This window comes from Ectopseudomonas composti (assembly GCF_900115475.1).
Lineage (GTDB): Bacteria > Pseudomonadota > Gammaproteobacteria > Pseudomonadales > Pseudomonadaceae > Aquipseudomonas > Aquipseudomonas composti.
Genome location: NZ_FOWP01000002.1, coordinates 54,371 through 112,041 on the forward strand (window position 1 = coordinate 54,371; position 57,671 = coordinate 112,041).

General features: G+C 59.7%; 43 protein-coding genes and 1 pseudogene (2 of these 44 running past the window's edge). 20 read left to right on the forward strand and 24 right to left on the reverse strand.

Annotated elements, in window-relative coordinates:
* Nucleotides 1–349: the 3' portion of a helix-turn-helix transcriptional regulator gene (locus BM059_RS03975; RefSeq protein WP_074936887.1), read on the forward strand. 32 nt of this gene lie to the left of the window's left edge; only the last 349 of its 381 coding nucleotides appear in the window; the start codon falls outside the window, past its left edge; its stop codon occupies nucleotides 347–349.
* Between the two features lie 75 nt (nucleotides 350–424).
* On the opposite strand, the gene BM059_RS03980 is transcribed toward BM059_RS03975, so the two are convergent.
* Together BM059_RS03980 and BM059_RS03985 are read right to left on the reverse strand one after the other, a co-directional pair.
* Nucleotides 425–1,627 carry an ankyrin repeat domain-containing protein gene (locus BM059_RS03980; protein ID WP_139220700.1) on the reverse strand — a complete coding sequence of 401 codons (1,203 nt, stop codon included), beginning with the start codon at nucleotides 1,625–1,627 and terminating at the stop codon, nucleotides 425–427.
* Nucleotides 1,628–1,729: 102 nt separating this feature from the next.
* Nucleotides 1,730–2,611, reverse strand: coding sequence for a hypothetical protein (locus BM059_RS03985; protein WP_139220701.1), 882 nt, complete (start codon nucleotides 2,609–2,611; stop codon nucleotides 1,730–1,732).
* 478 nt (nucleotides 2,612–3,089) lie between these two features.
* Between BM059_RS03985 and BM059_RS03990 the strand changes: the two genes are divergently transcribed.
* From BM059_RS03990 to BM059_RS25150, 4 genes are all read left to right on the forward strand, one after another.
* On the forward strand, nucleotides 3,090–4,115 hold the full coding sequence (locus BM059_RS03990) for a PDDEXK family nuclease (protein ID WP_083413225.1): 1,026 nt from the start codon (nucleotides 3,090–3,092) through the stop codon (nucleotides 4,113–4,115).
* Nucleotides 4,116–4,237: 122 nt separating this feature from the next.
* A complete protein-coding gene (locus tag BM059_RS03995) occupies nucleotides 4,238–5,443 on the forward strand; it encodes an MBL fold metallo-hydrolase (RefSeq protein ID WP_074936893.1) in 1,206 nt (401 codons plus the stop codon).
* A 206-nt stretch (nucleotides 5,444–5,649) separates the two neighbouring features.
* Nucleotides 5,650–6,402: a hypothetical protein gene (locus tag BM059_RS04000; protein ID WP_139220703.1), complete on the forward strand. Its 753-nt coding sequence runs from the start codon at nucleotides 5,650–5,652 to the stop codon at nucleotides 6,400–6,402.
* A complete protein-coding gene (locus tag BM059_RS25150; RefSeq protein ID WP_139220704.1) occupies nucleotides 6,399–6,929 on the forward strand; it encodes a hypothetical protein in 531 nt (176 codons plus the stop codon). Before BM059_RS04000 ends, BM059_RS25150 begins: the two co-directional genes overlap by 4 nt.
* 594 nt (nucleotides 6,930–7,523) lie before the next feature.
* Here the strand turns inward: BM059_RS25150 and BM059_RS04005 are convergent.
* Entirely contained in the window at nucleotides 7,524–9,467 is a 1,944-nt protein-coding gene (locus BM059_RS04005) for an ATP-binding protein (protein ID WP_074936897.1), read from the reverse strand.
* A gap of 333 nt (nucleotides 9,468–9,800) precedes the next feature.
* On the opposite strand from BM059_RS04005, the gene BM059_RS04015 reads away from it, so the two are divergent.
* Nucleotides 9,801–13,742 (forward strand): reverse transcriptase domain-containing protein, encoded by a 3,942-nt coding sequence (locus BM059_RS04015; protein ID WP_074936900.1) that lies wholly within the window; start codon nucleotides 9,801–9,803, stop codon nucleotides 13,740–13,742.
* A gap of 86 nt (nucleotides 13,743–13,828) precedes the next feature.
* Here the strand turns inward: BM059_RS04015 and BM059_RS04020 are convergent, their stop codons facing one another.
* The 7 genes from BM059_RS04020 to BM059_RS04050 all read right to left on the reverse strand — a co-directional run bounded on the left by BM059_RS04020 (nucleotide 13,829) and on the right by BM059_RS04050 (nucleotide 26,512).
* Complete coding sequence (locus BM059_RS04020) at nucleotides 13,829–14,539, reverse strand: YgjP family zinc-dependent metalloprotease (RefSeq protein ID WP_074936902.1); 711 nt, start codon at nucleotides 14,537–14,539, stop codon at nucleotides 13,829–13,831.
* 13 nt (nucleotides 14,540–14,552) lie between these two features.
* Nucleotides 14,553–17,837, reverse strand: coding sequence for a type I restriction endonuclease subunit R (locus tag BM059_RS04025; protein ID WP_074936904.1), 3,285 nt, complete (start codon nucleotides 17,835–17,837; stop codon nucleotides 14,553–14,555).
* Between the two features lie 3 nt (nucleotides 17,838–17,840).
* Complete coding sequence (locus BM059_RS04030; RefSeq protein WP_074936906.1) at nucleotides 17,841–18,725, reverse strand: OST-HTH/LOTUS domain-containing protein; 885 nt, start codon at nucleotides 18,723–18,725, stop codon at nucleotides 17,841–17,843.
* Between the two features lie 10 nt (nucleotides 18,726–18,735).
* Nucleotides 18,736–19,848, reverse strand: coding sequence for a restriction endonuclease subunit S (locus BM059_RS04035; protein ID WP_244154376.1), 1,113 nt, complete (start codon nucleotides 19,846–19,848; stop codon nucleotides 18,736–18,738).
* Nucleotides 19,849–20,033: 185 nt separating this feature from the next.
* Complete coding sequence (locus BM059_RS04040) at nucleotides 20,034–21,644, reverse strand: type I restriction-modification system subunit M (RefSeq protein WP_074936910.1); 1,611 nt, start codon at nucleotides 21,642–21,644, stop codon at nucleotides 20,034–20,036.
* 257 nt (nucleotides 21,645–21,901) lie between these two features.
* Nucleotides 21,902–23,152, reverse strand: a complete 1,251-nt coding sequence (locus BM059_RS04045) for a ribonucleotide-diphosphate reductase subunit beta (protein WP_037000242.1) — start codon at nucleotides 23,150–23,152, stop codon at nucleotides 21,902–21,904.
* Nucleotides 23,153–23,602: 450 nt separating this feature from the next.
* Nucleotides 23,603–26,512, reverse strand: a complete 2,910-nt coding sequence (locus BM059_RS04050; RefSeq protein ID WP_074936912.1) for a ribonucleoside-diphosphate reductase subunit alpha — start codon at nucleotides 26,510–26,512, stop codon at nucleotides 23,603–23,605.
* 762 nt (nucleotides 26,513–27,274) lie between these two features.
* Here BM059_RS04050 and BM059_RS04055 point away from each other — a divergent pair.
* Together BM059_RS04055 and BM059_RS04060 are read left to right on the forward strand one after the other, a co-directional pair.
* The gene (locus BM059_RS04055) at nucleotides 27,275–28,030 is read left to right on the forward strand and encodes a response regulator (protein ID WP_037000240.1); all 756 of its coding nucleotides are present in this window, start codon (nucleotides 27,275–27,277) and stop codon (nucleotides 28,028–28,030) included.
* Between the two features lie 10 nt (nucleotides 28,031–28,040).
* Complete coding sequence (locus BM059_RS04060) at nucleotides 28,041–29,648, forward strand: ATP-binding protein (protein WP_074936914.1); 1,608 nt, start codon at nucleotides 28,041–28,043, stop codon at nucleotides 29,646–29,648.
* Nucleotides 29,649–29,917: 269 nt separating this feature from the next.
* On the opposite strand, the gene BM059_RS04065 is transcribed toward BM059_RS04060, so the two are convergent.
* Nucleotides 29,918–30,622 carry a 4'-phosphopantetheinyl transferase family protein gene (locus BM059_RS04065; protein ID WP_074936916.1) on the reverse strand — a complete coding sequence of 235 codons (705 nt, stop codon included), beginning with the start codon at nucleotides 30,620–30,622 and terminating at the stop codon, nucleotides 29,918–29,920.
* Nucleotides 30,623–31,093: 471 nt separating this feature from the next.
* Here BM059_RS04065 and BM059_RS04070 point away from each other — a divergent pair, with 471 nt between their 5' ends.
* Entirely contained in the window at nucleotides 31,094–32,968 is a 1,875-nt protein-coding gene (locus tag BM059_RS04070) for an MFS transporter (protein ID WP_074936918.1), read from the forward strand.
* Nucleotides 32,969–33,051: 83 nt separating this feature from the next.
* Here BM059_RS04070 and sugE read toward each other — a convergent pair whose 3' ends face one another.
* The 3 genes from sugE to BM059_RS04085 form a co-directional block, all read right to left on the reverse strand.
* On the reverse strand, nucleotides 33,052–33,366 hold the full coding sequence (sugE, locus tag BM059_RS04075; RefSeq protein ID WP_017674886.1) for a quaternary ammonium compound efflux SMR transporter SugE: 315 nt from the start codon (nucleotides 33,364–33,366) through the stop codon (nucleotides 33,052–33,054).
* A 140-nt stretch (nucleotides 33,367–33,506) separates the two neighbouring features.
* Entirely contained in the window at nucleotides 33,507–34,454 is a 948-nt protein-coding gene (locus tag BM059_RS04080; RefSeq protein WP_037000234.1) for a bile acid:sodium symporter family protein, read from the reverse strand.
* A 184-nt stretch (nucleotides 34,455–34,638) separates the two neighbouring features.
* Entirely contained in the window at nucleotides 34,639–35,508 is an 870-nt protein-coding gene (locus BM059_RS04085) for a MurR/RpiR family transcriptional regulator (RefSeq protein WP_037000233.1), read from the reverse strand.
* Nucleotides 35,509–35,711: 203 nt separating this feature from the next.
* On the opposite strand from BM059_RS04085, the gene zwf reads away from it, so the two are divergent.
* The 7 genes and pseudogenes from zwf (at nucleotide 35,712) to BM059_RS04120 (ending at nucleotide 42,362) form a co-directional block, all read left to right on the forward strand.
* Nucleotides 35,712–37,181 (forward strand): glucose-6-phosphate dehydrogenase, encoded by a 1,470-nt coding sequence (gene zwf, locus BM059_RS04090; RefSeq protein WP_074936920.1) that lies wholly within the window; start codon nucleotides 35,712–35,714, stop codon nucleotides 37,179–37,181.
* The gene (gene pgl, locus BM059_RS04095) at nucleotides 37,168–37,881 is read left to right on the forward strand and encodes a 6-phosphogluconolactonase (RefSeq protein ID WP_074936921.1); all 714 of its coding nucleotides are present in this window, start codon (nucleotides 37,168–37,170) and stop codon (nucleotides 37,879–37,881) included. The genes zwf and pgl overlap by 14 nt, the downstream gene beginning before the upstream one ends.
* A gap of 1 nt (nucleotide 37,882) precedes the next feature.
* A complete protein-coding gene (locus BM059_RS04100) occupies nucleotides 37,883–38,554 on the forward strand; it encodes a bifunctional 4-hydroxy-2-oxoglutarate aldolase/2-dehydro-3-deoxy-phosphogluconate aldolase (protein ID WP_037000229.1) in 672 nt (223 codons plus the stop codon).
* Nucleotides 38,555–38,721: 167 nt separating this feature from the next.
* The gene (locus BM059_RS04105; RefSeq protein ID WP_074936923.1) at nucleotides 38,722–40,644 is read left to right on the forward strand and encodes a HAMP domain-containing methyl-accepting chemotaxis protein; all 1,923 of its coding nucleotides are present in this window, start codon (nucleotides 38,722–38,724) and stop codon (nucleotides 40,642–40,644) included.
* Nucleotides 40,645–40,765: 121 nt separating this feature from the next.
* Nucleotides 40,766–41,299 (forward strand): annotated as a pseudogene (locus tag BM059_RS04110) (REP-associated tyrosine transposase).
* 206 nt (nucleotides 41,300–41,505) lie between these two features.
* On the forward strand, nucleotides 41,506–41,940 hold the full coding sequence (locus BM059_RS04115) for a YciI family protein (RefSeq protein ID WP_074936925.1): 435 nt from the start codon (nucleotides 41,506–41,508) through the stop codon (nucleotides 41,938–41,940).
* A 2-nt stretch (nucleotides 41,941–41,942) separates the two neighbouring features.
* The gene (locus BM059_RS04120; RefSeq protein WP_074936926.1) at nucleotides 41,943–42,362 is read left to right on the forward strand and encodes a VOC family protein; all 420 of its coding nucleotides are present in this window, start codon (nucleotides 41,943–41,945) and stop codon (nucleotides 42,360–42,362) included.
* A gap of 171 nt (nucleotides 42,363–42,533) precedes the next feature.
* Here the strand turns inward: BM059_RS04120 and ggpS are convergent, their stop codons facing one another.
* From ggpS to phhA, 6 genes are all read right to left on the reverse strand, one after another.
* On the reverse strand, nucleotides 42,534–44,792 hold the full coding sequence (gene ggpS, locus BM059_RS04125) for a glucosylglycerol-phosphate synthase (RefSeq protein ID WP_074936929.1): 2,259 nt from the start codon (nucleotides 44,790–44,792) through the stop codon (nucleotides 42,534–42,536).
* A gap of 167 nt (nucleotides 44,793–44,959) precedes the next feature.
* Entirely contained in the window at nucleotides 44,960–46,222 is a 1,263-nt protein-coding gene (locus BM059_RS04130) for an MFS transporter (protein ID WP_074936930.1), read from the reverse strand.
* A 145-nt stretch (nucleotides 46,223–46,367) separates the two neighbouring features.
* Nucleotides 46,368–47,711: a DUF2254 domain-containing protein gene (locus tag BM059_RS04135; protein WP_074936932.1), complete on the reverse strand. Its 1,344-nt coding sequence runs from the start codon at nucleotides 47,709–47,711 to the stop codon at nucleotides 46,368–46,370.
* A gap of 85 nt (nucleotides 47,712–47,796) precedes the next feature.
* Nucleotides 47,797–48,996 carry an amino acid aminotransferase gene (locus tag BM059_RS04140; RefSeq protein WP_074936934.1) on the reverse strand — a complete coding sequence of 400 codons (1,200 nt, stop codon included), beginning with the start codon at nucleotides 48,994–48,996 and terminating at the stop codon, nucleotides 47,797–47,799.
* Nucleotides 48,993–49,346: a 4a-hydroxytetrahydrobiopterin dehydratase gene (locus tag BM059_RS04145; protein ID WP_037000215.1), complete on the reverse strand. Its 354-nt coding sequence runs from the start codon at nucleotides 49,344–49,346 to the stop codon at nucleotides 48,993–48,995. The genes BM059_RS04140 and BM059_RS04145 overlap by 4 nt, the downstream gene beginning before the upstream one ends.
* A 155-nt stretch (nucleotides 49,347–49,501) precedes the next feature.
* The gene (phhA, locus tag BM059_RS04150) at nucleotides 49,502–50,287 is read right to left on the reverse strand and encodes a phenylalanine 4-monooxygenase (protein ID WP_074936936.1); all 786 of its coding nucleotides are present in this window, start codon (nucleotides 50,285–50,287) and stop codon (nucleotides 49,502–49,504) included.
* Between the two features lie 253 nt (nucleotides 50,288–50,540).
* On the opposite strand from phhA, the gene BM059_RS04155 reads away from it, so the two are divergent.
* A complete protein-coding gene (locus BM059_RS04155; protein WP_074936938.1) occupies nucleotides 50,541–52,094 on the forward strand; it encodes a sigma-54-dependent transcriptional regulator in 1,554 nt (517 codons plus the stop codon).
* Nucleotide 52,095: 1 nt separating this feature from the next.
* Here the strand turns inward: BM059_RS04155 and ykgO are convergent, their stop codons facing one another.
* The 4 genes from ykgO to BM059_RS04175 all read right to left on the reverse strand — a co-directional run bounded on the left by ykgO (nucleotide 52,096) and on the right by BM059_RS04175 (nucleotide 54,505).
* Complete coding sequence (gene ykgO / locus BM059_RS04160; RefSeq protein WP_074681137.1) at nucleotides 52,096–52,251, reverse strand: type B 50S ribosomal protein L36; 156 nt, start codon at nucleotides 52,249–52,251, stop codon at nucleotides 52,096–52,098.
* On the reverse strand, nucleotides 52,248–52,505 hold the full coding sequence (locus tag BM059_RS04165) for a type B 50S ribosomal protein L31 (protein WP_074936939.1): 258 nt from the start codon (nucleotides 52,503–52,505) through the stop codon (nucleotides 52,248–52,250). Before BM059_RS04165 ends, ykgO begins: the two co-directional genes overlap by 4 nt.
* Nucleotides 52,506–52,637: 132 nt before the next feature.
* Nucleotides 52,638–53,198, reverse strand: coding sequence for a nucleoside deaminase (locus BM059_RS04170; protein WP_074936941.1), 561 nt, complete (start codon nucleotides 53,196–53,198; stop codon nucleotides 52,638–52,640).
* Between the two features lie 419 nt (nucleotides 53,199–53,617).
* Nucleotides 53,618–54,505: a LysR family transcriptional regulator gene (locus BM059_RS04175; RefSeq protein ID WP_074937415.1), complete on the reverse strand. Its 888-nt coding sequence runs from the start codon at nucleotides 54,503–54,505 to the stop codon at nucleotides 53,618–53,620.
* A 189-nt stretch (nucleotides 54,506–54,694) separates the two neighbouring features.
* On the opposite strand from BM059_RS04175, the gene BM059_RS04180 reads away from it, so the two are divergent.
* From BM059_RS04180 to BM059_RS04190, 3 genes are all read left to right on the forward strand, one after another.
* On the forward strand, nucleotides 54,695–55,522 hold the full coding sequence (locus BM059_RS04180; protein ID WP_074936943.1) for an HTD2 family dehydratase: 828 nt from the start codon (nucleotides 54,695–54,697) through the stop codon (nucleotides 55,520–55,522).
* Between the two features lie 73 nt (nucleotides 55,523–55,595).
* Nucleotides 55,596–56,759: an acyl-CoA dehydrogenase family protein gene (locus tag BM059_RS04185; RefSeq protein WP_037000208.1), complete on the forward strand. Its 1,164-nt coding sequence runs from the start codon at nucleotides 55,596–55,598 to the stop codon at nucleotides 56,757–56,759.
* A gap of 59 nt (nucleotides 56,760–56,818) precedes the next feature.
* Nucleotides 56,819–57,671 carry the 5' portion of an MmgE/PrpD family protein gene (locus BM059_RS04190; RefSeq protein ID WP_074937417.1) on the forward strand. 503 nt of this gene lie beyond the right edge of the window, so 853 of the gene's 1,356 nt are visible here — the first part of the coding sequence; the start codon lies at nucleotides 56,819–56,821; the stop codon falls past the right edge of the window.

Consider the following 57,671-nt stretch of genomic DNA (forward strand, 5'->3'; position numbering starts at 1 on the left):
GCGCAGAAAAGCCTTGAAGATTCGATCTTCTGACATGACTCTGCTAGCAGGTATCAATCGTCAGCAATATGAAAAAATTGAAAAAAGCGGGAATCCAAGCCTGATTACGTTGGATAAGATTGCTGAGGCGCTGGACGCCGAACTGATGCTTATTCCTAAAGAGACGTTAGGTGCGGTCAGAAAAGTTTTAGCTATTTCCACCGATCCATCACGGGCTTTGTTGGCCAGCAAATCTACAGTTGGAGAAAGTCTCTCCCGGGCTGTGGATTCATCAGATATCGAGGGGCTGGGTACCAGCCATGATGACCTGATCGCAGATCCATGGGCCCTGATTGAGGGGAAGAGGTAGCTCAATCTTGAATCAGTATCCACTCAGTTCGGGAAAGACCACTGTGCACATGATTTTCTAGCGATAGATATCCAATCAAACCCTTTGCGTTAGATATTGCACAATCTCTCTGCGGTCATGGTCTACGGCTACCCATAGCGCATCATAGGTCTGCAATGGACTATCGCTGGGTATGAGGGGTAGTGCAGCGTCGCCGCCATAGCTTAGCAGGAGTTTAAACAGAGCTAGATCTCCAATTTCTGCGGCGAATAGTGTTGGGGTCCACTCGGCTAGATGCTCCGGTTGAACTCGGTAGCGACGATTTGGGTTGGCACCGTGCTTGAGTAGGACTTCGATGACTTGACGTCTGTCTTCCAGAGGGCGGGAATAGTATTCCCTAGTGGCTTGGAATAGATCTCGGTAATGGGGGATTTGCATCATTTTGAGCATGGAACGACGGCGGCTCGGTAGGTCAACGTCCACTGCGACACCTTCTTTTGCATCATACGCATCACCGCGAGTCTTGCCGTTCAAATAAAGTTCTTGCTCGATAGCGAATGCGGTTTCTGGACGTTTGCTGTGGTGGAATAGTGCCATTGCATAGCACAGCGCCGAAGCCTGATATCCGCAGGATATTTCAGTCTGGGCACCCAGTTGTAGTAGTTGTTCGACAGCAGTAGCGTCAGCCATTTCTATGGCCCATTTCATCGGAGTCTCTTTTTTTGTGGAGGCGTGGCGGTTTACCGTTTCGACGGACAGTCCCGCGCTTAGTAAGTGATTCATGATGGCGGGATCTTTCTGGTCGCAAGCTCGGCGCATGGCATAACTGATCGGTCCTTCACCTGACTCGGGGATATAGTCGTTCGGGTCTCCGCCACGTTCCAAGAGAGCCTTTACGTCATCCAGTGTGCCCATCATGACCGCCTGCATAAGCGGTGTTCGTCGTGTGCGCCCATCGGCGTATTTAACTTTTCGGTTTGGAGCCTCAAGAGCTTCGCTTGTGACGCGAAAGGGGCTTTCCAGAACCGCCATTTCCAGGGCCGGCGGTACGCGATCATGTGCTTTTAATGGTTGGAAGCGATGCTCAAAGGCCAAGGCGAGGCTTCGGCGTTGTTGCTCATCAAATGGGCGTTTTGGCCAGTGGTTGATGCCTAGTAAAAAGGTCTTGTCCCAGAAGTGTTTTGCGACACGCTGCTCGCCAGCACCAACAGCGAAAAGCAGTGCCTCTGTGAGCAGTGCCTTCTGATTAGCGCCTTTTCGCCACCAAGCCTGCTCGACTGCTCGCAGGTATAGCGTCACGGCTTCACTGTGAGGACGAGTGAAAGCAGCTAGTCGCGCACTCAGCCAGTCGTGCTGGTATTGGAGCTGCGCTTGCTCTTGTTCTGTGCCTTGTCGGATCAGCTATTGCAGCTGTTGAAGGTTCAGTTGAATGGTGTCCGCATGCGCTGCCGTCGACGCAAATAACTCTTCGATTTCAATGATGAGCGGTATGGCCTTTTTACGAATACCGTGAAAAGCCCACTGCGCTTCGCGTTGAGCAAAGGAGTTGATGACATCATCAAGCGATGGGGGGGAATATTGGAGCGATTGGCTTATGGCTACTCGCAGAACGGTAGGGATGTTTTGCAGGGTAATCGCCACGATCAGCCAGCCTGTACTTAGCTCGACTTGCCGTTCGGACAGAGCACGATCTACACACGCTTCTACTTTCTTTCGGAGCGGCCAGAAGCTTTTTTTGATTGGCTTGCCTTGTAGCCAGCGTTGCAAGCTACGTATGTCAACGCCGAGGCAGGATTCTAGACGCTCTAGCAGGGTTGCCTGCTCAATCGCCAACTGCGCAGAAAGCCATTCAACCCAAGTATGGAAGGGGGACGCGCACAGGTTATTTAGGGGCGGCCCTGACATCTGACGTTGAGCCGACTGGAGAAGGCCCCTGCACAACGGCAGTTGAATCGTCTCCCGGTACAGCTCTTGGCCGTCCTCATCAGCCCAAGACATTTCATCAATGTTCTGCACAAGGGTTTGTATCGTTGTGCGGGTGTGACGCCAAGCGGCGTCCAACCACTGATGCCAAGAGGGGCCACACTCTGCGTGCACGGCTTTGAGTAGCTGCTGTTCAATCTCGGCGATCAGTTCTGCGGTGGATTCAGGGCGGGCCTCGACAGCCGCGTCGTCTAGGCCTTTATCCATGCCTCGCTCGTTCAAGAGCGGACGCAGGCCGGCATCGGTAATGACGTGGCGAAGCACTTCTCCGAGTTTGGGCAAAGGACTTCTGGAGAACATTGGGTGTCCCTAGTGAAGATGCGGGGCATAAGCCCCGCGTTTTCCTTAATCAGCGTTTGTTCTTTTCAGCCGCACGAGTCGCCCTTGCTGTAAAACTGTCTTTGGATACCTGGCCGCCATTACCCTTTGCCTCACTGGAATGGATTCGGGCCGCTGCCTCGCTAGTCATTGGGGTGGGCGAGGTTGTCTTAGGTTGCTGGGTCATGATTGCTCTCCTGATGATGTGCCATGAGCGGCACCGAAGAGATCATCCCGTCCAGCTCGACGTAGCGCACGACAGACTACCGAGAACATTTACGAGTTTTCGGGATGATAGGTTTTAGGCGACTGGCGGTTCGAGCTTGCTTGCTAAAGCAAGTCAGTATGATGGCATTATAGTAGCATTCGTTCCGCCCGAGATGCTGACCAAGTGGGCGGCTTTACTTGCATATCCCTTTATCATTGTCGCCGGAGATCGCGGCGTTAAGGATTAGCCCCAATGCTTTATGAGCTGACTGTGCAGGCCCTAGTCGACAGTCGTCGAGTCCCTATCGAACGCCCGGATGCCCTAGGGATTAGCGAAAAGCATATTGAGGAGTTCTTGGCTTCTCACCTTGTTGAGTTGATTCCCGAAGAACAGCTCATGCTGCTGGCTCAAGAGCGGCAGTTCCAAGAAGAGGCCGATATTCTGGCACTGGACCGTAAAGGTACTCTTTTCATCTTCGAGCTGAAACGGTGGCAATCGAGTGCGGAGAACCTGCTCCAGGTCATGCGCTATGGCCAGAAATTTGGCCGTTACACCTACGCTCAGCTGGAGACGATGGTGCAGAGGCAGCAACGCTTGCAGGGGGCCTTGAGTGCTCGGCACCAAGAGTACTTTGGGCTTGAAGCGCCGCTGAAAGAGCAGGAGTTCAATCAAGACCAACGATTTGTTGTGGTAACCAATGGTGTGGATCGTGACACCTTGGAGGCCATTCAGTACTGGTCGAAAAAAGGCGTCCACATCGACAGCTTGACCTACAAGCTTTACAGGGTGGGAGGTAAGCCATTCATTCAGTTCGACACGTACAACCCCGAACTGGATCTGTTGATGGAGGCTAACCCCGGCATCTTCATCGTCAACACCAACCGTACCTACATGGACGATGCCTGGCGCGACATGCTCGGCGACGGCAAGAAAGGAAAAGCGGCGGCTTACTATGACCGTAAGAACGCGGTGCGGAAGATCGGAAAGGGATCGACTGTGTTCCTGTATCACACAGGAGTTGGGGTAATTGCCAAAGGCAAGGCAACTGGTGGTGTACAGGCCACCGACTATGAAGGAGATGTGGACGAGCAGTTCTTTGTCCCGCTCCAGTTTGAGTGGTCGTTGCTAGATCCGGAAAGCTGGTCGTCACGGGCGCCCAAGGCCTACGAAATCAATGCATTGACTGGGGCTAGCAACCGTTTTCGCCAGACAGTGTTCAACGCCTCGGAAGAAATGCGGGATGCGATTCAGGGCGTGTGGGCTGCACGCAACGCCTAATTCCAGTCTCTACATGCCCTCTCGTTCAGGTGGATCTGCTTTTGAGATGAACTGGTCGAGTGGCGCTGAATTTAGTTGGCCGCAACAGATTTAAGGCTATTCAACATAAGGAAGAACTACGCATGGACGTCACCATGATTCAGCATCCCGTCGGACAAGGCGGGCTATTCAGCGGTCAGCTTCAGGTGGGAGACTCGGTTTTGCGCTGGGTCTATGACTGTGGCTCCAACCAGCAAGATCGCCTCAACGAAGAGATTCTCGCTGTCGCAGCTCAAGGGACGATTGATCTGCTGTTTCTCTCCCACTTGGACAGTGACCATGTCAGTGGGGTTGACCGTCTGCTAGCGGCAACCACGGTGGCTGAGGTGGTTCTTCCCTATCTGAGCGCCACTGAGTTTGCACTGATTGTGGCTCAGAATGCGGCGACTGGTGCGTTGTCTGGGACCTTTCTGGAGTTTGTGACTGATCCGGCGAAATGGCTAATTGCCCGTGGCGTTAGTACTGTGAGCTTCATTCATTCAGTCGAGGAAAATCAGCAACTGGCCGAGTGGCAATTACTGGAGTCGGATGGCGAGGGCCTATCAAGGGAAGATACTTCTCGCCTCAATGTGCGGTGGACTCAACCCGTCTCTAAACAGCGGTCCGTGAAGCATGGAACTGTGCAGCATTTTCCGACAGGAGCGGCGGTGGGCGTTGCTGCAAATGGTCAGGGGCTTGACTGGTTGCTTGTGCCCTACGCACATAAGCCTTCAGAAAGGCGGATGCAGCGCTTCGTCAATGAGTTGAAGGCTGTCTTCGGTAGAGCGTTGACGCGCCAGGCTATCGCACGGCATGCACGTAATGAGCAGGGGCGTGCCGTGCTGAGAGAGTGTTATGACAGGTTGTGGCTTGATCACAATAAGGTCTCTATGTCGCTTTACGCTGGGCCGCAGGCATCGCCTAGGATCATCAGCCAGCAACAGTCGTACAGTCATTGGCGAGTTGGGGCGCCAGCCCTCTCGCGGGCAGAGGTCGGCTGGCTAATGACAGGCGACGCTCACCTTGCTGCGGGGCGAAGGCTTTTCGCGCTGCTGAATTACTACCATCACCTGCGAGATCGTGTGAGCGTTCTGGTGTTGCCGCATCACGGTTCAGAGTTGAGCTTCCACCCCGCTCTCGTACCAGGCTTCTCGAATCTGAGCACCTGTATCGTGGCGGCCGGGCGTAATCAATACGGGCATCCACATTCCCATGTCTACGAGCAGGTGCGGACTTATTTGGGTGTCCAAGGTTGGCATCATGTCAGTGAGTGTCCTTCTAGCGGTTTTGGTGTGCGCGCCGTGCTATGAACTAGCTATTGCTGAATCAGGCTGCACCGCTGCGCGTAATTTGACGTATTGGTCAACTGCTTTCCGCCTTTATGTGTCCCCCTGGTGTGAGTCTCGACAGGGACAGACCCCGGTTGGGGGCAGTAAGGGAGATGCACGACAGCGTGCTCATAGATGTAGGAATTTTGGCCGTTTCACTCTCGTGACGAAGGCTTGGAGAAAGTAAATTGGCGAAGGAAAAAGAAGGAATGATTGCCGGTATTTTTAAAGGTGTTCTTGGCGGGCTTATAAAGGATCTCCTCAAAGACGCGGCCAAGAGAACGCCGAGCTTCGTGAAGAGCCTGAAATCTTGGTGGTACGGAAAAACTATTGCGATAATAGGACCTACTGCATCTGGCAAAAACAGCATGTTTAGCCGCATCAAGAAGGAGCAGCCTCCGGCCGAGTATATTCAGACGCGGGGAGCCGACGAGGTTGGGGACTTCAAGTTCTCCTGGAGGTTGGGTGATGGAAGTCCTGTTGAGTTTAACTGCAAGAAATCCATCAATGTAGGTGGGGAGCATGATGAGCGGGACCGAGTTTGGGCTCAAGCATGTGCTGGCGCCGACGTGATTTTCTACTTGGTTGATATCAAGCAATTGAAAGAGGAGCCAAGTAGTACGCTGGATAGAATTAGGGGCGACTTTAGATGGATGGCAGAGAAATTCCGCGATTTCAAGGCGGGAGTGGTTGTGCAGATTCTCATGAACAAGGTGGACGAACTAGATTTTACTGGGAGTCTTGAGGATCAGAGGCAGCATATCCTTGACGTACTCAAGGATGAGTCAGATCGGATTCATGATATCGCCAGGAAAATTCTTGGTGCACGGTCCGCGTCGATTGTAGGTATATCACCGATTAGCATGATCGATGACTACCTTTTTGATGTTTTTTTCGTCGATGTACTGAGCACGGTTTTTAGTAAGGTTAATCAGAAATGAGAAGCTTATGGCTTTTACCGGATACCGAGCAGTCGGGGGTAATCCAAGCTTTGGAAGGGGCTGATATTGGGCCAGTTCATGAGCGAATAGATCTCAACTTGTTACCGCCGTGTTTTGTTCTCGGTATTCCAGAGTCTGTGCTGCGTGAGAATCCTAGCGATAAATTTGCATATGCACAGTATGCCAGGCTTGCTGATGGTATGAGTGTCTTCGCCTGCTCGATGCGCTCTGGGCGTGATAGGGGGGGGAGAACTGTAATGCTCACGAATCTCCAATATTTGGACGGTAGTGAAAATGCAATATTTCCTCCAGAGTTGAATTGTAATGCTGGTGCTGAAATTTTCGGCTACATGTCAAATTTTGAGTCTATGGATGATGGCTCTAAGCGAAACATTGAATTGATGCTTAAAGCTGTTCGTTTGGGGGCTCGTGCTAGTACATTTTCCAGCGAAAAATTGCTAAAGGCGGTTAACAAACCAGACTGGATGCCTTTAGGAAAAAAGTCTCAAGCAAGCTCGTGGCAATAGTTGTCGTCGGGCTTGCTGTCGTAATTGCATGTCTACTAATTTAGCCTGCAAGGTGCTATGGAGGTGCAAGCTATAAAATTTGATCGCGAAGATATTGTATGGGTGATAGGCTGAGGATGCCTTATTTTTGGAGTGTTAGGTGATGTGCTGATGCCTTAGTGGTCGGCTATATGTTAACTGCTGGGTAGCATACATCGCTCCAGATTAACGCTTGTACTATCCATCATTAGTTCGATTTTTAGCGGTTCCGGCTTGTTCAGAAAGTTCACGCAGTCGCGCAGTTGCTTGCGGTTAACGAAGCCATTCCAAGTAGCGCTATCACGAGTTAGCAGGTTACGCAGGATATAGATCTGATTGAGCTATAATCCGAGCAACACAGGAGTGGTATTCGCTTACTAGTGCCTGTTGGGCGCTTTTCTTGCCATTAGCAATGGCATTCCCTCCACTCATTCTCGCTGATTTTTTTGTTCTAGTGTTCTCGCAAGCTCTGGAAAGCACATAGGTTGTCCAAGCGGACCCCTGATGATGCCAGAGAACTCTTGTCATACGAGTCAGTCGATACTCAGTCTGGCAGTAAAAATATAAGCTTCCCAACTACTGCGGATCCGCCTCAACCATTAGATCGCCCTGGCGAACTGGCACCGGCTTTAGAAAGCTAGCGAGTTGCTCTTGCTGTTCGAGCAGGAATGGAGCGTCTTGGACTCTAGAGTAAAGGTTCAGAAGGCGCTTTTCGGCTCGGGTGAGGATGGTGTCGTAGAGCATGGGAATGATCTTGACCTCCTCGCCATGGGAGGTCGGATCATCTTCACCTTGTTCGATGATACTGCCGAGAATGAAGCCATCCACCCGTGTGTGCTGACGAATATGTCCCTTCGCTTTCAGTTCTTTCACGTACTTCCAAACCTGATCCTTTTCACGGGAGCCGAGCGGCAGTTCGGTAGTTTTGAGGTCCACGATCACGACGTGCGCCGCACCATTCTCGTTGTAGTCCTCGTCGTAGGACGATCTGGCATAGAAGCTGACGCTGCAATCTGGCAGGGCGACAAAGTCCGGGCGGTTGCGGCTGCCCTTACCCTGGCTGTCGCCGAACAGTTGGCGGATGACGGAGGTCATGCCCTTGTTGGAGGTGAATTCGATGGACTCGAACTGGGCACCGAACATCCATAAGCCGCGCTCGAACAACGGTTGCAATTCGTGCACTTCGTCGATCCCGGCGACCTGAATCTTGGTGCGAAGCTCTCCGATGAGTTTCAGGCGATTCTGGATCTCGTCGAGCACGAGCTTGGCCATGCTGACCGTCCATTCGGAGAGGATGGTGTGCAGGGTGTCGTAATCGTTGGGCTCGCATTTATGCAAGAGATCGAGCAGGCCATAGCGTGACTTCGCCTTTTCCAGCTTGGCCAGGATCGTGGAGAGCTGAACAATCTCCTGTTCGCCAAAGTTGGGGCAGGTTTCTACCACTTCGTCAATGAAGGCTTCGACGCGGTCCTTGCTGATGGGGGAGAGGGTGTTGACGGTATTGCCGACACGCTCAAAAACCGCTGCACGCTTGGCTTCGCGCTCACTTTCACCACTGCCGTGAATGATCTGCCGGATGCGGTCCTGAACAGCTTCGCGGGTGATGCGCCAGGCCTGGTTGTCGTCCTTGAATCCGCTCCAGTCAGGGGTGACTGCGTCATGCTGGTTCAGGAAGTCGGCCTGGACGATGAAGGTGAAGCGCTTGGCTTCGGACGTGCGGCCATCGAGCACGCGCTCGTAGTCGCTGCGACTCCATTTGCAGTCGCCAACGGCACGGTTCTGCACCCACCAGGCTATGCCATGCTGCTTGGTGGTTCGATCTGCCTTTTTGGTATCGATATGCAGGATGGTCACTTTCCCTAGATCAGGGATTTCAATCTCCTCGCTGGACAGCAACTCAGGGATGTCCCTGAAGGTGATTGGGCTTCCATTGATCGAAACCGTGAACGCTGGGTTCGCCAGAAAGCGACTGCCGATCAGCTCGCGGGCTTGCTCTTCGCTAAACCTCAGAGGAGGGATGCTGCCGTTACCAATGATCTCAGTGCCGTGACCTTTGACGCCCTCAGCCGTGAAGGATATTTCTTCCAGCACCAGTGGCTCGGTCAGCGTTCTATGGACACGGCAGACGAACTCCTGGCCATTCTTGCGTGAAGTGATCAGATATTCATCGGCAAAGCAGAAACTGGCGAACCGTCCCTTGCCATTCTTACCAAATACCGGACGAAGCAAGCCTTCAACACCTTGAGGAGGTGCGGCGACTGCACCTTGTACCGAGAGTCGGTTATAGGCAATGGTGCGCCATATGTGCTGGAACTCGTCACGGGTCATCCCGTGGCCGTTGTCTTTGATCCTAAATTGTCGACCTGAATCAGCTGCCGGCCAGGCAATCTCCACCTGGGTGGCGTAGGCATCCCAGCAGTTGGCGACCAGCTCGACGATTGCGGTTGCTGGGTCGGTGACGATGGCACCCGCGTAGCTTTCGAGAAAGCGGGCATCGTAGAGAAGAGATCGTTGCTCCATGCTGCTTATCGTCCTTAGGCTTATTTAACCGATTCCACGCCTTGCTTACCGGCAGATACTATGCGACTCCTCCGGAGTAGTGCAGCAAATAGTGGGAGCTGTGGCGTACGCAGGGGCAGCCGTAATACATTATTGAAGCACTTTGCCTTTACGTCCATGGTCTGCCGAACGATGATGATGGCCATCGCATTGGTGGCATGTAGCGTAACCCAGGGATGGCTTTTCCTTCGATTCTGCGAGGGATCAATGTCACCTAGTGTCTCTCTCGTTGCTACCCAAGCTTGCTTTTGATCGGCCTTGATTAGCTGTGTCCAGTTAACGAAGAGAGAGAAGATGTCCATTATCAATGTGAATTATCAAACCCTGCTCCCCCAGGGTAAGACCCTTCAGGACATTGTCGTACTGGCACAGGCTTGGAAGAAATCCCAGGGCTTCATTCGTCGGCATAACTCATATGCTGACGTTTTGGAACTCGACAGTTCCACTATCAATCTGGAGCGCCAACTCAAGGAGTGGAGTCAGGCTATAGGTGACCCCGGTTTTCTGCCGGAAGATCTCAAATTGGTACCAGCTCCTAAGAATGGAAAATGGGAGTTTCGTTCAAATCCTGGTTTGACTATCGAGGAGCTGCTAGATACTCCTTTTAACGATCTAGATTCGCTGTTTAACGAATGGAGACCCTGTGCGGATCAAGATGCTGGGGAGCCGACAGCCTCGCCAGGGCTGCAAAAACTGCGACCTTTGGCTCACATTTCTATCAGGGATCAGTCATTGGCGACAGCCGTGATGATGTGCCTTGCGGAGTCCATTGAGACAGCGCAGGGAAACCCGGATGAGATAGATGCAATGAAAGCGCGGGACTGCGGTCTGGCCAGCTATGGCAACCGTCTCCACTGTCGCTGGTCCGAGACCGGCGGTACGCAAGCCAGGGCTCATTTTTCCTGGGGCAATAGCCAAACCTACCGCAAGTATTTTCAAGACTATCGAGCATTCTTGTCTCGTCCTCGCCAGGTTTGTGCAGAGTTCTCGCCGCGCCTACCAAAAGGGCGGGAGCTATTTGTCGTCTCCCTAGATTTGAAGGCCTTTTATGATCGAGTGGATCGCCGGGCGCTGTTGGCGGAATTGCAACGCCTGGAGGCTGAGTACCGGCAAGACTTCCACCTCCAGGCTGAGAGTGGAGCTGACCAAGATTTCTGGGATAAGACTGCCAGGATCATGGATTGGCATTGGCGTGGTGGTGACATTGTCCACGCGGAGTTATTCAACGAGACAGAAAGCAAGGAACTTGAGCTTGGATTACCTCAGGGGCTGGTTGCATCGGGATTTCTGGCCAACGCATACCTGATTGGCTTCGATAGAGCTGTCGACAAGGCCTCGAAGGAAGCACATGAGGTAAGTGATGGCATCAAAGTACTCGACTATTGCCGCTATGTTGATGACATCAGAGTTGTCGTTGAGGCACCGAGCTATGCGTCCCTGCTGGAACCGATCAAGACGTTCATCTTGGAGCAACTCAAGGAGCATTGCGCACGTCTCGGTACCAGCAAGGAAATTAGCCTTTCCGAAGGTAAGTGCTCAGTCACTCCATATCGCTCCATGTCTGCGCAGAACAATGTCTCGACGCTGATGAGTGTTCTCGGAGCGGAGCTTAGTGGCACTTTCGACCTTGAGTCACTAGCGCAGGCTGCCGGTGGTCTTGAGGGGTTGCTGTGGATATCGGATCAGATTGAGGGATCGCAGGAACCGCCTAGGTCGAGGCTCCGGTTGGCAACAATTGCGGCACCGGCCACAGATGTTCGAGACGATACGGTCAAGCGATTCGTAGCAACCCGACTTGCCGAGTTAATGAGGCAGCGTCTTGCCATGACTGACGTCAGTGCGCCGGACGACACAGGGGAGTCTCTTGGCGAACGTGTAACAAATGGAATGGCGCTTGCGCATGAGTTCGAGTCGACAGCTCGCAAGCTCATAAAGTGCTGGGCTGAGAACCCTGCCTTGGTCTTGCTGCTGCGATGTGGGCTTGACTTGTTTCCTCATCCCCGACTGCTCGCACCGGTCTTGGAAGCACTGAACTCAAAGCTTTATGACGTGACGCCCAGCTGGCTCAAGCCAGAGCAGTTACGTGAGGTCCGGGCTGCTGAATATGTTGCCGCTGATCTGCTGCGTGCTGGCGTTGTCGAGACAGGCTTTCGGGATATGGAGGACTACCCGGAGGCAATCGATATTCAGGGCTATAGGGAAGAGCTAGGTGTCTTTGCCAGGAGAGTCGTCATCGAGCGAGCTGATTCGCCATGGTACTTGTTGCAGCAGGCGTTTCTTTATTTGGCTTCAATCGGGGACTGTGGCCTGGCTGTAAATGCTGTTGCAGAGCCTTCGCTAGGAGCCGCCTACAACAAGCTTCGAAGGGCAATGTTGTTCGAACCTACGGCATCCAGGGACTTGCTGGAAATACTTCCATCAGCACTCGTTACACAGCAAATGCATCCGAACTCACGTCGTTTTGGTGTCTGGTTGTCCGAGGGGCTCCGTGCCACTCAGGATGAGGTTCTGCTCCAAGAAATCGTGAACACGGTTGCTCTTGAGAGGCCTGACCTACTACTTGAAGCGATAGGCAAGCGCGGTGGCCGCCCTCCTAAGTGGAGAGAGTTTGTTCCACAATCTCTCGTGGAAATTAACCGCATAAGCTCCAGCAAGCAAAAGGATGGACGTGCTCTGCCATCTCGCCCGTTGTTGCGGGTCATGCAGGACCCATTCAATGTTTTTGGGCAGGAGAATGGACTTCTTATGCTCGCCAAGGCCTTGCTGAGCGTTCCGCGTATCGAGGAGCGCCTATCGGCCGGTCTCAGTCCAGTCGATATTGTTTTGAAATGTGCTGACTGGCCCAGTATTCATGCGCTACCTGAGGACGCTGGGTTTCTAGAGGTCAGTCTGGCTGAAGGTGAGGGGCCGGCAAATCCGCTGTATGAGCGGCCTGAGTGGGTTAGTAAGGAGGGGGCCTGGCTTTATGGGTTGGGAAGAGTCCTTCGATCTGCCCTAACTGGGGAGTTTGATTTCACAAGCCGTCGCTTTCTTGTGACCGAGGAAGTTGGACGCTATAGAGGAATTCGGAGTAGTTGGTATAAGCGACGTTTCGGGATGCTCAATTCTGTTAGCGGATTGATGGATGAGCCTGCACCGGTATCCCCTTGGCTGTCGGGTTTCCTTTCCACTTTGCTCCAGTGGCCGGGGATTGAGTTCAAGGCAAACGATGCGGCCCCTGTCTCTGCGGTGCGTACGCCGGGTGAGTTGTTGGCGCTCTTGGAGAAACGTATTGCGGTACAGCGCGCTTTGTATGGGGAAAGGAGTAAGACGCCAATCTATGTGCTTCCCACTAGTGACAATGGCCTGCTTGTTGATCGTCCCTTGCGCGTAGCGATTGTCCAAACCCTTCGCCCGAAGATGGATGACTTCGATACCAAGGATCCTACGCATTGGACTCCGGCAATGTTGTCTCAGCATCGACGCCACCTCGCTGAGGTTTGCCGTCTGGCTCACGCTAAGTTGCGTGCATGGGCCTCAGCAAGGCCGCTGCAAGAGGGAGAAAGCGAGGCTCCCACCATAGATGTAATCCTTTTCCCCGAGCTGGCAGTGCATCCCGAGCATGTGTTCTTTCTGCGACGTCTCTCTGACAAGCTCAAGGCAAATATCTTTGCGGGGTTAACCTTCATGCACTCTGATAAGTGCGGAGGTCCGATCAATCAGGGCTTGTGGTTGATACGTACGGATGCACCGGATCATGGCCGCAGTATCCAGTATGTGTGGCAAGGGAAGCTCCATCCAATGAAGCTTGAACAGCAAATGGGAATCAAGGGGTATCGACCGCACGTGACCCTAGTGGAGTTGCCGGTCGGTACGACGTCACCGACACGTCTCGCCGCGGCAATCTGCTATGACGCTACTGATCTTGATTTAGTTGCGGACCTCAGGGATCGCTCAGACGTGTTCCTGGTTGCGGCCCTGAATCAAGATGTGCAGACCTTTGACAACATGGTTGCGGCGTTGCATTTCCATATGTACCAACCTGTGGTGCTTGCCAATTCCGGAGAGTTTGGGGGCTCCACTGCTCAAGTACCACTTCCGAAACATGATCGTCTGGTTGCGCATACCCACGGTAATAATCAGGTTGCAGTGAGCGTATTCGAGCTTGATCCCGCTCCCTTCAAGTCGACTAAACCGGTGAGGTCACCAAAACAGTTAAAGACTGCGCCGGCAGGCTACAAGGGAAGGCCTTTTTGACTGGGGCATAGCCCGGGGATGTCTACCGGAGCGGGGGTAGTCCAATGCGCATGGGGCCAGTGTCTACAAAAAAACTGGGCGAATGATCAAACCGCATCCCCAAACACCGCCCGCTCCAACACCTGATGTTGCCGCTGCCAATCAGGCATATGGCCGGCCACCAGTGCCCAGAATGCTTTGGTGTGGTTCTTTTCCACCGTGTGACATAGCTCATGGACGATGACATAGTCCTGCACGCTGGTAGGTAGTTCCATAACCCGAGGATGAAATTCCAGGGTGTTGTTCGCATCGCAGCTGGCCCAGCGGCTTTGGAAGTGGCGGATTCGAGCACCATTTGCCTGAAGCCCGGTTTCTCGCTGCCAGTGACGGACTCGTACCAACAACTTCTCATGAGCACGATCCCGGTAGAACCGCTCAAGCAATGGCATCAGCACGTCGGGCAGGATGCTCGCCGCATCTGGGCTATCCACGATGAAGCGTGATGCTGTGAAGGTGAGTCGGGGTTTCAGGATGTCCGGCGTATGCCGTACCTCGGTGAAGTACGTACGCCCGGCATAGCGTAGGCGACTGCCCGTCACGATGGGTTCGCTGGCCAGGGGCTGATTCACCTGTGCCAGCTTTTCACGAATCCAGCGTGCACGGCGCAGCACCAAAGCTTCTTGCTCAGGCTCATCCACTAGCGGCCCACGCAAAAGCACGGGACGACCCCGTTCCACGGTCACGTAGTGGCGCTTGAGTTTACTATCGAGCTGGAAGTACCACTCGATAGCCGTTTGGCCGTAATTCAAGACTGGCATGGGTAACGCCGCGTTAGTTTTTCAGCAAAATATCGAAGATTCGCTTGGCGTGATCACGCGCCACTGAACGCTCCCAGCCCGCCAGAGGCATCAATACCCCGCGCAGGTGGTCTCTGAAATCAGGGTGCGTATCCGGCATTTTCTTCCAGTTTTCAGTCGCCAGCGCACGGTTCAGCATTTCATCTTCAAACAGCTTGGTCGTTGCCACTCTTGCCGTATCCTCTGCCAGTAACGCGGCAAGGTAGTGGTAAACCGCTGAGTGCGCAGGCTTATTAAAACCGGTATTGTCCTTGTTTTGAATCCGCTGGCTGAACAGCTCCAGTTGCTCCAGGAATTTGGCCTGGGTAATGCGCCCCGCCTTTTCCTCTTCCAGCAGCTTTTCCAGCTCCTCGGCGATCTTGTCGAAGAATGCTGGATCCTTGTCTTTACCGGTGACGATGGTCTGCTTCAGCTGGTTTTTCATTACCAGGGCGCGACTACCGGGGCTCGCCAGTTTCTTCAACCGCTCCATATCACTGGCATCCAGAATAGACACCTCATGACCCAGCAGGCTCTTCGCCGGGCTGGCCGCGATGTACTCATCCAGCAGCTGTTGCAGCAGCGCGGACTCCAGCTTAGTGATGCGCTCCTTGTAGGTACTGCCCGGCAGTTTGTCGCGCAACATCAGGCGAATCTCACTTAGCAGGGTGAAATAGGGCTTGAACGGTACGCCACGTACGTCCGGCAGGATGATGTCCACTGAGCGGTTGAACTGCTTCACCAAATCGAGGAACTCTTCGACCATGTCCAGCCGGGTGGCAGGATCAAGGAAGCGCTCGGCGTCGTCTTTGTAGGCCTCGCGCTGCGCCACTGGGTCATGTTTTTTTGGCAGCAACTTGAGGATGCGGTCGAGCGTGGCTTGCAGCTTGGGCAGTTCGGTTTCAACACCCTCCCAGACCTGCGAAGGCTTCACCTCGCCGCCGTAAATTTTCAGTGCGTGATCAAGGTGATCGACCACGCCGTGGTAATCCACGATGTAGCCGGCATTCTTGCCAGACAGGGTGCGGTTCACCCGTGCGATGGCCTGCAACAGGGTGTGTTCCTTGAGCGGTTTGTCGAGGTACATGGTGCCGACAATCGGGGCATCCCACCCAGTCAGCAGCATGTCAGAAACGATGATCAGCCCGACATTATTCGCCTGCGGCTTCCCATCAAGCCCTTTACTCTCTTCCCCGTAGGGCAGGGGAAACAGCTTGCTGACGAAATTGCCGATCTGCTCAGAGGGCATGGCCACCGGGGACTTTCCGGCTTTCAACTCAGCCTTGATACGCTCCTCGATACTGCGAATTTTGTCGGTCTCAATCTCGTACGCTGCCGCCTCTTCCATGGCAGAAGCGCCCGTACGGGAAGAGGTGATGCTGGCCAGGGATATCACCACCTTGCTGTCAAAAGTGGGCAGTCCTTTGTTCGCCCGTTTGACCATGATCGCATCGAGCAGATCCTTGTAGCGCACCGCCATGTCGCGGCCATCGCACACTAGCATGGCCTTCAATCCTTTGGCCTTTACGCTGCTGAGGAAATGCTCAACCAGATGCTCGGCGACCTGCTCCATGCGGTCACCGGCCTGACGCCAGCGGCGTAACAGCTCACGCTTCAACTCGTGCTGACGAACTTCGCTCTGATCGGCGAACTGCTCTTTGAACGCGGCATCCAGATCAGAGTTGGCTGACAGCGCCACCCAGGCATCCTGGTATTTGATTGGCAGGGTTGTGCCATCCGCCACCGCTTCATGCAGGCGGTATTCGTCGATGTACTCGCCACCGCCAAACTCGCTTAGCGTGTGTTTGTCCTCATGCAACAAAGGCGTACCGGTAAAGGCGATAAACTTTGCGTTGGGCAAGCTGGCACGCATAAAGGCGGCGAGGAAGTCGTACTGACTACGGTGAGCTTCATCGACCAGTACATAGAAGTTGGGCTTGGCGCTCAGTACCCGGAAGTGCACCTTCTCCCGGCTGATCTCTTCCCACTTGGCCTTTACCGAAGCACCGTTCTCATCCACCGCCAGGTGGTGGACGTTTCGCTCATGCACGATGAAGAAGTCCTTTTCTTCACGAACCCGCCGGTGACGAGTCGCTTGCAGGGCATCATCTTCTTCGTCCGGAGTCTCAGCGGCCTGCTCACTGGGCTGATCGTTCTCCTGGAACTTCTGCACCGTGCTGGTAAACACGCTGCCGTAATCGTTGGACAGCATCTTCAGCAAGCCATCAACCGACACGGCCTGGATGGCATTAATGCCCACCGCGTGGAAGGTGTCGAAGATCTGCTTATCGAGGTCTTTACGGTCGGTCAGCACCAACACGGTAGGGTTGTTCAAACCTGTGCTATCGGCCCGCAGCATGCGCGCGAGCAGCGCCATAGTCAGGGACTTGCCGCTGCCTTGAGTATGCCAAACGACGCCGCCCATAGGTTTCGGCGCACATAGGCGGTCCACAGTTTTGCGCACGGCCCGCCATTGTTGATAGCGCGGCAGCTTCTTCACCGTTTTGCCGTCGCGGGTTTCGAACAGTACAAAATGGGTGATCAGTTGCAGAAAGCGGCTCGGCTCAAACAATGCCCACAGGAGACTGTCCTGCTCACTTGGTGCTTCTCCTAACAGGGCGGCAACAGCGGCAGTCTCCAGCGCCTGCAACCGATAGCGGGCGTAATAGGCAGGCTTGGTTAGGATCGCCCCATACAGCCCTTCACGCCGATTAAGCCCAACACAGACCTGGTTGAATACAAACTGGGTAGGGAAGGTGCTTTGATAGCCATCCAACTGGCCCAAGGCTTCGTCCAAGCGGTGATAGCTGGCTTTGCATTCGATGATGGCGAGCGGCAAGCCATTCACAAACAACAGCAGGTCAGGGCGGAAAACATCCCCATCCGCATTGCGCCCCACGTACTGATCGACCACATGGAAGTCGTTATTGCTGGCATCACTGGCATCGAAGAAACGGACGCTGCGCGGCTTACCCTCCACATCCTTCACCTGGATATCCGAACGATGCACCACCTGTTCCCAGAACGCTTTGTTGGCAGGCAACAGCTCATCATTGACGCGCTTGCGTAGCTCGATCAACGCCGCGCTGATACCACCGGGGGCTCTCGCCAGCCATGGGTTGAGGCTCAGCAGCCGAGCCTGCAACACATCATCCAGTACCGGAGCCAGGTGACGATGCTCAACCTGTAACTGGCTACCAGGCAGATGGGTGTAGCCCAGCTTGATCAACCAGTTGATAGCAGGCAGTTCGACCCCGACCTTCTCCGGTGACTGGCTCATTGTTTACTCCTGTTCCTTGGAGGTTTCCCTCGGACGACTGCGATACCAAACCACCGTAGCGCCATTATCGGCTTGGCTTTGCTTACGAATTTCAAACTGCTGCGACTCATGGATGACATGACGCCAGCTTCCGCAGCCATAACGCTTGGGCGTCTGCTCGGGGTAGGTCTTGGCTATCCAGTGAATGGCTTCAAAAAGGGGTGTCCACCCTGCCTGAGCCAGCTTGGTTTCCGCTTCGCGTAAGCAGGTAGTTATTCCACTGCTGGGCCAGTGTACGGTGCCATCCCCCCAGATGCCGTTTACAACAGCATCCTCATATTCTTTGCTTTGAATGAACGAGGCCATCAGCTGGCGGGCCTTATCCATGGATTTAGCCCAATCGCGCAGCGTCAGGTAATGGCCGTCGATGGTTTCGTAGCTTTCATCGAGATAAGACTCAGCGGCGGCACAGCCATCAACGCTCCAAAGGTCGAAGCGCGGAAGAAAGTGGTGTACCAACTCATTTCGCAGGTCGACCAGCTCCTTGAGCGCAGCCTTGGTTTCGGCGTAGTGCTCCTCAGATAATTCCATCTGACAGCGGAAGCTGATCCATATCTGATCACTAGGCTCAGCCTGCTCTGGCTCATCAGCTAAATCCGGCAGTTTCAGATAGCTCTCGGTCAGCATCCCCACCAAGGTGCCCAGAGTCTTCTTATGGGCACAGGCAACCTTCTCATCACGAATCGCCTGTAGTCGTTCTGGAGGGCCACTCAACTCGCTATGAGCCACCATGGCCTTGAGCAGCCGCTCGTACTGCTGCAACTGCAACATGCAGCGCCCGAGCTTACGCTGCACGGTGCGCTGAAGGTCAGGCACAAGATCCAAGGGCAGTGGGATGATTTCGTCCATGAAGAAAGCCTCAGGCTACGCAGGTAGGGCTATCGAGCTTGACCCGCCATTCGCCGGTTAGCAGCTTTTGCATCAGGCCGCGTTTGAGGGTCTGGTAATAGGCTTTCTTTCTTTCAAGCGCGTCAAGTTTGGCAAAAATTGACTGACAAGCCGAAGTGATCTTCATCCGCTCAGCTTCCGGAGGCATCGGCACATATACCCCTCTTAGTGATTTTAAATTAATTACCTGTTGAGCAGAACCGATCATCCCACCTAACAAGCAAGCCTTACCGGCTGGTGATGAAAGATAGCAATGTATGAATTCTGATATCGCGCGACTGCCCGTCCTGATCATCCCTGCCTGACGTGCAATGTTTGCTCCAGCTAGTCCATCCGGAACCACCGCAGTCTCACCAGGATTGCCAACAAGCGATACCAGCAGTTCACCTCCACACAGAGTCGTTCTTTTGAACTGATTGGATATTTCGACAGAGACAGTACGAAGTTTACTTGAAATTTTCCCACCCTTTATATCTCCCCCCCGTATCAGAGGGACACCGACTTCAAGATTCTCGCCAGGCTGGACTACCCCATAGGTAATATTCTCAACACTTAGCTCTTCAAGTGCCTTCAAATTCCAAAGAATTGGAATTTTCCCAATAAGACTTTCCTTAAATTCAACATGTGGCACCCATCGACCTACTGCGTCTTGTATCCCCACGCCCCGGCAAAAAAGTGTTTGCATGAGACCCCGCTTAAGGCCCTGCGTGGCTTCTATCTTGCGGGCAATCACGTCCAGCTTGTCATCCACCGCGGTGAGGATGGCGGCGATTTTTTGTTGTTCAGAGAGTGGAGGTAGAGGCAGTTGATAATGCGATAACTGATCGAAATAGATTCTCACCCGAACACTACCATCACCAGTAGCGCCAACGTAGCTTTGCCACAAGCCTGAATGCCGTATATGGTCAAGGTAATTCGGTAATAAACGCTTAGGATCAGTTTGAAAAACAACATAGTCAGGACTAACCATTACACTATGGTCAGTAGTATTTCGAGCAATAGATCCGATATTCAAACGCATCGGGTTATATGCAAATGCATTTGGTGCAACCACTTTGCAGCGTTCAGTCGACTCACCTTTCACGCGCTCCCTCATCGGAACAAGACCACGAGACTTAAGTACCCCGCAAAGTAGCTTGTCATCCAGTTGACCGTTATTTCGTGACCGGCACTCCCTGGTAACTTCGGCTAGCGAAACGACCTGCCAAGAGGAATAGTTATCCTTAGAAGCGAAAGCTTGCTGCTGATGGCCAGGCCTCCCCCCCAACTTCATACCTCAACCTCCAACAGCCCCAGCTCAGCCAGATAGCCATTCAGCCGCGCATCAACCTTCACCTCCTCCTCAGAGAGTGCCGCCAGTTGCTTCAAAGTGGTGGCCACGTCCACGATCTCTTCGGTCTCGCCATTGTCGATATAGCGAGAAATATTGAGATTACTGTCGTTGCTGCGGACTTCCTCCAGCGTCACGACCCGGCAATAGTTTTCGACCTCAGCCTGCTGCTCAAACGCCGCCTTGTGGGTGCTCACAATGCGCGTGATGTCCTCAGTGCGCAGACTGTTTTGCGCCTTCCCTTCGAGGTAGTCGCGGCTACCATCGATGATGATGACTTTGCCCTTCAATCCAGCGGGTTTCTGCTTGTTCAGGATCAAAACGCAAGCCGGGATACCGGTGTTGTAGAACAGGGCAGACGGGAGACCGATGATGGCCTCAACCAGATCGCCCGGCTGATTGCCGGTGGCCGCATCTGTACCGAACAACAGCCCCTCGCGAATCTTACCTTCCTCACCGCTGCGGAATAGCACACCATGGGGCAGGATAACTCCCATGCGGCCATCAGCCTTGAGGCTGGCCAACATATGCTGAGCGAAGGCGAGGTCTGCATAGCCCCGTGGCGGAATACCATAGATTAGCCGGCCATACGGATCGCTGACCTGCTTGTAGTTGGGGGCCTTGGGCTTCTTGCCACTGTCTTGTTCGTTCTCGTTGCTTAGTTCCAGCGGAGTCCACCAGGACTTTGCTGAGAAAGGCGGATTAGCGATTACCCGGTCAAAGGTCTTGAGGTAGTCGCCTTCTAAGTGCTTGGGCTCGACCAGCGTATCGCCGCGTTCAATCTCCGCATGCATGTTGTGCAGGTACAGGTTGAGCTTGGCGATGGCCCACGTGCCCAGGTTCTTCTCCTGCCCGTAAAGCAGCACGTTGGGTTTACCCATCAACGTGCCATTGGGCAAAGCGGCTATATGATGAGCGCTCTCCACCAGCATGCCGCCGCTGCCACAGGTGGGGTCATACACGCTATGACCGGGTTGCGGATCAATCAGCTCAACTACCAATTGCACCACGGCCTTGGGCGTATAGAACTCACCGCCTTTCTTACCGGCATCATCGGCAAATTGCTTGATCAGGTACTCGTAGGCATCCCCCAGCATGTCGGCCTTGTACAGGTCGTCATTGCCCAGCTTGTACTGATTAAAGTGGCGCAGAAGACGCTGCAAGGTGGCATCCGCCAGCACCCGCTTATCGCCATACTGCGTAGCGGTCAGTACGTATTGCAGCTCAGGGTTGTTGGCCTCGATGGTTGCAAACGCCTTGTCTAGGGCCTCACCGATATTCTCGGTGCGCGAGATCAGATCGAACCAGCGGGCACTGATAGGGAACTTGCCCCATTTGTCCTCGATCTCGTCCTGAGCATCGCCAAAGCTCAGGCCTTCGTCCTTCATCAGCTTGGCAATGCGCTCTTCGAACACATCGTTGTAACGTTTGAGGAAGAGCAGGCCGAAGATGTAGTTCTTGAAGTCGGAGGAGTCGATGGAACCACGCAGAATGTTGGCGGATTCCCAGAGCCAGGACTCCAGCGTTTCGAGTGACAGCTTGTCAGCCATGGGTAAATCAATCCCTATAGAAACCACTGCGCCTGGGACCTGGTGATTGCAGCCAAGACGCCTAGGCACATCAGAAAAAGTGGGGGGATTGTACAAGTCGTCGTCATCTGTAGCCCGAGTTTTTATCTCGTTCCATCGCCTCTAAATGGTTGCCTAGATAACAAAAAAGGCTGCCCTAAGGCAGCCCTTTTTGGTGCATCCGTTTCACGCTTAGTGAGAAGGTTTCACGGATTAGCGGTTCTGAGCGGTGGCTAGGATTAATCCCAGCTCAACGCCCCACCAGTCTGATACTCGATCACGCGGGTCTCGAAGAAGTTCTTCTCCTTCTTCAGGTCCATGATCTCGCTCATCCACGGGAAGGGGTTGGTGGTGCCCGGGTACTCTTCCTTCAGGCCGATCTGGGTCAGGCGGCGGTTGGCGATGAATTTGAGGTAGTCCTCCATCATCGCCGCGTTCATGCCCAGTACGCCGCGCGGCATGGTGTCACGCGCGTATTCGATCTCCAGCTGGGTGCCCTGCAGGATCATCTGGGTCGCTTCGTCCTTCATCTGGGCGTCCCACAGGTGCGGGTTCTCGATCTTGATCTGGTTGATCACGTCGATGCCGAAGTTCAGGTGCATGGACTCGTCACGCAGGATGTACTGGAACTGCTCGGCGGTGCCGGTCATCTTGTTGCGGCGGCCCATGGAGAGGATCTGGGTGAAGCCGCAGTAGAAGAAGATGCCTTCCAGTACGCAGTAGTAGGCGATCAGGTTGCGCAGGAACTGGCGGTCGGTTTCCGGGGTGCCGGTTTCGAACTTGGGATCGGAGATCGAGCGGGTGTACTTGAGGCCCCAGGAGGCCTTCTTCGCGACGCTCGGGATCTCGTGGTACATGTTGAAGATCTCGCCTTCATCCATGCCCAGGGATTCGATGCAGTACTGGTAGGCGTGGGTGTGGATCGCTTCCTCGAAGGCCTGGCGCAGGATGTACTGGCGGCACTCGGGGTTGGTGATCAGGCGGTACACGGCCAGTACCAGGTTGTTGGCGACCAGGCTGTCGGCGGTGGAGAAGAAGCCGAGGTTGCGCATGACGATGCGGCGCTCGTCTTCGCTGAGACCGTCTGTGGATTTCCACAGCGCGATGTCGGCGTTCATGTTCACTTCCTGCGGCATCCAGTGGTTGGCGCAACCATCCAGATACTTCTGCCAGGCCCAGTCGTACTTGAAGGGTACGAGCTGGTTGAGGTCGGCGCGGGCGTTGATCATCTGCTTGTCGCCGACCTGTACGCGTGCGGAGGCGCCTTCGAGGTCGTCCAGGCCTTCCTGGATGTCGAGGTCGTTCAGGGCTTTCTTGGCGCGGGCCACGGCATCGGAGTCGTTGGCGTCGACAGCGCGGGCCTGCTCGACCGAGCCGGCAGCTTCGCTGTCGAGCTTGTCGAAGTTGGTGCCGGCGCTTTGTGCGTTGGCATTGCTTGCGGCGGCTGCTTCTGCGCCGTCTTCCTTGTCGAATTCATCCCAGCTCAGCATGGCTTGGCTCCTGCGTGAGGGCCGGCGAATAAACCGGCCTGTATGGATATACAGATAATTTGAATTATGTTCCGTTGCGTGATGCGCGCAAGGGTAAACGGGTACCGCTGGTCAGCAGGCGGTGGATTGCTGGCTGACCGTTGCCCCTGGACCCGGAGGAGGAGGGGCGGGAATTTGGTGGGGGAGGAGGGCTCTGTAGGAGCGGATTTATCCGCGAGCTTCGCGGCTGAAGCCGCTCTTACAAAAAGCCTTCCCTCTCCCTAGCCCTCTCCCGCAAGCGGGAGAGGGGATTTACCGCTGATTTGCTTTAGAGCTTCACAAACCTTCGAGCGTGTAGCTGAGCGAGTGAGCGCTAGGCGCCTGATAGGTCGGAGCCCCTGAGCGTACTTCAGTACGTGATGGGGGCCGGCCTACCGGGCAACGACGCGGGCGCCGCTCAGATGCGCGCGCTTATTGGCACGCCTCGCAGTCGGGTTCGTCGATGGCACAGGCCTTTGGTACTGGCGCCGGGGCCGGAGCTGCCTGCTGGGCAGGCGCCTGAGCCTTGGCCGAGAAGCCTTCGTCGCCACCAGCGGACACTGCGTTGAGCTTGCCGGTGTTGATGGTGGATTTCTCGGTGCTGGTGGCGGCCAGAGCACGGAGGTAGTAGGTGGTTTTCAGACCACGGAACCAGGCCATGCGGTAGGTCACGTCGAGCTTCTTGCCCGAGGCGCCGGCGATGTACAGGTTCAGCGACTGCGCCTGGTCGATCCACTTCTGGCGACGGCTGGCGGCGTCGACGATCCATTTGGTTTCTACTTCGAACGCGGTGGCGTACAGGTCTTTCAGATCCTGCGGGATGCGCTCGATCTGCTGCACGGAACCGTCGTAGTACTTCAGGTCGTTGACCATTACCGGGTCCCACAGGCCGCGGTTTTTCAGGTCGCGTACCAGGTAGGGGTTGATCACGGTGAATTCGCCGGAGAGGTTCGATTTCACATACAGGTTCTGGTAGGTCGGCTCGATGGACTGCGACACGCCAATGATGTTGGAGATGGTCGCGGTCGGCGCGATTGCCATGATGTTCGAGTTACGAATACCTTTCTTCACGCGCTCGCGGATCGGTGCCCAGTCCAGGGACTCGGACAGGTCGACGTCGATGTACTTCTGGCCACGGGACTCGATCAGGATCTGCTGCGAATCCAGCGGCAGGATGCCCTTGCTCCATAGCGAACCGTCGAAGGTGCTGTAGGCGCCGCGCTCTTCGGCCAGGTCACAGGAGGCCTGGATGGCGTAGTAGCTGATGGCTTCCATCGACTTGTCGGCGAACTCGACGGCAGCGTCGGAACCGTAGGCGATGTGCTGCAGGTACAGGGCGTCCTGGAAGCCCATCAGGCCGAGGCCGACCGGACGGTGCTTGAAGTTGGAGTTACGTGCCTGGTCGACGCTGTAGTAGTTGATGTCGATGACGTTATCGAGCATGCGCACAGCGGTCTTCACGGTGCGGCCGAGCTTCTCGATGTCCAGCTTGCCGTCGGTAATGTGGTTGACCAGGTTGACCGAACCCAGGTTGCAGACGGCGATCTCGTCCTTGTTGGTGTTCAGAGTGATCTCGGTGCACAGGTTGGAGCTGTGCACCACGCCCACGTGCTGCTGCGGGCTGCGCAGGTTGCACGGGTCCTTGAAGGTCAGCCACGGGTGGCCGGTCTCGAACAGCATCGAGAGCATCTTGCGCCACAGGTCTTTGGCCTGGATGGTCTTGTACAGCTTGATCTTGCCGTACTCGATCAGGGCTTCGTAGTACTCGTAGCGCTCTTCGAAGGCCTTGCCGGTCAGGTCGTGCAGGTCCGGCACTTCGCTCGGGCTGAACAGGGTCCACTTGCCGTCTTCGAAGACGCGCTTCATGAACAGGTCCGGGATCCAGTTGGCGGTGTTCATGTCGTGGGTACGACGACGGTCATCACCGGTGTTCTTGCGCAGCTCGAGGAATTCCTCGATGTCCATGTGCCAGGTTTCCAGGTAGGCGCAGACCGCGCCCTTGCGCTTGCCGCCCTGGTTGACCGCGACGGCGGTGTCGTTGACCACTTTCAGGAACGGCACGACGCCCTGGGATTTGCCGTTGGTGCCTTTGATGTAGGAGCCCAGTGCGCGCACCGGGGTCCAGTCGTTGCCCAGGCCGCCGGCGAATTTCGACAGCATGGCGTTGTCGTGGATGGCGCCGTAGATGCCCGACAGGTCGTCCGGCACGGTGGTCAGGTAGCACGACGACAGCTGCGGACGCAGGGTGCCGGCGTTGAACAGGGTCGGGGTGGACGCCATGTAGTCGAACGAGGACAGCAGGTTGTAGAACTCGATGGCGCGGTCTTCGCGGTTGTTCGGCTCTTCGATGGCCAGGCCCATGGCCACGCGCATGAAGAACACCTGCGGCAGTTCGAAGCGGGTGCCGTCCTTGTGGATGAAGTAGCGGTCGTACAGGGTCTGCAGGCCCAGGTAGGTGAACTGCTGGTCACGCTCGTGGTTCAGTGCGCGGCCCAGTTTCTCCAGGTCGTACTCTTTGAGTTTCGGATCGAGCAGTTCGAACTCGGCGCCCTTGTCGACGTAGGCCGGCAGGGCCTTGGCGTACAGGTCGGCCATCTCGTGGTGAGTGGCGCTGCCTGCGATGCCGAGGAAGGTCAGGGCCTCGGCGCGGATGTTGTCCATCAGCAGGCGGGCGGTGACGTAGCTGTAGTTCGGCTCACGCTCGACCAGGGTACGGGCGGTCATCACCAGGGCGGTGTTGACGTCCTTCTCGGCGACGCCGTCGTAGAGGTTCTTCAGGGTTTCGCGTTCGATCAGCGAGCCATCGACTTCGGCCAGGCCTTCGCAGGCCTCGCGGATGATGGTCTGCAGGCGGCCCATGTCCAGCGGCTGCAGTTCACCGCCAGCGGTGGTGATGCGGATGCTTGGGTGCGGCTGGGCGATGTCGCTGCTGGCATTGGCGCTCTTGCGCTTGTTGGCCTGGGCTTCGCGGTAGATCACGTAGTCGCGGGCGACTTTCTGCTCGCCGGCGCGCATCAGGGCCAGTTCGACCTGGTCCTGAATTTCTTCGATGTGGATGGTGCCGCCGGACGGCATGCGACGCTTGAAGGTGGCGGTGACCTGCTCGGTCAGGCGCGCGACGGTGTCATGGATACGCGACGAAGCGGCAGCGGTGCCACCTTCTACTGCGAGGAAGGCCTTGGTGATGGCGACGGTGATCTTGTCATCGGTGTAGGGGACGACAGTGCCGTTGCGCTTGATCACGCGCAGTTGGCCGGGCGCGGTGGCAGCCAGATCCTGAGAGGATTCAGCGGCCTGCGGCGTCACGGCCTGCGGGTTCTCGCGAGTAGTGTCGGTATGCATGGATATCTCCGTGTTCTGTAATTTTTGGTTGGACGTCACGATTAGAAACCGTGCCCTGTCCGCCGTTCATTCCATTAACAACTGAGCCGCACGCGGCAGCGGGGCCGGGTACGGGGTGTCGCAAGAGCGGGCAGGTTAGACACGACTTCAAGTGCCGTCCTGGCGCATAAGTCACAGCGGGGCATTACCACACCCCGCCTACTACATATAGTGGTCGACTGGCGGATAAGACCGCTGTCTGACCGGCTCACGCGCAGCGTCGAGCGTTGCTGCGTGGCTGTAACCCAGGCCAGGCCTGGGTTAGGGCAAAACGGTTAGCCGGAACATCTGGAAAACCCTGTGAAAAGGGCTTGCGCGATTCGTTCTTTTTGTGTCCGGTTTTTTGCGGTAACCCAATATCTGGTGGGTACTGCGCGATGGGGATACAAGATAGTGCGCTGTTTGAGGCATTGCAAGGCGCTAGAAAAAGAACTGCCTGTGGATAAGCTGTGAGTGCCTTGTGGGTGTTGGCAGCGTAGCCCGCGTGTTCTCTGGCTCTGGCTACCAATGACCGTTCGTCGCCCCTGGGAGAAGGATTTCAGCGAGTTGGTGAAGCTGTTCGGCGGCGCACAGACTACCACTATATATAGTGCTCTTGGCATGTGCTGTGCTTAACCCGGCGCCAGGTCTGGGCGCTGGTTTGCCGCTCGCGCCGAGACGCGCTCAGCCCCTAGAATGGCCGCTGTGTTGGTGGCGCTTGCCGGTATGCGAAGGGGAGAGGGTGTGGAACAAGAAGCGTGGCAGATTCTGATCGTCGAGGATGACCAGCGCCTGGCGCAGTTGACCCGCGAGTATCTGGAGGGCAACGGCTTGCGCGTAGCCATCGAGGCCGACGGCGCCCGCGCGGCGGCGCGGATTCTCACCGAGCAGCCGGACCTGGTGATTCTCGACCTGATGCTGCCGGGTGAAGACGGCCTGAGCATCTGTCGCAAGGTGCGCAGCGGTTACAAGGGGCCGATCCTGATGCTGACCGCGCGTACCGACGACATGGATCAGGTGTTGGGCCTGGAGATGGGCGCCGATGACTATGTGTGCAAGCCGGTGCGCCCGCGCGTACTGCTGGCACGTATTCGTGCGCTGCTGCGCCGTCGTGAGGGCGGCGAAAGCGAGCGTGACGAAGGTCAGCCACGGCGCCTGCAGTTCGGCGCGCTGGCCATCGACAGTGCCATGCGCGAGGCCTGGCTGGGTGAGCAGGGCATCGAGCTGACCAGCGCCGAGTTCGACTTGTTGTGGCTGTTGGCGGTCAACGCCGGGCGTATCCTGTCGCGCGAGGAAATCTTCAATTCGCTGCGTGGCATCGAATATGACGGCCAGGACCGTTCCATCGATGTGCGCATCTCGCGCATTCGTCCGAAGATCGGTGATGACCCGATGCATCCACGGATGATCAAGACGGTGCGCAGCAAGGGTTATCTGTTCGTCGCCGAGGCCGCCGAGGCGCTGCCGTTCGGTGATGCGCCACCGATCCTGCGCGAGTGATCGGGCGGCCATGAACTCGATCTTCCTGCGCATCTATGGCGGCATGCTCGCCGCATTGGTGCTGGTGGCGCTGCTGGGCGTCGGCACTCTGCACCTGGTCAACGAGGTGCGCGGCGACCAATACCGTGAAGGCCTGGCGCGCGGCACCTTTCGCCTGATGGCAGACAACCTGCTGCCGATGAGCGAGGTGGAGCGCAAACGGGCCCTGGTGGTGTGGTCGCGCCTGCTCGGTATTCCACTGGAGCTGCAGGCCCTGGGCGACGTGGCGCTGGAAAGCAGCGAGCGCAACCGGTTGCAGCGCGGCCACGTGCTGGTGCAGCAGACTGGCCCGCACTCGGCCAAGGTCTACGGCCTGCTCGACGGTACGCAGCCGCTGCTGCTGACCGGCGAGATCCAGCAGATCAGCGAGCAGTTGGCGCGGGCCACCAACTATCTGTTGATCGACGAGCTGATCCGCTACCCGGTGGCAGAGCAGCCACAGCGCCTGGCCGAGCTGAAGGCGGCCAAGCAGTTCGGCTTCAACCTGCAGCTGGTACGCCTGGAGGACACCACCCTGGACCTTGACCAGCGCCGGCGCATCGACGAGGGCGATACGGTGATGGCGCTGGGCAAGGGCGGCGACTCCATTTATGTGTTCTCCGGCATCGTCGATACGCCCTGGGTCCTGGAAATCGGCCCGCTGTACCAGATGAACCCCTATCCACCGCAATTGCTGGTGCTGATCGGCGCGCTGGGCCTGAGCCTGATCGGCCTGATCGTCTACCTGCTGGTGCGCTCGCTGGAGCAGCGCCTGCGCGTACTCGAAGGTGCTGCCACGCATATCGCCAGTGGCCGCCTGGATGCGCGGGTGCCGACGCGTGGCGCGGATTCGGTAGGGCGCCTGGCCAGCAGTTTCAACGCCATGGCCGAGCACTTGCAGACATCCCTGAGCACGCAGCGCGAGCTGGTGCGAGCGGTGTCTCACGAGCTGCGCACGCCAGTGGCGCGACTGCGTTTCGGCCTGGAGATGATCGCCGACGCGCCGAGCGAAAGTGCTCGGCGCAAATACATGGACGGCATGGACAGCGATATCCAGGACCTCGACAAACTGGTCGACGAGATGCTGACCTACGCGCGCCTGGAGCAGGGCTCGCCGGCGCTGAATTTCCAGCAGGTGGAGCTCAAGGCGCTGATCGATCAGGTGATCGACGAGCTGGCGCCGCTGAGCAACAAGGTGCGTGTGGAGTGTGGTGCGGTGCTCAGCGTGCAGGCCGACGGCGCCTGTTGGGTCGAGGCCGAGCCGCGCTACTTGCACCGGGCGCTGCAGAACCTGGTGAGCAATGCCATGCGCTACGCCGAAGGCAAGGTGCTGATCAGTTGTCAGGTTGGCTACAAGCGTTGCCGCATCGATGTCGAGGACGATGGGCCGGGCGTGCCGGAAGAAGCCTGGGAGCGCCTGTTCAGCCCCTTCCTGCGCCTCGACGACAGCCGCACGCGGGCTTCTGGCGGGCATGGCCTGGGCCTGTCCATCGTGCGCCGGATCATCTACTGGCACGGCGGCCGGGCGCAGATCAGCCGCAGCGACAGCCTTGGCGGCGCGCGTTTCAGCCTGGTGTGGCCGCGACAGCAGGGGGAGTAGGGCGCGATTGTGTGCTGGACCTGGTGCGCTGTGCGCACCGATTTTTTGCCTGCGCTGTAGCCCGGATGCAATCCGGGGCGATTGAGCGCGGCCAAAAGCATCGCGGCTGAAGCCGCTCCTACAGACGCTCACAGGTCCCGTGGGAGCGGCTTCAGCCGCGATAGCTCTATCCAGCCCGCATGAAATCCGGGCTACGCCGTGACCGCCGCCGGCTTCGTAGGGTGCGCCGCGCGCATCGGGTTATCCATCAATGCCGCTGTGGTGCATGATCACGCCGCCACGGCCACCAGACTCAGCACCTTGTTATCGAACAGCACGAACTGGCCATCCAGCTCGATGCCCGTGCGCCAGTCTGGGTGCAGGTCGATCAGCAGGCGCAGACGCGCGCTGTCGTGATCGATGCCCAGCAGCTCGGCGTCATGGAAGTAGAAGCGCGTCAGGGTCAGCGGGTAGAGCGCCTTGAACAGGCTTTCCTTCAGCGAGAAGGTCAGGCTGATGCGCGCGGCGCGGGTCTCGTCGTCCAGGCCCGATAGGCGCTGCAGTTCGGCCGCGGTGAGGATTTCGCCCTGCAGGCGTTGGGCGCGCTCGGCCGGCAGCAGGCGCTCGACGTCCAGGCCAAGGGCGCGCCATTGCTCACGTCGGGCGACCAGTGCGGCGGCCCAGTTGTCACCGTGGGTGATGGAGCCGACCACGCCAAGTGGCCATTGCGGCGCGCGGTCTTCGCCGACGGCTGGCACGCTGGCCTGACCGGTCACACGGCGCAGGGCTTCGCGCGCGCATAAGCGCCCGGCCAGGTATTCGGCCTGGCGTTTGGCCACGCCGCGCACCGGGGCGATCTCGCAGCGGGCAAAATCGTCCTCGGCGAGCAGGGTTGGGTCGAAACAGGTGCTGATCAAGTGCGCGCCGGCAAGCGCGTTTGGCAGCGGGTTGTGCGTGTCGAGCGGGCTGCAGCAGGCGGGGTGGTGAGCGTTCATGGGCGCGATTGTGCCGCGCGGCGGACCATGCAGTCATCCGCCGTTTACATTTCTTTGCACCCAGGTAACAAAGCTACACGGACGCTGACTCTGGCTTTTGTCAGACTGCGCCTGCATTCCCCAGGAAATGCAGGTGAGGTTGTAGTCAGTGCGAGGGCACTGACGTTTTCTCCGAGTTCGAGAACGGTAGCCCGATTGGGCTGCCGTTTTTTTTGCGCTGCGTTTAGGTGTGCGGCCGGGGGAGTGGCAGGCTGTGACGGCGCACCCTACGCAATGCCGAAATGCGTAGGGTGGATCACGCTTCATCGATCCACCACTTTGGTGGATGTAAAAAGCGACATCCATCCTGCACGACTCTCCCGGCCCTTCGTGTGATCGCCAAGGTGTTCGCATTTGCCCTGTGGCTTTCGTGGGGGTATTTGCAGTCAAATGCCTGTGCGGGCAAATCAACCCCCGCGAGGACCATGGACGATGACCCAACAATCGCAATTCGCCCTGCTCGGCAAGAAACGCTTCCTGCCGTTTTTCGTGACGCAATTGCTCGGCGCCTTCAATGACAACATTTTCAAGCAGTCGCTGATTCTTGCCATCCTCTTCAAGATCAACACGGGCGTCGACCGCGATCTGCTGGTCAATCTCTGCGCCTTGCTGTTCATCCTGCCGTTCTTTCTGTTCTCGGCCCTTGGCGGGCAGTTTGGCGAGAAGTTCGCCAAGGATGCGCTGATCCGCAAGATCAAGTTCGCCGAGATCGGCATCATGCTTGCCGGCGCCGCCGGGGTGATGCTGGATAACCTGCCGCTGATGCTCGCCGTGCTGTTCGCCATGGGCACGCAGTCGGCGCTGTTCGGCCCGGTGAAGTATTCGATCCTGCCGCAGCACCTCAAGGAGCAGGAGCTGGTCGGCGGTAACGCGCTGGTGGAGATGGGCACCTTCCTGGCGATTCTGGCCGGCACCATCGGCGCCGGAATCATGATGGCCAGCAGCAGTTATGCGCCCATCGTCGCCGGCTCGGTAGTGGGGGTGGCGCTGCTCGGCTACCTGGCCAGCCAAGGTATCCCGCGAGCGTCGGCGGCAATGCCGGAGCTGCCGCTGGACTGGAACATCTTTCGCCAGTCCTGGGTGATCATGAAACTCGGCCTGGGCCAGCGTCCGGCGGTGTCGCGTTCGCTGGTGGGCAACTCCTGGTTCTGGTTTCTCGGCGCGATCTACCTGACGCAGATTCCGGCTTACTCCAAGGAGTGGCTGTACGGCGACGAGAGTGTGGTGACGCTGATTCTCACCGTGTTCTCGCTCGGTATCGGCCTGGGTTCGATGCTCTGCGAGCGCATGAGCGGGCACAAGGTGGAGATCGGCCTGGTGCCATTCGGCTCCATCGGCCTGACCTTGTTCGGCATCCTGCTCTGGTGGTTCTCCGGTGGTTTCCCCGAGGGCGCCGCACCGCATGACTGGCTGGCGCTGTTGGGCTATGGCCAGGCCTGGTGGATTCTCGGCTGCATCCTCGGCATCGGCCTGTTCGGCGGCTTCTACATCGTGCCGCTGTATGCGCTGATCCAGTCGCGTACCGCCGAGCATGAGCGGGCGCGGGTGATCGCGGCCAACAACATCCTCAATGCGTTGTTCATGGTGGCGTCGGCCATCGTCGCGATCCTGTTCCTCAGCGTCGCCGGGCTGTCGATTCCGCAGCTGTTCCTGGTGGTGTCGCTGATGAACATCGCGGTCAACAGCTACATCTTCAAGATCGTCCCCGAATTCAGCATGCGCTTTCTCATCTGGCTGCTGGGGCATTCGATGTACCGGGTCGAGCACAAGGGCCTGGGCGTGATCCCGGATGAAGGCCCGGCGGTACTGGTGTGCAACCACGTGTCGTTCGTCGATGCGCTGCTGATAGGTGGCGCTATTCGCCGGCCGGTGCGCTTCGTCATGTACTACAAGATCTACGACCTGCCGGTGCTCAACTTCGTCTTCCGTACCGCCGGTACCGTGCCGATTGCCGGGCGCAATGAGGACCTGCTGATCTACGACGACGCGTTCAAGAAGATCGCCGAGTACCTGCGCAATGGCGAGTTGGTGTGCATCTTCCCCGAAGGCAAGCTGACGGCTGATGGCGAGATCGACGAGTTCAGGTCTGGGGTCGAGCGCATCCTCGAAGAGAACCCGGTGCCGGTGATCCCCATGGCGCTGCAAGGCTTGTGGGGCAGCTTCTTCAGTCGCGATCCGCACAAGGGCATCTTCAGGCGCCTGTGGTCGCGGGTGTGTCTGGTGGCGGGTGCACCGATTGCGCCGGAGCAGGCCAAGCGTGAGGCGCTGCAGGCGCAGGTGGCCGAACTGCGTGGAGATTGGCGTTGATGAAGGTGCGCACGGCCTAGGCGGCCCCGCGACACCCTACGGATCACCTGCTTTCGTAGGGTGTGCTGTGCGCACCGGGCTTTCTAGTGGCTCATCTTGAGCCCGATCAACCCGCAGACGATCAGCGCCACGCTGGCCAGGCGCAGCAGCGCCATCGATTCGCCGAACAGGATGATGCCGGCGATCACCGTGCCCACGGCGCCGACGCCGGTCCAGATGGCGTAGGCGGTGCCTAACGGCAGTTCCTTCATGGCCAGGCCGAGCAGGCCGAGGCTGACCAGCATGGCGCAGACGGTCAGCGCCGTTGGCAGGGGGCGGGTGAAGCCTTCGGTGTATTTCAGGCCGATGGCCCAGCCGACCTCGAACAGGCCGGCGAGAAACAGAATGATCCAGGACATATTCACCTCCAGAAGCTGAAGGGGCCGTCCCCGGATGAGCCACCCTGCGTCAGGGTGCGGAGGTCGTCCTCGCGTGCGCCAATATTGTGCATATTGGCATGTCCGGGGCAAGGTGCCCCGGATTGGTGCGAGGCATTGGGTCAGTCGCTACCTTTTTCCGCCCCTTGGCCCATCCGGCGATAGAAGGTTGCCAACAGCGGGCCGGAGAGGTTGTGCCAGACGCTGAACAGCGCGCTGGGCACGGCGGCCAGCGGGCTGAAATGCGCGCTCGCCAGGGCGGCGCCGAGGCCGGAGTTCTGCATGCCGACCTCGATCGACAGCGTCTTGCGCTGTGCCAGCGACATGCCGAACAGGCGTCCGGCGAGATAACCCAGGCCCAGGCCGATGCCGTTGTGCAGGATCACCACGGCCATGATCAGCAGGCCGGATTCAGCGATCTTGCCCTGGCTGGCGGCGACCACTGCCGCCACGATGGCGACGATGCTCACTACGGAAATCAGCGGCAGCACCTCGACCGCGGTCTTTACGCGCTCGCCGAGCAGGCGCTGCGCGATCAGGCCGAGGGCGATGGGCAGCAGCACCATCTTGAGGATCGAGATGAACATGGCGCTGAACGACACCGGCAACCATTCCGAAGCCAGCAGCCAGATCAGACCAGGGGTGACGAGCGGGGCGAGCAGGGTGGTGACGGCGGTGATCGACACCGACAGCGCCAGGTCGCCACGGGCGAACCAGGTGATCACGTTGGAGGCGGTGCCGCCCGGGCAGCAGCCAACCAGGATCACGCCCACGGCGATTTCCGGCGGCAGGGCGAAGGCCTGGCACAGCAGCCAGGCCGTGCAGGGCATGATGATGAACTGGGCCAGTACGCCGATCAGCACGGCAATCGGGCGCCGCGCCACTTCCTTGAAGTCTGCACCTTTGAGGGTTAGGCCCATGCCGAACATGATCAGCCCGAGCAGCGGCACGATCCACGCGGTCAGCGGCAGGAACCAGCTGGGTTGGAAGAAGGCCATGACGGCGAACAACAACACCCAGATGGCAAAGGTGTTGCCGATGAAACGGCTGAGGGCGATCAGTGCTTGCATGAAGGATGTTCCGGCAGGTTCGCAAAGCCGGCAAGCCTACCAGAAGCGTGGCAATTTGCCTGGCCGAGCCACGGCTGTATTCAGCCCGCGACACCGCAGAACTGCAGGAACCGACTTGCCGGCGATGCTTTTTCGGGGAATGCCGATACGGCGGATCGCCAGCAAGCTGGCTCCTACAAGCGCCTTACAGTGGCTCTTCATCCGCCGGGTAACGGCTGGCGCTGAGGCTTTCCTTGATCTTGCGCAGGTGTGGCTGGAAGTCGACGCCGCGGCGCAGGGTGACGCCAGTGGCGAGCACATCGAGCACGGTGAGCTGGATGATGCGCGAGGTCATTGGCATGTAGATGTCGGTGTCTTCCGGCAGCGGAATGTCCAGGCTCAGGGTGCTGGCCTTGGCCAGTGGCGAGCCGGCGGCGGTGAGGCCGAGCACCGACGCGCCGTTCTCGCGGGCCAGACGTGCCACTTCCACCAGCTCGCGGGTGCGCCCGGTGTAGGAAATGATCACGAACAGGTCACCGGTGTGCGCCACCGAAGCGATCATGCGCTGCATCAGTACATCTGAATGCGCCGAGACCGCCAGGTTGAAGCGAAAGAACTTGTGTTGCGCGTCCAGTGCCACCGATGCCGAGGCGCCGAGGCCGAAGAAGTGAATCTGCCGAGCCTGGATCAGCAGGTCGACGGCGCGGCTGACGTGCTGCGGGTCGAGGCTCTGGCAGGCACTGTCCAGCGAGGCGATGGTGCTGCCGAAGATCTTGCGCGTGTAGGCCTCGGGGCCGTCGTCGGCCGACACTGCGCGGCTGACGTAGGCGGCGCCGCTGGCCAGGCTCTGCGCCAGTTGCATCTTCAGCTCCGGGTAACCGTTGGCGCCGAACGAGCGGCAGAAGCGGTTGACCGTCGGCTCGCTGACAGCGGCCGCCTGGGCCAGCGCGGCGATGCTGAAGCGCGTGGCCTGTTGCGGATCGTGCAGGATCACTTCGGCGACCTTGCGTTCGGCCTTGTTCAGGTCGTCCAGGCGGCTCTGGATCTGTTCCAGCAGGTTGCGCACGCGGTCCATAAGAGCTCCTAACAGGCGATTGAACGGGCTTGGCGACAGGTGATGGGCGGTAAAACAACCGGCCTATCCTACTGATGCCGCCTCAAGGTCACCACTGACTTATCGGATGTAGTGAATAATGTTGTTGCTATCACAACATTTTTCCTTGATAAAAGCAGTATCACCCGGTATTTCTAGTGCATCTTGATAAAAGAACAAACTCCATGCCTGCGATGAAGCTTGAATCCTGCACCTTTGCCTTGTTCGGCGCGCTGGGCGATCTGGCCTTGCGCAAGTTGTTTCCCGCGCTTTACCAGCTTGATCGCGCTGGTTTGCTACACGATGCCACGCGCATTCTCGCCCTGGCCCGTGAAACGGGCGAGCCGAGCGACCACCTGCGTGCCATCGAGCAGGCGTTGCGCCTGCATGTGCCAGCCAAGGAGCTGACGGAAACCGACATGGCGCGGTTCCTGGCGCGTCTGAGCTACCTGACCATGGACTTTCTCAAGGCCGAGGACTACTCGGCGCTGCTCGAGCAGGTCAGCCCGCAGGATCAGTTGATCGCCTACTTCGCCACGCCAGCCTCGGTATATGGCGGCATCTGCGCCAACCTGGCTGCCGTGGGGCTGGCCAAGGGCACGCGGGTGGTGCTGGAGAAGCCGATCGGCCATGACCTGACGTCTTCGCGCGCGGTCAACGATGCCGTGGCCCAGGTGTTCCCGGAAAACCGCGTCTATCGCATCGACCATTACCTGGGCAAGGAGACGGTGCAGAACCTCATTGCCCTGCGCTTTGCCAACAGCTTGTTCGAAACCCAGTGGAACCAGAACCACATCTCTCACGTGGAAATCACCGTGGCCGAGAAGGTCGGTATCGAAGGGCGCTGGGGTTATTTCGATCAGGCCGGGCAGTTGCGCGACATGATCCAGAACCACTTGCTGCAGTTGCTCTGCCTGATCGCCATGGACCCGCCCAGCGACCTGTCCGCCGACAGCATCCGCGACGAGAAGGTCAAGGTGCTCAAGGCGCTGGAGCCGATCAGCGTCGAGCAGCTCGGCCAGCGCGTGGTGCGCGGCCAGTACGTGGCCGGTAGCAGCGATGGTCGACCAGTGCCGGGGTACCTGGAGGAAGAGAACTCCAACACCCAGAGCGATACTGAAACCTTCGTTGCCCTGCGCGCCGACATCCGCAACTGGCGCTGGGCCGGCGTGCCGTTCTACCTGCGCACCGGCAAGCGCATGCCGCAGAAGCTGTCGCAGATCGTCATTCACTTCAAGGCGCCGCCGCACTACATCTTCGCCCCGGAGCAGCGCCAGCTGATCGGCAACAAGCTGATCATCCGCCTGCAGCCGGACGAGGGCATTGCTCTGCAGGTGCTGACCAAGGATCAGGGCCTGGACAAGGGCATGCAGCTGCGCAGCGGCCCGCTGCAGCTGAGCTTCTCCGACACTTACCGCAGTGCGCGCATCCCCGATGCCTACGAGCGCCTGCTGCTGGAAGTGATGCGCGGCAATCAGAACCTGTTCGTGCGCAAGGACGAAATCGAATACGCCTGGCAGTGGTGCGATCAGTTGATCGACGGTTGGCAGCGCCTCGGCGAAGCGCCGAAACCTTATACCGCCGGCAGCTGGGGGCCCATGGCGTCGGTGGCGTTGATCACCCGAGATGGCAGGAGTTGGTATGGCGATCTCTGAACTGAAACTGCCGCAAGGCGTGCAGGCCTGCTCACACGACAACGCCGAACAGTTGGCCCAGGCGTTGGCCGTGCGCGTGGCCGATGCGCTGCGGCAGGCCATCACCAGCCGCGGCCAGGCCACGTTGGTGGTGTCCGGCGGGCGCAGCCCCGTGCCGTTCTTCGAAGCGCTGGCGCAGCAGGAGCTACCCTGGGCGCAGGTGTGTGTCAGCCTGGCCGATGAGCGTTGGGTGCCGGTCAATCATGCTGGTAGCAACGAGGCGTTGGTGCGCCGTCATCTGCTCCAGGGGCCGGCCGCCGAGGCGCGCTTCCTTAGTCTCTATCAGGTCGCTGGCAACCTCGAACAGGCCGCCGAACTGGCCGATGAAGCGGTTGCCGAGCTGGCGCCCATCGACGTGCTGGTGCTGGGCATGGGCGACGATGGCCACACCGCCTCGCTGTTCCCGCACAGCCCCAATCTGCACCAGGCGCTGCAGCCTGACTGCGCGCGCCGCGTGCTGCCGATGCTGGCCCCGAGCGAGCCGGCGCAACGCCTGACCCTGACCCTGCCGGTGCTGGCCAGCGCACGTATGCCGCTGCTGGCGATCCAGGGCCAAGCGAAACTGAACACTCTGAGTGCGGCGCTGATGCCGGGCGAAATCGCCCAACTGCCGATCCGCGCCTTCCTCAATTCTCCTCTTGAAATACATTGGTGCCCCTGACATGACCAGCCTCGACCAAGACCAGCGTGCGCGCATGGCCGACAAAATCGCCGAGATCGACCGCATCTGCGCTCAGGCGCGGATCATGCCGGTGATCACCATCGCCCGTGAGGCGGATATCCTGCCGCTGGCAGACGCCTTGGCCGCCGGTGGCTTGCGTGTGCTGGAGGTGACCCTGCGCTCGGAGCATGGCCTGGAGGCGATTCGCCGCCTGCGTGCCGAGCGTCCCGAGCTCTGCGTGGGCGCCGGTACCGTGCTCGATGAAGACATGCTCGCCGCCGCGACCGCTGCAGGGGCGCAGTTCATCGTCACCCCGGGCAGTACGCGTGAGCTGCTGCTGGCGGCGCTGGACAATCCGCTGCCACTGTTGCCAGGCGTGAGCAGTGCCTCGGAGCTGATGGTCGGTTACGCCCTCGGCTACCGCCGCTTCAAGCTATTCCCGGCAGAGGTCTGCGGCGGCGTCGCGGCGCTCAAGGCGCTGTCCGGGCCATTCGGCGGCGTGCGCTTCTGCCCAACCGGCGGCATTACCCCGGACAACTTGCAGCGCTACATGGCGCAGCCCAACGTCATGTGCGTGGGCGGCACCTGGATGTTCCAGCGCGAGTGGGTGGCTAACAGCGACTGGGCGCGCATCCAGCAATGCAGCGCCGAGGCCCTGCAACTGCTGGGCTGATTTACATGCGCGGTGCCGCTGCCGAGGGCGGCACCACTGCAGAATGTCGCAGCCGCTCAATATCTGTGCCCTGGTGGTCGCCTACTACGTCAACTGATCCCTTGTGCTGGCTTCAACAAAAACAATTCTCCAGCGAAATCTGAAACATCCGCAGTTGGAGAAATGTCATGAACACCTGGTTCGCGAACCTCAGCGTTACCCGCAAACTCGCGCTCGGCTTCGGCCTGGTGCTGGCCCTCACCCTGATCCTCGCCAGCGTTGCCTGGAACAGCATGGGCAGCCTGATTCAGCGCAGCAACTGGACCGCCGACATCAATCACCTGAGCAATCTGCTGACCGAGCTGCGTGTCGACCGTCTGCGTTACATGCTGGATAACGGTGACGAGAAGATGGCCGAGGTGGTGCAAAAGTCGCTGACCAGCTACAGCGCCGCGCACGCTGATGTACGTAGCCGCTTCCGCAGTGAGGAAAACGTTCGCCTGCTGGCGCAGCAGGCCGAGCAGATCGAGCTGTACAAGCAGTCCTTCAATCAGATGGTCGAGGCTTATCGCACTGCACGTGCTGCGCGCGAGCAGATGGGCATCCTGGCGAAGCAGGCGTTCACCGATCTCGATGGTCTGTACCGGGTCGTGCAGCAGATGCCTGAATTCGACGAGCATCGGCCTGACCGCTACCAGGCTGTGCGTGATGTGCGTGAGAGTCTGCAATTGACCCGTTACGAGGTGCGCGGCTATACGGCTAATCCCAATGCCAACACCGAACAGGCGATGCGTACTCAGAGCGAGCATGCCGTGCAGAGCATCGAGGCTCTGGCTGCGGCCTTCGCAGGCGAGGAGGGCGACGCGATCAACGCGGTGCGCGCCGGTCTCGATGCCTATCAGGCGCAAGTGCAGCGTTTCAGTCAGGCCAACGACATCATCGTTGCCGCCCGTGGGGCGTTGACTCAGCAGGGTTACCAGATCGTCAAGGACAGCAAGGCGCTGAACCAGATCCAAATCGACCGCCGCGATGAGGAAACCGCCACTGCCCGCAATCTACAGATCATCACCACGCTGTTGGCCCTGCTGTTCGGCGTTCTGGCTGCCTGGATCATCACCCGTCAGATCACCCGCCCATTGCAGGACACCCTGGGCGCGGTGCAGCGCATTGCCGATGGCGACCTGACCGCCAGTGTGCGGGTCGATCGTCGCGACGAAATGGGCCAACTGCAGCAGGGCATCCAGCACATGGCCACGACTCTGCGCGAGCTGATCGGCGGCATCCGCGATAGCGTCACGCAGATCGCCAGCGCCGCCGAGGAGTTGTCGGCAGTCACCGAGCAGACCAGCGCCGGTGCCAACAACCAGAAGAGCGAGACCGATCAGGTGGCCACCGCCATGCATGAGATGTCCGCCACCGTGCAGGAAGTGGCGCGCAACGCCGAGCAGGCCTCGCAAGCGGCCAACCAGGCCGATGGCCAGGCCCGTCTGGGCGACCAGGTGGTGGCCGAGGTGATTGTGCAGATCGAACGTCTGGCTGCCGAAGTAGGGCGCTCTTCCGAGGCTATGACCGGCCTGCAGCAGGAAAGCGACAAGATCGGCAGCGTGATGGACGTGATCAAGTCGGTGGCCGAGCAGACCAACCTGCTGGCGCTCAACGCCGCCATCGAGGCCGCGCGTGCCGGCGAAGCGGGGCGCGGTTTTGCTGTGGTCGCTGACGAGGTTCGCGGTTTGGCGCAGCGTACGCAGAAATCCACCGAAGAGATCGAGGCGCTGATCGCCGGGCTGCAGAGCGGTACCCAGCAGGTGGCGACGGTGATGCGCAACAGCCGCAACCTCACCGACAGCAGCGTCGAGCTGACGCGCAAGGCCGGCGACTCGCTGGGCAGCATCACCCTTGCGGTGTCCAACATCCAATCGATGAACCAGCAGATCTCTGCCGCCGCAGAAGAGCAGAGTGCCGTGGCCGAAGAAATCAGCCGCAGCATCCTCAGCGTGCGCGATGTCTCCGAGCAGACCGCCACTGCCAGCGATGAAACGGCCAAATCCTCCGCCGAGCTGGCGCGCCTGGGTGGCCAGCTGCAAGCAATGGTCAGCCGCTTCCGCGTTTGATTCGAGTTGGATTCGGTGCGTACGGCGCACCCTACGGGAATTGCGCCGTTCTACCTGTAGGGTGCGCCGCGCGCACCGCCGACTATCCTGAATCTGCCGGCAAGGATGCAGGAGACAAGGAATGTCCAGTTACCGCCGCGCCCGTGAAGCGGGTGCCTGCTATTTCTTTACGCTGGTAAACCATCAGCGCCTCCCGGTGTTGACCGATGCGCCATTGCGCGCAGCCCTGCGGCGCTCCATTGAACGGGTACGTGTCCAGCATCCCTTCATCATCGAAGGTTGGGTGCTGTTGCCCGATCACCTGCATTGCCTCTGACGACTGCCGCAAGGCGATGCCGATTTCGGCCTGCGTTGGTCGATGATCAAGCGTCTGACATCCCAGGCAATCGCGATGCCTGGAGCAGTCAGTCTGAGCCGTAGCCTGCGCCGCGAATCGTGCCTGTGGCAGCGGCGTTTCTGGGAGCACCGCATTCGCGATGAAGACGACTACCGTGGGCATATGGATTACCTGCATTTCAATCCGGTGAAGCATGGATTGGTCGAACGTGTGGCGGATTGGCCGTGGTCCAGCTTTCATCGTTTGGTGAAGGAGGGCGTATATCCGGCGGATTGGGGGCGCGATGCCAAAATGGGTGACGGTGAGTACGGCGAATGACGCGGTGCGCACGGCCTAGGCTGCCCCGCGACACCCTACGAAACCGCGCGATCACGTAGGGTGCGCTGCGCGCACCAACTTTTTCAGCGTGCCTGTCGATTCTTCCGTCGCTCATTCGACTACTGCATAGAACCCCGCCCCGGGTTCACTGTCAGCCGTAGGGAGACACCCTGCGCGCGACTTCGACTCGAACAAGGAGAAAGGCGATGCGTTTCATGGTGATTGTCAAAGCGACTGCGGATTCCGAAGCCGGTCTGATGCCCAGCGAAGAGCTGCTCACGGCCATGGGCCGTTACAACGAAGAGCTGGCAGCCGCTGGCGTGATTCAGGCCGCCGAAGGTCTGCACCCCAGCGCCAAGGGCGCGCGGGTGCGCTTCTCCGGCACGCAGCGCACGGTGATCGATGGTCCGTTCATGGAGACCAAGGAGCTGGTAGCCGGCTTCTGGATCTTTCAGGTCGAGTCGCTGCAGGCCTGTATCGACTGGGTCAAGCGTTGCCCCAACCCCATGCCTGGCGAGTCCGATATCGAGATTCGGCAGATCTTCGAGGCCGAGGATTTCGGCGCCGAGTTCACCCCCGAGTTGCGTGAGCAGGAAGAGCGTATCCGCGCGCGCATGAACTGTGAAAACCAAGGAGAGTAATGATGAAGATTCATGCCTATCTGATGTTCGACGGCCAGTGCGAGGATGCCTTCAATTTCTACGCCGAGCTGCTGGGCGGCAAGCTGGAGCTGATGCGCTTCGGTAAGAGCCCGGATGCGGGCGAGGTGCCTGCGGAGTTTCATGACCGGGTGATGCACGTGTGCCTGACGGCCGGTGATCAGGTTCTGATGGCGTCGGACACCATCCCGCAGTATCCGCACCAAGGCATCAAGGGCTGCTCGATTTCCCTGCAGGTGGACAACGTGCCGGAGGCCGAGCGCCTGTACGAGGCGCTGTCCGCCGGTGGTGAGGTGCAGATGGAACTGCAGGCCACGTTCTGGGCGACCCAATTCGCCATGCTCACTGACCGCTTCGGGGTGCCATGGATGATCAATTGCGTGATCGATAGCCAGGAGGGGTAAGCCCGTTCGATCGCAGTCATCATCACGGGTAGAGGGGCATCCATCCGCCCGCTGTGGTGCGCACGGCGCACTCTGCATCTGCTTCGGATGCAATTCGATTTTCGTGGCTGAAGCCGCTCCTACGGCACTCATTGGCTCGGTAGGAGCGTCCGCCTCAGCCGCGAAATCTTTTCAGCTTGCCAGCGTCAGTGGCTCGGGCTCTTGCTTTACCTGCACACCCGCCAGGAATTCCTCGCCCCAGCGGCGAATGTCGTTGTAGCAGACGATGTCGAACAACTCGCGCAGGCGCGCCTGGGCTTCGCTCTTGGGCAGGTTCAGCGCCAGGTAGCAGGTCTGCGCCAGGTCGGCTGGGTCATGCGGGTTGGTCAGCAGCGCGCCCTTGAGTTCGGCGGCGGCGCCGGCGAACTCCGACAGCACCAGCACACCGCGCCCGCCGAGCAGGCCCTGGGCTGCGACGAATTCCTTGGCCACCAGGTTGAGGCCGTCACGCAGTGGGGTGATCCACATGACATCGGCCATGGCGTACCAGGCGCTGACTTCCTCGAACGGCAGGCTGCGGAAGAAGAACTGCAGTGGCGTCCAGCCGATGCGGGCGAAGCGGCCGTTGATGCGACCGACCGCCTGTTCGATCTGGGTCTGCAACTCGTTGTAGATGGTCATTTCCTTGGCCGCCGGCACGCAGACGGTAACCAGGGTGACCTTGCCGATCAGCTCGGGGTTGTCGGCCAGCAACCGCTCGTAGGCGTTGAGCTTTTCCAGGATGCCCTTGGTGTAGTCGAGCCGCTCCACCGAGAGAATCAGCTTCACGCCCTTCATCTCCTCTCGCAGTTGCCCCATCAGCTCCTTGATCTTCGGCGCCTCCAGGGCGTTGCGTACACGGTCGATGTCCAGTCCTACCGGATGTGCGCCGAGCTTGACCTGGCGGGTGCCGGTATCCAGTGCTGTGGTCATGCGCTCCAGGCCAACGGCGCAGCCATAGGTGATGAAACGCGGTGCGCAGTTTTGTCGCTCCAGGGTTTTCAGCGGGAACACGCCACGGGCGACGTCGACGAAGTTTTCCACCTGGCGCGGAATATGGAAGCCGATGTAGTCGCACTGCAGCAGGCTGCCGACGATCTGCCGGCGCCAAGGCAGCACATTGAATACGTCCGCCGAGGGGAAGTAAGTGTGGTGGAAGAAGGCGATGCGCAGGTCCGGGCGCAGCTCGCGCAGGTAGGCCGGGACCATCCACAGGTTGTAGTCATGCAGCCAGACGATGGCGCCTTCGGCGGCTTCCAGTGCGGTGCGTTCGGCGAAGGCGCGGTTGACCTTGCAGAACACCTGCCAGTCATCCTCGTTGAAGGTGGCACGCTCCCAGAAGGTATGCAGCGTCGGCCAGAAGGCTTCCTTGGAGAAGCGCTTGTAGAAGATGTCGACTTCTTCCTTGCTCAGCTTGACCCGCGCGGCGGTGAGCTTGGGGTAGCGCTCGGCGTCCACCGTGGTGTGGCTGTCGAACGGCTCGTTGTCATCCTCATGCACGGCCCAGGCGACCCAGGAACCGGGGCGGCCGTCGCCGAAGAAGCTGAGCAGAGTGGGGATGATGCCGTTGGGCGAAGTCGGGCGCCGACGTTGCAGCTTGCCGGCCGCGTTGCGGTATTCCTCGTAGGGCAGGCGGTGATAGACCATCACCAGCTCGGACTTGCCCGGTTGCGCGGCCTGGCGGCGTTCGGCGGCGATACCGTGCTCGCCGAGGAAGCCGAAGTGGGCAAAGGCTTCGAGGATGCCGCCGCAGCCCGGACGCTCGGCGTGCAGGGTGCGTGAGTGGTTGGTGGTGGCTTCCAGCAATGCGGTTTCCGACTCACCGACGCACACGCCGTGGAAGCTGGAGCTGAGCATGGACAGGTCATTGAGCGTGTCGCCTGCGGCCAGCACCTGATCGTGGCTCAGCTCCAGCCAGTCGGCCAGGGCCTGCAGGCTGCTGCCCTTGTTCACGCCCTTGGGCAGGAAGTCGAGATACAGCTCGGCGGAGTACAGCAGGTCGCAACCCAGTTCGTCGGCGATCTCGCGCAGCGCCGGATTGGCCGCCTGCTCGGGCGTGCAGAAGTAGGAGCAGCGGCGTGCCTGTGGTACGTCCTGGCGCTCCAGGCCGAATGGCTCGACGGCACCGGCGACTTGGGTCTCACCGGGCCAGCGGGTATCGACAACGCTTTGCAGTTGCTGGATCGGTTGCAGGCTATCGCCATGCACCAGGGTCGCGCCGACGTCGGCGATGATGTAGTCCGGCTGCGGCAGCGTCGGGTCGGCCAGTAGCGGCAGCACCGCTTCCAGGCTGCGCCCGGTGACGTAGGCGAGCTTGATCTCGGGGTGCGCGGCAATGGTCTGATAGAGGCTCAGGCGATCTTCGGGATTGCCGGCGAGAAAGGTTCCATCCAGGTCGGTAGCTAATAGCATCGTTGTTTCTCCAGAAGTGGCCGTGCGGCTTCGCTCGTGGTCGAGCGGCCGACGGGCCGGGTTTCTGGCTGCTTGGGGTAGGCTCGGGGCCTTGCCGAAACAGCCTTCCTTAGGCTCTGTATGGAAAGTGCCTTCGCTCGGCGACTTTGCATACAGACCCACGGTGTTCAGGAGGCGTTGGGGGAAGGTTCCTCCGCGGCTTCGTGGTCTTGTGGCGGCGCATCGGGCATCAGCTCCAGCACCGTGGGGCTGGTGCGCAGCATGGGCACGAAGTGCGCCGCGTCGCCGCTGACCAGATCGCTGACATGGCGCAGCCGGTAAAGGGTGTAAGCGGCCAGCAGGCCGAGGGTGCAAGCGAAATACAGCGGCAGTGCGCCTGCGCCCAGTTGTTCCATCAGCACGCCGGCCAACAGCGGCCCGCACACCGAACCGATGCCGTTGACCATCAGCAGGCTGGCAGAGCCGGAAAGAATCTCGTCGCTGCGTAGCTGGTCGATCAGCTGCGCCACGGCGACGGGGTAGATGGCGAAGGCCAGGCCACCCCAGATGAACATCGCGCCAAGTAGCAACGGACCGGCCGGCAGCAGGCTCATGATCAGCGCCAGGACCACGGCCAGCACTACCACCCAGAACAGCACCTGACGGCGGTCGTGGCGGTCCGAGTAGATACCGATGGGCCACTGCAACAGGGCGCCGCCAAGAATGGTTGCAGTCATCAGCAGACCGACGCCAGGCGTATCGAAGCCGGCCAGGCTGGCGTAGACCGGCGCCATGCCCCAGAAGGCGCCGAGCGCCAACCCGGACAAACCCGCAGCGACGATGGCCAGCGGCGCGATACCCCACAGTTGGCGCAGGTTGCTCGGCGGCGTTTCCGGCAGGCTCGGTTGTGCCTGGCGGGTCAGGGTAATGGGCATCAGCGCTGCGCTGATCAGGATGGCAGCGATGGCGAACAGGGTGAATTGCACCGGATCGGCCAGGTGCAGCAGCTGCTGGGCCAGTGCCAGAGCACCGAGGTTGACCGCCATATACACGGCGAATACCTGGCCGCGCTTTTCGTTCGGTGCCTGCGCGTTGAGCCAGCTCTCTATGACCATGTACAGCGTGACCAAAGCCAGGCCGTAGAGCACGCGCAGGCCCAGCCAGACCCAGGGGTCGATCAGCAACAGATGGAGTAGGGCAGCGATAGCGGCCAGGGCGGCACAACAGGCGAACGCGCGAATGTGCCCGATGCGTCTGACCAGCGGAGTCGCCAGCCAGGTGCCGAGAAGGAACCCGACGAAGTACCCGGACATGATCAGTCCGAGCATCGTGGTGGAGTAGCCTTCGGCGACGCCACGCAGGGTCAGTAGGGTGTTGAGCAGACCATTGCCAAGCAGGAGTAACGCGACCCCGCTCAGCAACGAACTGATGGGGGCAATCAGGGACCACATGCGAACTACCCTAGGGAACTATGCCCCTGATAGCAAGCATGAAGCACGCCATGACTTTCGTTTATCAGTTTTATATCTTTGATTTTTAAGGATTATTTTTACTGATAAACGGTCGTGCAATTTTTTCGCGGCGCGTTTCGCCCCATCATGGGGCTTCGCTGGTGACCTGCAGGGGCATCAGTGGCTGGTCAGTGCCTTGCAGTGTGCGGTTGATGCGTGCGATGAAATCGTTGATCTCTTCACGCTCGCGCCGCTCGCTCAGGTGGCGTTCGGCGGTATCGCGCACGCTGCGCGCGTGGCGCAGCAGGTCGGCACGTTGCTGCAGGCTGGCGGGGCGATGCAGCAGGTTCTTGAAGGCCTGCAGCAGGCTGACCAGTACGCTGACATCCGCGGCACCGTAGGCGCGTATCGGCCCCAGCAGTTGCAGCAGCAACTGGTCCAGCGACAGTTCCTGATAGCACAGCCGTGGCGGCTCGTCGGGCAGGCTGGCGAAGTCTCGTTCGGACAGCGCCAGGCGCCTGCTCAGCTGCACGCTGAGCAGGTCCACCGTCTTGATCGCCGTGCCCGGATCGTTGATGCCGGGGCTCAGTGCCTTTACGGCGATTTCCGACATCTGTCGGCAACCGAAGAAATAGTGGCTGCTGGCGTACTCTTCGATGAAGAAGTCGAAGCAATCGAGCAACAGCTGGCAGACGGCGTCATCCTGCGGACGCTCCAGGCGAAACAGCGGATGACCCTCGCTGACGAAGAAGCCGCGGTGGGCGAGTACCGTCATGCGCACCTGATGGCGGCGCAGCAACGTGTTGACCTCTTTGACGTTGAGTTCCTTGAAGTAGCCGTTGCGTTGCGCGTGCACCGTGACCCATTCGCGGTCATCCGGCCAGGGTGGCGCGGCGTCGCGCGAGGCTGGGCCATCGCCGCAGGCATCGAGCTTTTCCAGGCTGGCGCTGTAGAGGTTGCTGAGGATGTGCTCGACCTGAATCGACTGCGAGATCGAGCGGATGAAGTGCACGAACAGACCCAGGCAAGTGATGCCCAGCACCAGTGTGATCAGCACGCCCAGGCTCGGAACACGGTCGCTGTTGCCTTGCTCGATGGTGGTGATCAGCAGCAGCGCATAGAGGATGCTGCCGAGGTAGATGCCCAGGGTTTTCTGGTGGCCCTTGCTGCTGACCAGCCCCGGAATCACTCGTGGCGAAAGCGATGCTGCGGCATTGTTGAGCACCACCATGACCATCGAGAAGCTGAACACCATCAGTGACAGAATGCCGGCCACCAGGGTGCCGAGAATCAGCCTGGCATTGTCGGCGTTGCGCACCAGGCCAAGGTCGAAGTTTCCTTTGAGCGACATCATCCAGGGCTGGTATTCGACCGCCATGGTCAGTAGACACAGGAGGAAGAAACCGATGGCGATCAGCGTCGGGTAGAACGCCAGGCTGTGGATGATGCGCTGGTAAGCGCGAAAGAGGATGTTGCTGGGTACGGCCATTGGCGGATCCGTCGTGAATGGCGATGACCGCACTATAGCGTTGAAGACGATAGGCGGCAGGCCATAATGACCGCCGCCCGCTGCCTCAGTTCACGCAGACCCGAGCGATGGCGGTGGCCAGCTGATCCAGCCGGCTGGCATCCAGCCCGGCGACGTTGGCGCGGCCACTGCCGACCATGTACACACTGAACTCCTCGCGCAAGCGTTGCACCTGCAGCGGCGACAGGCCGGTGTAGGAGAACATGCCGCGTTGTTCGGCGACATGCGCGAAACGTTCGCTCAGACCATAGGGTGCCAGCGCTTCGACCAGGCCGCGGCGCAGGCTGGCAACGCGCTGACGCATGCTCTCCAGCTCGTCCAGCCACAGCCGTTTGAGTTCGGCGTCGCCGAGGATCTGGGCGACCACCGCAGCGCCATGAGCCGGTGGCGTCGACCACAGATTGCGAGCGATGTACGCCAGCTGGCTGCGGATATCGATGAGCTTTTCGGCGTCGCCGGCGCAGACGATCAGCGCGCCAGTGCGCTCGCGATACAGACCGAAGTTCTTCGAGCAGGAGCTGGTGATCAACAGCTCCGGCAGTTCGGCGGCGAACAGGCGCACGGCCCAGGCATCTTCCTCCAGGCCATCACCGAAGCCCTGGTAGGCGAAGTCGATCAGGGGCAGCAGCTTACGCGCCTTGACCACCTCCAGCACGCGCTTCCAGTCGCGCGGAGTGAGGTCGAAGCCGGTGGGGTTGTGGCAGCAGGCATGCAGCAGCACCACGTCACCCTTGGGCAGGTGGGTGAGGGCGGCGATCATGGCCTCAACGTCGAGACGATTGTCGGCACTGACGTAGGGGTAGTGACCGACCTTGAGCCCAGCTTCGGCGAACAGGGTTTCATGGATCGGCCAGGTCGGATCGCTCAGCCAGATACCGCGCCCCGGCAGGCAGTGACGGATGAAATCACCTGCCAGGCGCAGGGCGCCGGTGCCACCCGGTGTTTGCGTAGCGCCGGCGCGCTGCTCGGCGAGCAGTGCTGAGCCGGCGCCCAGTACCAGCTGGCTCAGCAGCGTGCCGAACGCCGCGTCGCCGTGGCCACCGATGTAGGTCTTGGTTTGCTCGCTGTCGATCAGGCGCTGCTCGGCCAGCTTCACCGCATGCGGGATCGACGTCAGGCCCTGAGCGTCCTTGTAGACGCCAACGCCGAGGTCCAGGCGCGCCGGGTTGCTGTCGAGGCGATAGGCTTCCATCAGGCTGAGGATGGGGTCGCCCGGTACGCGGGCGACCTTGGCGAAATGGCTCACTTGCGGCCCTCGGCGCTGGCAGCCAGCACATCGGTACGCGCGGCCATGATGAAGTCGTTGCGGTGCAGACCGCGCATTTCGTGGCTCCACCAGGTGACGGTGACCTTGCCCCATTCGGTGAGCAGGGCCGGGTGGTGGCCGACTTCCTCGGCGATGGCGCCAACGGCGTTGGTGAAGGCCAGGGCATGGCGGAAGTTCTTGAACAGGTATACGCGCTCCAGCTCCATGTGGTCGCCGCGTACCTCGATGTTCCAGTCGGGGATCTCGCGGATCAGCTCGGCCAGTTCTGCATCGGTCACTTTCGGCGCATCGGCGCGGCACGCTTCGCATTGGGCTTGGGCAAGACTCATGGGGTTCTCCTGGGTTTTGTAGCCCGGATGAAATCCGGGGCCATGTCTGAGGGCCATCCCGGATTTCATCCGGGCTACTCGCTGGTGTGTGGCCGCCACGCCCAAGCGGCGAATCGAGAGGGCAGCGGCGGCCGTGCGCAAAAGGGCGTTACGCTCTACGCGGCTTTCGGCGGAAACTTCGGCGCGTGCAGGCCCAACTGCATGGCCTGATGCACCAGCGCCATGATGTCTTCCTGAGCCAGCTCGAACAGACGCTTGAGCTCGGGCAGGACGAAGTACACCGGTTGCAGGATATCGATACGATACGGCGTGCGCATCGCCTCCAGTGCATCGAACGCCTGGTGCTCGGGCTCGTTGGACAGGGCGTAGAGGGTTTCCTTCGGTGAGGAGAGGATGCCGCCACCGTAGATGCGCCGACCCGCTGGGGTGTCGAGCAGGCCGAACTCGATGGTCAGCCAGTACAGCCGCGCCAGGTAGACGCGCTGTTCTTTCGTGGCCTTGAGACCGAGCTTGCCGTAAGTGTGGGTGAATTCGGCGAACCAGGGGTTGGTCAGCATCGGGCAGTGACCGAAGATCTCGTGGAAGATGTCCGGTTCCTGCAGGTAGTCCAGCTCCTCGGGCGTGCGGATGAACGTGGCGACGGGAAACTGCTTGCTGGCCAGCAGCTCGAAGAAGGTCTGGAAGGGGATCAGCGCCGGTACCCGCGCCACGCGCCAACCAGTGGTGGATTCGAGGACCCGGTTGATCTCGCCGAGTTGCGGGATGCGCTCCAGCGGCAGGTCGAGCTGTTCGATGCCGTCCAGGTATTCCTGGCAGGCGCGGTGCTGGATCACGTCCAACTGGCGGGTGATCAGGGTGTTCCACACCTGGTGCTCGCGTTCCGGGTAATGGATAAAACCACTCTCGTCCGGTTCCCGGGCCAGGTACTGCGTGCTCTTCATCGCTGCCTCCTTGAGGGGGCTGTTGTTCTTGTCTTGACCAGAGCATGCCGCCGATTGCTCGGGATGAAACGGTGGCCAGAAGCAGCGTAGCCCAGGATTACCTGAGGAAACTGTAAACTTTTTATTACGATATTGCCGGTATGGCGATTTTTCGGCTTGCTGCAGTGTTTTGGTGTCACATATTCTTGACGAAAATTATGCCGCCATCTCCGATTTCTGTGACCCGGCGGCCACAACAACAAGAGCCTGAGCCATGCGTATCAAGGTCCACTGCCAGAACCGTGTCGGCATCCTGCGTGACATCCTCAACCTGCTGGTCGACTACGGCATCAACGTCGCCCGTGGCGAAGTCGGGGGCGAGCAGGGCAACGCCATCTACCTGCACTGCCCGAATCTGATCAACCTGCAGTTCCAGTCGCTAAGGCCGAAGTTCGAGTCTATTGCCGGCGTGTTCGGCGTCAAGCGCGTGGGGCTGATGCCCAGCGAACGGCGTCACCTGGAGCTCAACGCGCTGCTCGGTGCGCTGGATTTTCCTGTTCTGTCCATCGACATGGGCGGCAGCATCGTCGCCGCCAACCGCAGCGCCGCACAGCTGCTCGGCGTGCGCGTGGACGAGGTGCCGGGCATGGCGCTGTCGCGTTATGCCGAGGATTTCGACTTGCCCGAGCTGGTGCGCGCCAACAAGACACGAATCAACGGCCTGCGGGTGAAGATCAAGGGCGATGTGTTTCTCGCCGATATCGCGCCGCTGCAGAACGAGCATGACGACAGCGAGGCACTGGCCGGAGCCGTACTGACCCTGCACCGCGCCGACCGCGTCGGTGAGCGTATCTATCATGTGCGCAAGCAGGAGCTGCGCGGCTTCGACTCGATCTTCCAGAGCTCCAAAGTGATGGCGGCAGTGGTCAAGGAGGCGCGGCGCATGGCGCCGCTGGATGCGCCGCTGTTGATCGAGGGTGAAACCGGTACGGGCAAGGAATTGCTGGCGCGCGCCTGCCACCTGGCCAGCCCGCGTGGGCAGTCGCCATTCATGGCACTCAACTGCGCCGGCCTGCCGGAATCCATGGCTGAGACCGAGCTGTTCGGTTACGGCCCTGGCGCCTTTGAGGGCGCGCGCCCGGAAGGCAAGCTCGGCCTGCTGGAACTGACTGCAGGCGGCACCTTGTTTCTCGATGGTGTCGGCGAGATGAGCCCGCGTCTGCAGGCCAAGTTGCTGCGCTTTCTGCAGGATGGTTGCTTCCGTCGTGTCGGCAGCGACGAGGAGGTGTACCTGGACGTGCGGGTGATCTGCGCCACCCAGGTCGATTTGTCCGAGCTCTGCGCCCATGGCGAGTTTCGCCAGGACCTCTACCACCGCCTTAACGTGCTCAGCCTGCACATCCCGCCGCTGCGCGAATGCCTCGACGGCCTGGCGCCTCTGGTCGAGCACTTTCTCGATTCCGCCAGTCGACAGATCGGTTGTGCATTACCCAAGCTGGCGCCGCAGGCTTTCGAGCGGATGGCCCATTACCACTGGCCGGGCAACGTGCGGCAGTTGGAGAACGTACTGTTCCAGGCGGTTTCGCTGTGCGATGGCGGCACGGTGAAGGCTGAGCATATCCGCCTGCCGGACTACGGCGCACCGCAGCCGCTGGGCGAGTTCTCGGTGGAAGGCAGCCTCGACGATATTCTCGGCCGTTTCGAGAAGGCGGTGCTGGAGCGCCTGTTCCGTGACCATCCCAGCAGCCGCCAGTTGGGCAAGCGCCTCGGGGTTTCCCATACCACCATCGCCAACAAGCTGCGCCAGCACGGGTTGGGCAAGGACTGATTCAACCCTTGTGCTTGCGCTTCGGCTTGGGCCGGCCCTGTACGCATTTGAAGCGCGGCTCGGTCTTGCAGATCACGTAGATGCGGCCACGACGCTTGACGATCTGGCAGTCGCGGTGACGCAGCTTGGCTTGCTTCAGCGAGGACAGAACCTTCATGCGCCACCTCCGATGAAACCAGCGAAGCGCTTGTTGAAACCAGCGATACGGCCCTCGCTCTTGGCTTGGCGTTGCTGGCCGGTGTAGACGGGGTGCGAGGCGCTGGAAACATCCAGGGTGACGTAGGGGTAAACCACGCCCTGGTATTCGTGGGTCTTGTCGGTGTCCACCGTGGAGCCGATCAGGAAATAGGCGTTGGCGGCGACATCGTGGAACAGAACGGTGCGATAGCTGGGGTGAATGCCGGGCTTCATTTTTAACTCCTGCTGTTACTGTATAACGTTTCTTTAATGATAATGGTTCTTGTTTTTATTGCAAGCACGACAATGCACCGCCATTGTCTTGGGCGGTTTGCTGAGGTCGAAGTGAGAGGGTGAAGCTGACGCTCAGGTTTGCTGTTGACCGCGCCAGGCCTGGGTGACGCGTTGGCGTAGCGCCTGGCGGTCCTGCAGGCGGCTGACGGCCTGCTCGGCAAGATTCAGCCAGTAGGGATCTGCCTTGGCCTGCACCACCGAAAGCCCGGAGGCGAGGTTGGCCCAGGCTGGTGGCAAGCGCCCGTGGCGCAGGGCGAAGCCGCCATCGCGGTCGCGCGCCAGGTAGCGTATGCGGGGGATGCCGGCCAGCAGGATACGGCCGTAGCACATCAGGCAGGGCTCAAGGCTGACGTAGAGGGTCAGGTCTCGGCGGTCGACGTGCGCGTGTTTGGTTTCGAGTTGATCGAGCACCTGCATCTCGGCGTGAGCGGCGCTGCTGTAGGCCACGGCGAACACTTGATTCCGACCGCTGCACAACAGTTCACCCGCTCCATCCACCAGCAATGCGCCGACCGCATAACAGCCTTCCTCAAGCGCCAGCAGGGCCTGTTCGCAACAGAGCCGGGCCCAGGTGTCATCGACATGGGTGCTGGCTGGTGCCTGCTGCAGCAGGGCGAGGTACTCCGGGTTCATGGGTGCCTCCAGGGCCCAAAAGGCGTCGCGTGAGTATGGCCTGCCCTGTGACTCGCGCCCTAGGGTCTGTACGAAAAGTCGTCGAGCGAAGATCAGGCAATACCGATGGCGGCCCCGCAAAAACAGGCGAAGAACGGCCGGGGTCGCGTTCGACTTTACGAGCGGTAAATGAGCATTCTGACTGGGCTCGCACACGAGCCTGTTTTTAACGCAGCATCACCGAGCGCAGGCACTTTTCGTACAGACCCTACGACCTTGGTGCAATAGGCAGGGCATGGGGCTACGGCGACACTGAGGCCGTCCCGATCATCCTGCGTGATTTGGGTGCAAGCGTTTCCGCATTCCTTTCGAGGAATGCCTTGAATGGGCGGGCGACCAATTTGGTCGCCCTTTTTTTTGGCCCGGAATTTTGCCTGGCTCTACACGCCCTGGTTCAGTCGGTCGATCAGCGCCCGCACGCTACCCGGTAGCGCATCCAGTTCACGCACCAGCATGCTGCGCTCGCGCACCGCCCAGGCTTCGTCCAGTTGCAAGATGGCCAGCTGCATGGTGCGACTATGCCGGCGTGCGGCCGACTCGGGGATGATGCCGATGCCGACGCCGCCTTCGATCATCCGGCAGATCGCCTCGAAGCTCGATACCTGGATACGCAGGGCCAGGTTGCCGCCGAATTTTTCCACCTGTTCACGCAGGAAGCTCAGCAGGGTGCTGCCCTCGTGCAGGCCGATGTGCTGGTAGGCGAGGGTGTCGGCGAAACTCACCGATTGCCGCTGCGCCAGGGTATGGCCCAGCGGCACCGCCAGCACCAGGCGGTCGGTGCTGAAGTGCAGCACCTGCAGGCCGGGCGCCTGCACCGGGCCGGCGATGATGCCGAGATCCGCCGCGCCATCGAGTACGCCACGGACGATATCGCGGCTCAGACGCTCTTGCAGATCGACGGTGACTCCGGGGCGCTCGGCGAGAAAACCGGCCAGCACCTCGGGGAGGAATTCGGTCACCGCCGTGGTGTTGGCGAAGATGCGCATATGCCCGGCGGCGTCGGTGCCATATTCGGTGAACTCGCTTTTCAGGTAGTCCACCTGGCGCATGATCAGTCGCGCATGCTGCAGCAGGCGTTGGCCTGCAGGGGTCAGTTCGACGCCACGGCTGTCGCGATACAGCAGGCGGCTACCGAGCTGGCTTTCCAGCGCTTTGATCCGCGCGCTGGCAGCGGCCGGCGAGAGAAATGCCTTGCGCGCGCCCTGGGTCAGGCTGGGCGACTCGGCGATATGGATGAACAGGCGCAGGTCGGGCAGATCGAAATGCATGGTGGCCATTTCCTGATGTCATTCGTAGGTGCCGGCTTGCGGGCGATCAAGAAGCATCGCCAGCAAGCCGGCTCCTACAGTGTTGGTGTTAAGCATATCCGAACGCTGGTTTAAATAAATGCGGATTCTCTGAACGCATGCAGCGTCGCATGCTCCAGCTCACACAAGAACCGAGCTGGAACCTGCCCCATGAGTGATTCTGCTTTTTCCGCCTGGATCGGTCGTAGCGAAGAAGTCCACGACCAACTCAGTCGCAATCTGGTCAAGCGCATCGCCGCCACCTTCGGTGAAGCCACACCGGCCCATGGCGAGGCGCTGCCGCCGCTGTGGCACTGGGCGTTCTTTCAGGAGCCGGTCGCCGAGATCGGTCTGGGCGAGGACGGCCATCCGGCGCGCGGTGGCTTCCTGCCGCCGGCCGACGACCGTAACCGCATGTGGGCCGGTGGCCGTATCGAGTTCATCCAGCCGTTGCGCGTGGGTGGCGAAGCCAGCCGGGTATCGACCATCAAGCACATCGAAGAAAAGCACGGTCGTACCGGCGCGCTGTTGTTCGTCACCGTGCAGCACGACTACCTGCAGGACGGCCAACTGGCCATCCGCGAAGAGCAGGACATCGTCTACCGCGAGCCCAGCCCACCCAAGGCCAGCAGCGGCGAGCCACTGGTCGCCGGCGACTGGCGCGAGGCGGTCACACCGTCCAGCACGCTGCTGTTTCGCTACAGCGCAGTGACCTTCAACGGCCACCGCATCCATTACGACTGGCCCTACGTCACCGACACCGAAGGCTACAGCGGCCTGGTGGTACACGGCCCGCTGACCGCCACCCTCAGCCTGCGTGCCTTCTGTCGCGCCAACCCGCAGGCGCGCCTGCGCCGCTTCGCTTATCGCGGCCTACGCCCGCTGATCGCACCGCAGCCGTTCGAGGTGGGCGGGCGCATCAGCGGCGAGGGCCACGCAGAGCTGTGGGCGGGTAATGAAGCAGGCCTGGCGCAGCGCGCCGACGTGCAATTCGACTGATTGTGTAGCCCGGATGCAATCCGGGAAATCGCTCCCGGATTGCATCCGGGTTACGGCTTACCGAGGAACTGTAATGAACGCCTACAACAACGAAGAACTCAACGCCATCCGCGAAGGCGTGCGCGCCCTGTGTGCGGAGTTCCCCGCCGAATACTGGCGCAAGATCGATGAGGAAAAGGGCTTCCCGGAAGCCTTCGTCAGCGCCATGACTGAAGCCGGCTGGCTGTCGGCGATGATCCCGGAAGAATACGGTGGCTCGGGCCTGGGTCTGGCCGAGGCCTCGGTGATCCTCGAGGAGGTCAATCACTGCGGTGGCAACTCCGGCACTATCCACGGGCAGATGTACAACATGTTCACCCTGCTGCGTAACGGCAGCGAGGAGCAGAAACGCTACTACCTGCCCAAGCTCGCCAGCGGCGAACTGCGCCTGCAGTCGATGGGCGTCACCGAGCCCACCACTGGCACCGACACCACCAAGATCAAGACCACTGCGGTCAAGAAGGGCGACAAGTACGTCATCAACGGCCAGAAGGTGTGGATCTCTCGCGTTCAGCACTCCGACCTGATGATCCTGCTGGCGCGCACCACGCCGTTGGCCGAGGTGCAACGCAAGTCCGAGGGCATGTCGATCTTTCTGGTCGACCTGCGCGAGGCCATCGGCAACGGCCTGACCGTGCAGCCGATCGCCAACATGGTCAACCACGAGACCAACGAGCTGTTCTTCGACAACCTGGAAATCCCCGCCAGCAGCCTGATCGGTGAAGAGGGCAAGGGCTTCCGCTACATCCTCGATGGCCTCAATGCCGAGCGCACGCTGATCGCCGCCGAGTGCATCGGCGACGGTCGCTGGTTCATCGAGAAGTCCGCGCAATACGCCCGCGATCGCGTGGTGTTCGGTCGGCCCATCGGCCAGAACCAGGGCGTGCAGTTCCCCATTGCCGAGGCGCACATCGAGATCGAGGCCGCCGACCTGATGCGTTGGCGCGCCTGCGAGGAATATGACGCCGGGCGCAACGCCGGAGCGGCAGCGAACATGGCCAAGTACCTGGCGGCCAAGGCCAGCTGGGAAGCGGCCAACGCCTGCCTGCAGACCCACGGCGGCTTCGGTTTCGCCAACGAATACGACGTCGAGCGCAAGTTCCGCGAGACCCGCCTGTACCAGGTGGCGCCGATCTCCACCAACCTGATCCTGAGCTACGTGGCCGAGCACCTGCTCGAACTGCCACGTTCCTTCTGACTGCGAACGTAGGGTGGATGTCGCGCCACCTGCATGGCTACGAACTGGAGAACAACACGATGAGCCAGCACACCCAGGCATTGGCTGAGTTTCTCGCCGATCTCAACTACGAGCAGATTCCCGAGCACGTACTGGATCGTACCGAAGACCTGTTCCTCGATTGGCTCGGCTCGGCCCTTGCCAGCGAGGGTGCGCGGCCGATTCCGCTGTTCGAGGCCTATGCGCAGAAGATGGGCCCGACCGATGGTCCGGCGCGCATCCTGGTCAACGGCCGTGGCACCTCGGCGTACTTTGCCGCCCTGGTCAATGGCGCCTCCTCGCATCTGGTGGAGCAGGACGACCTGCACAACAGCTCGGTGCTGCACCCGGCCACGGTGGTGTTTCCGGCGGCCCTGGCTGGCGCGCAGGACCTCGGCAAGTCCGGCCGCGAGCTGCTGCTGGCCTCGGTGGCGGGCTACGAGGCTGGCATTCGCATCGGCGAGTTCCTCGGCCGCTCGCACTACCGCATCTTCCACACCACGGCGACCGTCGGCACTCTGGCTGCTGCCGTTGCTGTGGGCAAGCTACTGGACTTCGATAAGCAGCAGTTCATCCACCTGCTCGGCAATGCTGGCACCCAGGCCGCCGGGCTGTGGGAGTTCCTGCGCGATGCCGCCGACTCCAAGCAACTGCACACCGCCAAGGCCGCAGCTGATGGCCTGCTGGCCGCCTACTTCACCGAGCAGGGCCTGACCGGCGCGCAGAACATTCTCGAGGGCGAGCAGGGCATGGCCGCCGGTATGTCCCGCGATGCCAATCCGAGCAAGCTGTCGGATCGTCTCGGCCGGCGCTGGGCGCTGGTGGAAACCTCGTTCAAGTTCCACGCCTCCTGCCGTCATACCCATCCGGCGGCTGATGCGCTGCTCGATCTGA

Bases quoted from the DNA above. Each gene is read 5' to 3' on its own strand.
- BM059_RS04165 (WP_074936939.1), bottom strand. From the start codon at position 52,505: ATGAAGCCCGGCATTCACCCCAGCTATCGCACCGTTCTGTTCCACGAT.
- BM059_RS04145 (WP_037000215.1), bottom strand. From the start codon at position 49,346: ATGAGTCTTGCCCAAGCCCAATGCGAAGCGTGCCGCGCCGATGCGCCG.
- ggpS (WP_074936929.1), bottom strand. From the start codon at position 44,792: ATGCTATTAGCTACCGACCTGGATGGAACCTTTCTCGCCGGCAATCCC.
- ykgO (WP_074681137.1), bottom strand. From the start codon at position 52,251: ATGAAGGTTCTGTCCTCGCTGAAGCAAGCCAAGCTGCGTCACCGCGAC.
- BM059_RS04030 (WP_074936906.1), bottom strand. From the start codon at position 18,725: ATGGACGAAATCATCCCACTGCCCTTGGATCTTGTGCCTGACCTTCAG.
- BM059_RS04015 (WP_074936900.1), top strand. From the start codon at position 9,801: ATGTCCATTATCAATGTGAATTATCAAACCCTGCTCCCCCAGGGTAAG.
- BM059_RS04100 (WP_037000229.1), top strand. From the start codon at position 37,883: ATGACCAGCCTCGACCAAGACCAGCGTGCGCGCATGGCCGACAAAATC.
- BM059_RS04065 (WP_074936916.1), bottom strand. From the start codon at position 30,622: ATGAACGCTCACCACCCCGCCTGCTGCAGCCCGCTCGACACGCACAAC.
- BM059_RS25150 (WP_139220704.1), top strand. From the start codon at position 6,399: ATGAGAAGCTTATGGCTTTTACCGGATACCGAGCAGTCGGGGGTAATC.
- zwf (WP_074936920.1), top strand. From the start codon at position 35,712: ATGCCTGCGATGAAGCTTGAATCCTGCACCTTTGCCTTGTTCGGCGCG.
- BM059_RS03990 (WP_083413225.1), top strand. From the start codon at position 3,090: ATGCTTTATGAGCTGACTGTGCAGGCCCTAGTCGACAGTCGTCGAGTC.
- sugE (WP_017674886.1), bottom strand. From the start codon at position 33,366: ATGTCCTGGATCATTCTGTTTCTCGCCGGCCTGTTCGAGGTCGGCTGG.
- BM059_RS04005 (WP_074936897.1), bottom strand. From the start codon at position 9,467: ATGGAGCAACGATCTCTTCTCTACGATGCCCGCTTTCTCGAAAGCTAC.
- BM059_RS04155 (WP_074936938.1), top strand. From the start codon at position 50,541: ATGCGTATCAAGGTCCACTGCCAGAACCGTGTCGGCATCCTGCGTGAC.
- BM059_RS04130 (WP_074936930.1), bottom strand. From the start codon at position 46,222: ATGTGGTCCCTGATTGCCCCCATCAGTTCGTTGCTGAGCGGGGTCGCG.
- BM059_RS04080 (WP_037000234.1), bottom strand. From the start codon at position 34,454: ATGCAAGCACTGATCGCCCTCAGCCGTTTCATCGGCAACACCTTTGCC.
- BM059_RS04185 (WP_037000208.1), top strand. From the start codon at position 55,596: ATGAACGCCTACAACAACGAAGAACTCAACGCCATCCGCGAAGGCGTG.
- pgl (WP_074936921.1), top strand. From the start codon at position 37,168: ATGGCGATCTCTGAACTGAAACTGCCGCAAGGCGTGCAGGCCTGCTCA.
- BM059_RS04070 (WP_074936918.1), top strand. From the start codon at position 31,094: ATGACCCAACAATCGCAATTCGCCCTGCTCGGCAAGAAACGCTTCCTG.
- BM059_RS04105 (WP_074936923.1), top strand. From the start codon at position 38,722: ATGAACACCTGGTTCGCGAACCTCAGCGTTACCCGCAAACTCGCGCTC.
- BM059_RS04135 (WP_074936932.1), bottom strand. From the start codon at position 47,711: ATGGCCGTACCCAGCAACATCCTCTTTCGCGCTTACCAGCGCATCATC.
- BM059_RS04180 (WP_074936943.1), top strand. From the start codon at position 54,695: ATGAGTGATTCTGCTTTTTCCGCCTGGATCGGTCGTAGCGAAGAAGTC.
- BM059_RS04025 (WP_074936904.1), bottom strand. From the start codon at position 17,837: ATGAGCCAGTCACCGGAGAAGGTCGGGGTCGAACTGCCTGCTATCAAC.
- BM059_RS04020 (WP_074936902.1), bottom strand. From the start codon at position 14,539: ATGCCAGTCTTGAATTACGGCCAAACGGCTATCGAGTGGTACTTCCAG.
- BM059_RS04085 (WP_037000233.1), bottom strand. From the start codon at position 35,508: ATGGACCGCGTGCGCAACCTGCTGGAACAGATCCAGAGCCGCCTGGAC.
- BM059_RS04115 (WP_074936925.1), top strand. From the start codon at position 41,506: ATGCGTTTCATGGTGATTGTCAAAGCGACTGCGGATTCCGAAGCCGGT.
- BM059_RS04175 (WP_074937415.1), bottom strand. From the start codon at position 54,505: ATGCATTTCGATCTGCCCGACCTGCGCCTGTTCATCCATATCGCCGAG.
- BM059_RS04170 (WP_074936941.1), bottom strand. From the start codon at position 53,198: ATGAACCCGGAGTACCTCGCCCTGCTGCAGCAGGCACCAGCCAGCACC.
- phhA (WP_074936936.1), bottom strand. From the start codon at position 50,287: ATGAAGAGCACGCAGTACCTGGCCCGGGAACCGGACGAGAGTGGTTTT.
- BM059_RS03995 (WP_074936893.1), top strand. From the start codon at position 4,238: ATGGACGTCACCATGATTCAGCATCCCGTCGGACAAGGCGGGCTATTC.
- BM059_RS04060 (WP_074936914.1), top strand. From the start codon at position 28,041: ATGAACTCGATCTTCCTGCGCATCTATGGCGGCATGCTCGCCGCATTG.
- BM059_RS04040 (WP_074936910.1), bottom strand. From the start codon at position 21,644: ATGGCTGACAAGCTGTCACTCGAAACGCTGGAGTCCTGGCTCTGGGAA.
- BM059_RS04050 (WP_074936912.1), bottom strand. From the start codon at position 26,512: ATGCATACCGACACTACTCGCGAGAACCCGCAGGCCGTGACGCCGCAG.
- BM059_RS03985 (WP_139220701.1), bottom strand. From the start codon at position 2,611: ATGTTCTCCAGAAGTCCTTTGCCCAAACTCGGAGAAGTGCTTCGCCAC.
- BM059_RS04120 (WP_074936926.1), top strand. From the start codon at position 41,943: ATGAAGATTCATGCCTATCTGATGTTCGACGGCCAGTGCGAGGATGCC.
- BM059_RS04045 (WP_037000242.1), bottom strand. From the start codon at position 23,152: ATGCTGAGCTGGGATGAATTCGACAAGGAAGACGGCGCAGAAGCAGCC.